Annotated in this window: 62 protein-coding genes (2 of these 62 cut by a window edge); 19 read left to right on the top strand and 43 right to left on the bottom strand. The window is 56.7% G+C overall.

Annotated elements, in window-relative coordinates:
* From FHS30_RS01090 to FHS30_RS01030, 13 genes are all read right to left on the bottom strand, one after another.
* Positions 1-740 carry the 5' portion of a diguanylate cyclase gene (locus tag FHS30_RS01090; RefSeq protein WP_183907449.1) on the bottom strand. Its footprint begins 163 nt before the window's first position, so the window shows 740 of its 903 coding nt (coding positions 1-740); its start codon is at positions 738-740; its stop codon lies off the left edge, out of view.
* A 4-nt stretch (positions 741-744) separates the two neighbouring features.
* On the bottom strand, positions 745-2,799 hold the full coding sequence (locus FHS30_RS01085) for a CHASE domain-containing protein (protein ID WP_183907448.1): 2,055 nt from the start codon (positions 2,797-2,799) through the stop codon (positions 745-747).
* Positions 2,800-2,911: 112 nt separating this feature from the next.
* Positions 2,912-3,517, bottom strand: coding sequence for a GTP cyclohydrolase II (ribA, locus tag FHS30_RS01080; protein WP_183907446.1), 606 nt, complete (start codon positions 3,515-3,517; stop codon positions 2,912-2,914).
* A 26-nt stretch (positions 3,518-3,543) separates the two neighbouring features.
* On the bottom strand, positions 3,544-4,203 hold the full coding sequence (locus tag FHS30_RS01075; protein ID WP_343048893.1) for a retropepsin-like aspartic protease family protein: 660 nt from the start codon (positions 4,201-4,203) through the stop codon (positions 3,544-3,546).
* Positions 4,188-4,715, bottom strand: coding sequence for a phosphatidylglycerophosphatase A family protein (locus FHS30_RS01070; protein ID WP_183907444.1), 528 nt, complete (start codon positions 4,713-4,715; stop codon positions 4,188-4,190). The genes FHS30_RS01075 and FHS30_RS01070 overlap by 16 nt, the downstream gene beginning before the upstream one ends.
* Positions 4,672-5,640: a thiamine-phosphate kinase gene (gene thiL / locus FHS30_RS01065; RefSeq protein WP_183907442.1), complete on the bottom strand. Its 969-nt coding sequence runs from the start codon at positions 5,638-5,640 to the stop codon at positions 4,672-4,674. Before thiL ends, FHS30_RS01070 begins: the two co-directional genes overlap by 44 nt.
* A 44-nt stretch (positions 5,641-5,684) precedes the next feature.
* Complete coding sequence (gene nusB / locus FHS30_RS01060; RefSeq protein ID WP_183907441.1) at positions 5,685-6,137, bottom strand: transcription antitermination factor NusB; 453 nt, start codon at positions 6,135-6,137, stop codon at positions 5,685-5,687.
* Between the two features lie 3 nt (positions 6,138-6,140).
* Positions 6,141-6,611: a 6,7-dimethyl-8-ribityllumazine synthase gene (ribH, locus tag FHS30_RS01055; RefSeq protein ID WP_183907439.1), complete on the bottom strand. Its 471-nt coding sequence runs from the start codon at positions 6,609-6,611 to the stop codon at positions 6,141-6,143.
* Positions 6,612-6,665: 54 nt separating this feature from the next.
* A complete protein-coding gene (gene ribBA / locus FHS30_RS01050; protein WP_183907437.1) occupies positions 6,666-7,787 on the bottom strand; it encodes a bifunctional 3,4-dihydroxy-2-butanone-4-phosphate synthase/GTP cyclohydrolase II in 1,122 nt (373 codons plus the stop codon).
* 13 nt (positions 7,788-7,800) lie between these two features.
* Entirely contained in the window at positions 7,801-8,469 is a 669-nt protein-coding gene (locus tag FHS30_RS01045; protein ID WP_183907435.1) for a riboflavin synthase, read from the bottom strand.
* A 38-nt stretch (positions 8,470-8,507) separates the two neighbouring features.
* Entirely contained in the window at positions 8,508-9,638 is a 1,131-nt protein-coding gene (ribD, locus tag FHS30_RS01040; RefSeq protein ID WP_246341105.1) for a bifunctional diaminohydroxyphosphoribosylaminopyrimidine deaminase/5-amino-6-(5-phosphoribosylamino)uracil reductase RibD, read from the bottom strand.
* Positions 9,635-10,102: a transcriptional regulator NrdR gene (gene nrdR, locus FHS30_RS01035; RefSeq protein WP_183907433.1), complete on the bottom strand. Its 468-nt coding sequence runs from the start codon at positions 10,100-10,102 to the stop codon at positions 9,635-9,637. Before nrdR ends, ribD begins: the two co-directional genes overlap by 4 nt.
* A gap of 123 nt (positions 10,103-10,225) precedes the next feature.
* A complete protein-coding gene (locus tag FHS30_RS01030) occupies positions 10,226-11,869 on the bottom strand; it encodes an AMP-binding protein (RefSeq protein ID WP_183907431.1) in 1,644 nt (547 codons plus the stop codon).
* A 256-nt stretch (positions 11,870-12,125) separates the two neighbouring features.
* On the opposite strand from FHS30_RS01030, the gene purE reads away from it, so the two are divergent.
* The 3 genes from purE to FHS30_RS01015 all read left to right on the top strand — a co-directional run bounded on the left by purE (position 12,126) and on the right by FHS30_RS01015 (position 14,409).
* Entirely contained in the window at positions 12,126-12,620 is a 495-nt protein-coding gene (purE, locus tag FHS30_RS01025; protein WP_183907429.1) for a 5-(carboxyamino)imidazole ribonucleotide mutase, read from the top strand.
* The gene (locus tag FHS30_RS01020) at positions 12,620-13,708 is read left to right on the top strand and encodes a 5-(carboxyamino)imidazole ribonucleotide synthase (protein WP_183907427.1); all 1,089 of its coding nucleotides are present in this window, start codon (positions 12,620-12,622) and stop codon (positions 13,706-13,708) included. Before purE ends, FHS30_RS01020 begins: the two co-directional genes overlap by 1 nt.
* Before the next feature lie 245 nt (positions 13,709-13,953).
* Positions 13,954-14,409: an EVE domain-containing protein gene (locus FHS30_RS01015; RefSeq protein WP_183907425.1), complete on the top strand. Its 456-nt coding sequence runs from the start codon at positions 13,954-13,956 to the stop codon at positions 14,407-14,409.
* Here FHS30_RS01015 and FHS30_RS01010 read toward each other — a convergent pair.
* Positions 14,387-14,971 (bottom strand): Hpt domain-containing protein, encoded by a 585-nt coding sequence (locus FHS30_RS01010; RefSeq protein WP_183907422.1) that lies wholly within the window; start codon positions 14,969-14,971, stop codon positions 14,387-14,389. The two genes, FHS30_RS01015 and FHS30_RS01010, sit on opposite strands and share 23 nt — an antisense overlap.
* Between FHS30_RS01010 and FHS30_RS01005 the strand changes: the two genes are divergently transcribed.
* Entirely contained in the window at positions 14,970-16,136 is a 1,167-nt protein-coding gene (locus tag FHS30_RS01005) for an EAL domain-containing response regulator (RefSeq protein WP_183907420.1), read from the top strand. The two genes, FHS30_RS01010 and FHS30_RS01005, sit on opposite strands and share 2 nt — an antisense overlap.
* On the opposite strand, the gene FHS30_RS01000 is transcribed toward FHS30_RS01005, so the two are convergent.
* The 14 genes from FHS30_RS01000 to bioB all read right to left on the bottom strand — a co-directional run bounded on the left by FHS30_RS01000 (position 16,133) and on the right by bioB (position 27,466).
* Entirely contained in the window at positions 16,133-16,312 is a 180-nt protein-coding gene (locus FHS30_RS01000) for a DUF3094 family protein (RefSeq protein ID WP_183907418.1), read from the bottom strand. The two genes, FHS30_RS01005 and FHS30_RS01000, sit on opposite strands and share 4 nt — an antisense overlap.
* A 60-nt stretch (positions 16,313-16,372) precedes the next feature.
* Complete coding sequence (locus tag FHS30_RS00995; RefSeq protein WP_183907416.1) at positions 16,373-16,798, bottom strand: GFA family protein; 426 nt, start codon at positions 16,796-16,798, stop codon at positions 16,373-16,375.
* Between the two features lie 140 nt (positions 16,799-16,938).
* A complete protein-coding gene (locus FHS30_RS00990) occupies positions 16,939-17,268 on the bottom strand; it encodes a hypothetical protein (protein ID WP_183907414.1) in 330 nt (109 codons plus the stop codon).
* Between the two features lie 45 nt (positions 17,269-17,313).
* Positions 17,314-17,808 carry a GNAT family N-acetyltransferase gene (locus tag FHS30_RS00985; RefSeq protein ID WP_183907413.1) on the bottom strand — a complete coding sequence of 165 codons (495 nt, stop codon included), beginning with the start codon at positions 17,806-17,808 and terminating at the stop codon, positions 17,314-17,316.
* Between the two features lie 169 nt (positions 17,809-17,977).
* Positions 17,978-18,736: a substrate-binding periplasmic protein gene (locus FHS30_RS00980; protein WP_183907411.1), complete on the bottom strand. Its 759-nt coding sequence runs from the start codon at positions 18,734-18,736 to the stop codon at positions 17,978-17,980.
* Positions 18,737-18,900: 164 nt separating this feature from the next.
* Positions 18,901-20,691, bottom strand: a complete 1,791-nt coding sequence (locus FHS30_RS00975) for an acyl-CoA dehydrogenase C-terminal domain-containing protein (protein ID WP_183907409.1) — start codon at positions 20,689-20,691, stop codon at positions 18,901-18,903.
* Between the two features lie 152 nt (positions 20,692-20,843).
* Complete coding sequence (locus FHS30_RS00970; protein WP_183907407.1) at positions 20,844-21,776, bottom strand: putative metalloprotease CJM1_0395 family protein; 933 nt, start codon at positions 21,774-21,776, stop codon at positions 20,844-20,846.
* A 21-nt stretch (positions 21,777-21,797) separates the two neighbouring features.
* Positions 21,798-22,106, bottom strand: coding sequence for a hypothetical protein (locus tag FHS30_RS00965; RefSeq protein ID WP_183907405.1), 309 nt, complete (start codon positions 22,104-22,106; stop codon positions 21,798-21,800).
* Positions 22,107-22,359: 253 nt separating this feature from the next.
* Entirely contained in the window at positions 22,360-23,067 is a 708-nt protein-coding gene (gene bioD / locus FHS30_RS00960) for a dethiobiotin synthase (protein WP_183907403.1), read from the bottom strand.
* A gap of 94 nt (positions 23,068-23,161) precedes the next feature.
* Positions 23,162-23,587 (bottom strand): arsenate reductase ArsC, encoded by a 426-nt coding sequence (locus tag FHS30_RS00955; protein ID WP_183907401.1) that lies wholly within the window; start codon positions 23,585-23,587, stop codon positions 23,162-23,164.
* Between the two features lie 75 nt (positions 23,588-23,662).
* Complete coding sequence (gene bioC / locus FHS30_RS00950) at positions 23,663-24,454, bottom strand: malonyl-ACP O-methyltransferase BioC (RefSeq protein WP_183907399.1); 792 nt, start codon at positions 24,452-24,454, stop codon at positions 23,663-23,665.
* The gene (locus FHS30_RS00945) at positions 24,451-25,236 is read right to left on the bottom strand and encodes an alpha/beta fold hydrolase (RefSeq protein WP_183907397.1); all 786 of its coding nucleotides are present in this window, start codon (positions 25,234-25,236) and stop codon (positions 24,451-24,453) included. The genes bioC and FHS30_RS00945 overlap by 4 nt, the downstream gene beginning before the upstream one ends.
* The gene (gene bioF, locus FHS30_RS00940; protein ID WP_183907395.1) at positions 25,233-26,399 is read right to left on the bottom strand and encodes an 8-amino-7-oxononanoate synthase; all 1,167 of its coding nucleotides are present in this window, start codon (positions 26,397-26,399) and stop codon (positions 25,233-25,235) included. The genes FHS30_RS00945 and bioF overlap by 4 nt, the downstream gene beginning before the upstream one ends.
* A gap of 8 nt (positions 26,400-26,407) precedes the next feature.
* Positions 26,408-27,466 carry a biotin synthase BioB gene (gene bioB / locus FHS30_RS00935; RefSeq protein ID WP_183907392.1) on the bottom strand — a complete coding sequence of 353 codons (1,059 nt, stop codon included), beginning with the start codon at positions 27,464-27,466 and terminating at the stop codon, positions 26,408-26,410.
* 133 nt (positions 27,467-27,599) lie between these two features.
* On the opposite strand from bioB, the gene FHS30_RS00930 reads away from it, so the two are divergent.
* The 7 genes from FHS30_RS00930 (at position 27,600) to FHS30_RS00900 (ending at position 36,574) form a co-directional block, all read left to right on the top strand.
* A complete protein-coding gene (locus tag FHS30_RS00930) occupies positions 27,600-28,331 on the top strand; it encodes a ComF family protein (RefSeq protein ID WP_221197114.1) in 732 nt (243 codons plus the stop codon).
* Between the two features lie 194 nt (positions 28,332-28,525).
* Positions 28,526-29,653: a beta-ketoacyl-ACP synthase III gene (locus tag FHS30_RS00925; RefSeq protein ID WP_183907390.1), complete on the top strand. Its 1,128-nt coding sequence runs from the start codon at positions 28,526-28,528 to the stop codon at positions 29,651-29,653.
* A gap of 123 nt (positions 29,654-29,776) precedes the next feature.
* On the top strand, positions 29,777-30,784 hold the full coding sequence (locus FHS30_RS00920; RefSeq protein ID WP_183907388.1) for a serine/threonine protein kinase: 1,008 nt from the start codon (positions 29,777-29,779) through the stop codon (positions 30,782-30,784).
* Positions 30,785-30,786: 2 nt separating this feature from the next.
* Positions 30,787-31,374: a GNAT family N-acetyltransferase gene (locus FHS30_RS00915; RefSeq protein WP_183907386.1), complete on the top strand. Its 588-nt coding sequence runs from the start codon at positions 30,787-30,789 to the stop codon at positions 31,372-31,374.
* 69 nt (positions 31,375-31,443) lie between these two features.
* Complete coding sequence (cysE, locus tag FHS30_RS00910) at positions 31,444-32,289, top strand: serine O-acetyltransferase (protein WP_183907384.1); 846 nt, start codon at positions 31,444-31,446, stop codon at positions 32,287-32,289.
* Positions 32,290-32,568: 279 nt separating this feature from the next.
* A complete protein-coding gene (locus tag FHS30_RS00905) occupies positions 32,569-34,323 on the top strand; it encodes a hypothetical protein (protein ID WP_183907382.1) in 1,755 nt (584 codons plus the stop codon).
* A gap of 154 nt (positions 34,324-34,477) precedes the next feature.
* Complete coding sequence (locus tag FHS30_RS00900; RefSeq protein WP_183907380.1) at positions 34,478-36,574, top strand: EAL domain-containing response regulator; 2,097 nt, start codon at positions 34,478-34,480, stop codon at positions 36,572-36,574.
* A 72-nt stretch (positions 36,575-36,646) separates the two neighbouring features.
* Here the strand turns inward: FHS30_RS00900 and serB are convergent, their stop codons facing one another.
* Positions 36,647-37,789, bottom strand: a complete 1,143-nt coding sequence (gene serB / locus FHS30_RS00895) for a phosphoserine phosphatase SerB (protein WP_183907378.1) — start codon at positions 37,787-37,789, stop codon at positions 36,647-36,649.
* A gap of 121 nt (positions 37,790-37,910) precedes the next feature.
* Here serB and FHS30_RS00890 point away from each other — a divergent pair, with 121 nt between their 5' ends.
* Positions 37,911-39,011: a hypothetical protein gene (locus FHS30_RS00890; protein WP_183907376.1), complete on the top strand. Its 1,101-nt coding sequence runs from the start codon at positions 37,911-37,913 to the stop codon at positions 39,009-39,011.
* A gap of 25 nt (positions 39,012-39,036) precedes the next feature.
* Here FHS30_RS00890 and FHS30_RS00885 read toward each other — a convergent pair whose 3' ends face one another.
* On the bottom strand, positions 39,037-39,873 hold the full coding sequence (locus tag FHS30_RS00885) for a DUF2884 family protein (protein WP_183907373.1): 837 nt from the start codon (positions 39,871-39,873) through the stop codon (positions 39,037-39,039).
* Positions 39,874-40,084: 211 nt separating this feature from the next.
* Between FHS30_RS00885 and FHS30_RS00880 the strand changes: the two genes are divergently transcribed.
* From FHS30_RS00880 to FHS30_RS00855, 6 genes are all read left to right on the top strand, one after another.
* Positions 40,085-40,462, top strand: a complete 378-nt coding sequence (locus FHS30_RS00880; RefSeq protein WP_183907372.1) for a MerR family transcriptional regulator — start codon at positions 40,085-40,087, stop codon at positions 40,460-40,462.
* Positions 40,463-40,511: 49 nt separating this feature from the next.
* Complete coding sequence (locus FHS30_RS00875) at positions 40,512-41,681, top strand: isovaleryl-CoA dehydrogenase (RefSeq protein WP_183907370.1); 1,170 nt, start codon at positions 40,512-40,514, stop codon at positions 41,679-41,681.
* A gap of 149 nt (positions 41,682-41,830) precedes the next feature.
* Positions 41,831-43,438 (top strand): carboxyl transferase domain-containing protein, encoded by a 1,608-nt coding sequence (locus FHS30_RS00870; protein ID WP_183907367.1) that lies wholly within the window; start codon positions 41,831-41,833, stop codon positions 43,436-43,438.
* A gap of 10 nt (positions 43,439-43,448) precedes the next feature.
* Positions 43,449-44,234, top strand: a complete 786-nt coding sequence (locus FHS30_RS00865; protein WP_183907365.1) for an enoyl-CoA hydratase/isomerase family protein — start codon at positions 43,449-43,451, stop codon at positions 44,232-44,234.
* A gap of 9 nt (positions 44,235-44,243) precedes the next feature.
* Positions 44,244-46,247, top strand: a complete 2,004-nt coding sequence (locus tag FHS30_RS00860) for an acetyl-CoA carboxylase biotin carboxylase subunit (RefSeq protein ID WP_183907363.1) — start codon at positions 44,244-44,246, stop codon at positions 46,245-46,247.
* Positions 46,248-46,265: 18 nt separating this feature from the next.
* Positions 46,266-47,165: a hydroxymethylglutaryl-CoA lyase gene (locus tag FHS30_RS00855; protein ID WP_221197113.1), complete on the top strand. Its 900-nt coding sequence runs from the start codon at positions 46,266-46,268 to the stop codon at positions 47,163-47,165.
* 11 nt (positions 47,166-47,176) lie between these two features.
* Here the strand turns inward: FHS30_RS00855 and FHS30_RS00850 are convergent, their stop codons facing one another.
* The 12 genes from FHS30_RS00850 to fumC all read right to left on the bottom strand — a co-directional run bounded on the left by FHS30_RS00850 (position 47,177) and on the right by fumC (position 55,711).
* The gene (locus FHS30_RS00850; RefSeq protein WP_183907359.1) at positions 47,177-47,557 is read right to left on the bottom strand and encodes an MmcQ/YjbR family DNA-binding protein; all 381 of its coding nucleotides are present in this window, start codon (positions 47,555-47,557) and stop codon (positions 47,177-47,179) included.
* A 34-nt stretch (positions 47,558-47,591) separates the two neighbouring features.
* Positions 47,592-48,017 (bottom strand): hypothetical protein, encoded by a 426-nt coding sequence (locus FHS30_RS00845; protein WP_183907357.1) that lies wholly within the window; start codon positions 48,015-48,017, stop codon positions 47,592-47,594.
* Positions 48,018-48,147: 130 nt separating this feature from the next.
* Positions 48,148-48,552: a GNAT family N-acetyltransferase gene (locus FHS30_RS00840; protein WP_183907355.1), complete on the bottom strand. Its 405-nt coding sequence runs from the start codon at positions 48,550-48,552 to the stop codon at positions 48,148-48,150.
* Between the two features lie 86 nt (positions 48,553-48,638).
* Positions 48,639-49,007, bottom strand: a complete 369-nt coding sequence (locus FHS30_RS16950) for a hypothetical protein (protein ID WP_221197112.1) — start codon at positions 49,005-49,007, stop codon at positions 48,639-48,641.
* Positions 49,008-49,043: 36 nt separating this feature from the next.
* Positions 49,044-49,604, bottom strand: a complete 561-nt coding sequence (locus FHS30_RS16945; protein ID WP_221197111.1) for a hypothetical protein — start codon at positions 49,602-49,604, stop codon at positions 49,044-49,046.
* Between the two features lie 588 nt (positions 49,605-50,192).
* The gene (locus tag FHS30_RS00830; RefSeq protein ID WP_183907353.1) at positions 50,193-50,492 is read right to left on the bottom strand and encodes a hypothetical protein; all 300 of its coding nucleotides are present in this window, start codon (positions 50,490-50,492) and stop codon (positions 50,193-50,195) included.
* Between the two features lie 75 nt (positions 50,493-50,567).
* Complete coding sequence (locus tag FHS30_RS00825) at positions 50,568-51,233, bottom strand: phytanoyl-CoA dioxygenase family protein (RefSeq protein ID WP_183907351.1); 666 nt, start codon at positions 51,231-51,233, stop codon at positions 50,568-50,570.
* A gap of 204 nt (positions 51,234-51,437) precedes the next feature.
* On the bottom strand, positions 51,438-52,280 hold the full coding sequence (locus tag FHS30_RS00820) for a YwqG family protein (protein ID WP_183907349.1): 843 nt from the start codon (positions 52,278-52,280) through the stop codon (positions 51,438-51,440).
* 332 nt (positions 52,281-52,612) lie between these two features.
* The gene (locus tag FHS30_RS00815; protein ID WP_183907347.1) at positions 52,613-52,957 is read right to left on the bottom strand and encodes an antibiotic biosynthesis monooxygenase family protein; all 345 of its coding nucleotides are present in this window, start codon (positions 52,955-52,957) and stop codon (positions 52,613-52,615) included.
* Positions 52,958-53,028: 71 nt separating this feature from the next.
* Complete coding sequence (locus FHS30_RS00810; protein ID WP_246341103.1) at positions 53,029-53,442, bottom strand: NINE protein; 414 nt, start codon at positions 53,440-53,442, stop codon at positions 53,029-53,031.
* 245 nt (positions 53,443-53,687) lie between these two features.
* Positions 53,688-54,245, bottom strand: a complete 558-nt coding sequence (locus FHS30_RS00805; RefSeq protein ID WP_246341102.1) for an RNA methyltransferase — start codon at positions 54,243-54,245, stop codon at positions 53,688-53,690.
* Positions 54,246-54,277: 32 nt separating this feature from the next.
* Positions 54,278-55,711, bottom strand: a complete 1,434-nt coding sequence (gene fumC, locus FHS30_RS00800; RefSeq protein ID WP_183907346.1) for a class II fumarate hydratase — start codon at positions 55,709-55,711, stop codon at positions 54,278-54,280.
* Positions 55,712-55,895: 184 nt separating this feature from the next.
* Between fumC and FHS30_RS00795 the strand changes: the two genes are divergently transcribed.
* Positions 55,896-56,381 carry an NYN domain-containing protein gene (locus FHS30_RS00795; protein ID WP_183907345.1) on the top strand — a complete coding sequence of 162 codons (486 nt, stop codon included), beginning with the start codon at positions 55,896-55,898 and terminating at the stop codon, positions 56,379-56,381.
* A 14-nt stretch (positions 56,382-56,395) separates the two neighbouring features.
* On the opposite strand, the gene FHS30_RS00790 is transcribed toward FHS30_RS00795, so the two are convergent.
* Positions 56,396-56,945, bottom strand: partial view of a calcium/sodium antiporter gene (locus tag FHS30_RS00790; RefSeq protein ID WP_183907344.1) — the 3' portion only. 509 nt of this gene lie beyond the right edge of the window; only the last 550 of its 1,059 coding nucleotides appear in the window; the start codon falls outside the window, past its right edge; its stop codon occupies positions 56,396-56,398.

The raw sequence follows: 56,945 nt of genomic DNA, 5'->3' as shown, positions 1-56,945 counted from the left end.
TCATTCAAAAACTCGGTCAATCGCAGCAAACATTTTTGCGCCTCGTCTGGATTTGTCTTGGGAAAGACAACCAAAAATTCATCGCCCCCAAAGCGCGCGGCAATATCGTCATCGCGCTGCACAGAGCTCATGGCGAGCGCTAAGTGTTTAAGCGCCGCATCGCCCACCTGATGCCCATAGGTATCGTTAATCAGTTTCAACTCATCCATATCCATAACGGCGCAACTAAAATCGCCGCCGTAGCGGTTGCGTTCACTGATCAAACGATTGATTTCGCGCAGCGCAAAGCGTCGATTGTAGAGACCTGTCAGCGAATCGTGCCAAGACTCTTCGATGAGTTGATTGAGAATATTTTGGCGATCGAGCGCATGGCGAATTACGCGCTTCAAAAGATTGGGCGTCAATTCGCTTTTACAGACAAAATCGGCGGCACCTTTTTGCATTAATTTGGAATCTATCTGCTCGTCTTCCATCACGGTAACCATGACCACGGGCACACCGGTAAACCAGCCCAACATGGACTCGCTGGTACCATCGGACAACAAGTAATCCAGCAGTACCAAGTCAAACGGAGGGTTCGATGCCAACTGAGTTTTCACTTGATCGCGGTGATGACATTGCGTGAGGTGGTAGCTCAACCCAGTCTTACTCAACAGCGAGCGCATGATAAGTTGATGATCATCGGAATCCTCAACATGCAAAATGCGTAAACCCAGTTTTTCATGTACAGCTTTCGGCACTCTGTTACTCCTTTAAACTCGGTATTTCTACAAAGAACGTAGTACCTACATCCACTTCACTGTCGAGCCAAATGCGGCCCTGATGCCGCTCCACTACCGCCTGGCAAATGGATAATCCCAAGCCTGAGCCGCTAGAATTTAAACTGTCTCTGCGCGTAAATAACTGAAACACCTTCTGCTGCCACTCACTATCAATACCGACACCGTTATCGCTGACCGCCATCGATACCCTTCCCGTGCGCGCAACTTTGCAGGTAACTTTGACTTTCAATTGGCGCTGGCGATCGCGATAGTTCAGCGCATTGCCCAAGAGGTTGCTAAACAATTGCAAGATAAGCGTCTGATGTCCCCAAAAACCGCGGCCCGACCGCTCGAATTCGAGCAGCGCGCCCTCGGCCTCAAAGGCATGCCAGAACCTCACCCGCAACTCCTCAAACAATGCGTCTAGCTCGATAAACTCAAGGGCTAAAGACTGATGAGACACCCGTGAAAGCGCCAACAGGTCTTTTAATAATTGCTCCATCTGTCGACTGTTGGCGGTGATGCGCTGCAGCAGATGTAAATTCTCTTGATCGTCGAGCAGCGCGGGCTGCTGGCTCAACATTTCGGCGAGCCCGGTAATTGCCACCAACGGCGATTTCAAATCGTGCGATACGGCATACACAAACTGCTCCAGCTCTCGGGTTTTACGCCACAACAGGTCCTCTTGGCGCTTGCGCTCGGTCATATCAACCAAGGAGTACACCATAAAGGTTAGACCGTTTAGCACCGCTTCGCGCTGGCTCAGCTCAACGGGCGTCTCGATGCCGGTCAGGCTGCGGCAGGTCACCATGCGCGCCGTCTCAGCGGCGCGAACGGGTGTTTGATTGGGGATGAAGCTCGCAATGGGGTGATGCACAATATCCTCCTCGCGGCCGCCCAGCATCGCCACCGCCCGCTGATTGCACAGCTCAATATTGCCCAGCGGGTCCACCGCAACCAGGCCGGTTGGCGCCACGTCGGCCATTTGTCGGAACTTTTCCGACACCGCCAACTGATGTTCCATGCGCGCCGAATACTGCTGCGCCGCGCGCCGGTTATTGACCAAACCGAGCACAATGGCGAACAACAAAAAACTGTCCAACAAGCCCGCAGTCAACACCCAATAGGTGCTGTTATCGCTCTGGGCTGCGTCAAACATCGCGGTGCTGCGCACGAGCATGGTCCACTCCCGACCACCGAATTCCATGGGCAGGGTCGCTTCGTATTCGCCCACGTCCAACTCATTGCGCGGGTCTGAATCATAGAGAGTCTGCCCATCAAGCCCGCCATCAGTAATACGAAAGTACAGGTATTTTGGACCACCCTTGGTGATCGCCTCGAGGAGCCGCCCCATGCGAAAGGGGGCGTAGACATAGCCCTGAATACTGTCGCGCCGTAGATTTCGAGTACCTGGATTGGCCTTGCCCTGATAGACCGGCACATACATGAGAAATCCGGCCTGCACATTCTCTTCGGTCTCCTGCACGAGGGTAACGTGGCCAGTAATGCTGGCCTCGCCGGTGTCGCGCGCGCGCTCTAGCGCCTTGCGACGGGCCGGCTCGGAGAACATGTCGTAACCAAATGCGCGCTGGTTGCGCCAGGTAAAAGGCTCTAAATAGGTCACTGGGACATAGAATTCGCGCTCGCCTGCGGGCGAAACGCTAAAGCGCTCGAAACCCTCGGCACTGATGGCCGCTTCAAATGGCGCTTTGTCCTCAGGGCGCAAGTAGGCGGCGTAACCGATGCCCTGCACCCCTGGATAGAAGCGGTCTACCTCTAACGTGCCAACGAAGAGCCCCCACTCGCTGCGGGACACCGTCTCAGACGCATAGAATATGCCCACGCCAGCGCGCAGCAGGCTGCTGTAGGTGTCGAGCTGGTGGACAATATCGTAGGTGAGTTTTTCAACATATCGCTCAAAGCGCGCCTGGCCCGTCTTCCGAGCTTGTTGTTCGGTCACGTAGGCCGCGAAAAAACTAACCGATACTGATATGAGTAACACCAGCCAGGGCGGCTTGGCGGTAAGCGGCAATCCCAAACGCTGCACTCCAATTGCATGATCAAAAGGCGGGGCAGCTTTAAATTTAGTTCAAGATTGCAGCTCTGGGGTCACAATTCCACAGCCCAGTGAAAAAAGGCGGCTACACGGGTTAATCGTCGTCCTGCTGGTCGCTGAATAAGTGCCCCAGCTTGCCTTTTTTAGTTTCCAAATATTTTACATTGTGGGGGTTGCGACCGGTTTGGTGGGAGATACGTTCCACCACGGGAATGCCCAGATCTTGGAAGGCTTTCACCTTGCGGGGGTTATTGGTCATCAATCGAATCTGCTCTATCTCAAGGTGATTGAGCATCGGCTTTAAGATGGAGTAGTCGCGCATATCGGCGCCAAATCCCAGCGCTTCATTGGCTTCCACCGTATCGGCGCCGCAGTCTTGCAGCTTGTAGGCGCGAATTTTATTGAGCAGGCCAATACCGCGGCCCTCTTGGCGCAAATAGAAAATGGCACCGCGACCCTGCTGGGCGATTTTGTGCATGGCCGCCTGCAACTGTGCGCCGCAATCACAGCGCAAACTGAACAGGGCGTCCCCGGTTAGGCACTCGGAGTGAATGCGGGCGAGCACGGGCTCTTCGCCACGCACATCGCCCATGGTGAGCACCAGATGCTCCTTGTTGTTGTCCGGATCTTCAAACCCGTGCATATCAAAGGTGCCCCATGGCGTGGGCAGGCGGGATGATTCAATATAGCGAATGGTCACTCGAAAACCTCATTGTGGGAGCGCGACTACAGGCGAGACCTCAACACCAGTACGCCTTGCTCCTGGTCCATATCGACCTTTTGGAGAAAACTGTTGCCCAGCAACACCATCTCTGGAAAATTACCTTCAATAACGACGGCGGGCACCTGGTGCACCACCACACCGCCCACGCCCACCGAATCCAACATGATGTACCAGCTTTTAGCCCGCCCAGAGGCGGTGCTCACCAAGCCCTCGCGACCGTCGGTATAGCGCACGCCCAGGGCCTTGGCATTTTGCTCACTGAGAGCCACGCTGGTGGCGCCGGTATCCACCATCATGCGCACCGACCGGCCATTGATTGCACCTTGCGCCCAATAGTGTCCGCGCTCGCCAGAGGGCAAGCGCACTTCGGCCTTGCCCGCGGGCGCAAACGCACTGCTTATGCGGCGACTCAAGGTCAGCTCGAACTCTTGGTCTTGATATCGCACCCGAGCAAATTTGCTGGTGCCCGCTAACAGGGTGACCCCCTCGGGACTGGTCTGGCCCACTTTTAAGAGTCGCGTAGTGCCGTTAATGGACAACACCGCGCTGCCTTTCAGCAAACCCTGGGCCTGAATATCCAGCGCCTGAGCCCAACTGCCCGTGGGCACACAAAACAGCGCCGCCAGCAGCCATCGACGGCAATGGCCTACCACGGCCACCACCACAGGGTGCCCTGCAACACCGCCAGCGCCATCAGGCCCGCCAACACGTCGTCGAGCATGACCCCCAAGCCACCTTTGACGCGGCGATCCACCCAGCCAATGGGCCAGGGCTTCCAAATATCAAAGAGCCGAAACAAGACAAATCCATAGAGCCACCAAGGCCATGTCATCGGTACCCATAGCAAGGCGATCCACAGGCCCACAAACTCGTCCCACACGATAGCGCCGTGATCACTCACGCCCATGACGCGCCCCGCGTAACCGCACAGGTAGACGCCCACTAGCGCCGCCAACAGGATGGCGACGGCAAAACCCCAAAGCGGTAAATACGTCAGTAATAACCACGCCAGTGGCAAGGCCGCCAAGGTGCCGAAAGTTCCCGGGGCCTTTGGCGCCAAACCGCTACCCAAGCCCAAGGCCAGGAACAGGCGCGGATCGGCAACTAACTGCCCGAAACTGGGCAGCGGCTTAGGTGGGGTCGAAGTGGCTGTAGCCACGTCGCTTTGGCTCATAGGGTTCACCTTCCAACAGACAGGCGACACCGCTGCCTTTTACAATTTCGCCCACTGCCGTCGCGCGCAGCTTGCCGTTTTCAATGAGCTGTTCCACTTTCGCCAAATTTTCTTGAGGCACGGTAAAACACAACTGATAGTCATCGCCGCCGCCCAGTGCCCAATCGGCAATTTGCTCGGCTTCAGCCACTTTGTTGAGTGCCGCAGACACCGGCACCCGCTCGATATCGATTTTGGCGCCGACGCCACTCTCCTCGCAAATATGACCTAAATCAGCGAGCAAGCCATCGGATATATCGATGGCGCAGTGGGTGAGTCCCCGCAGCAACTTGGCGTCTTTTAAGCGCGGCTCCGGGCGGTAGTAGTGCGACATGAAATAGCTAAACGCCGACTTGCCCACGTTTAATTCTTGGCGGATAACCGACAGCGCCGCCGCCGCATTGCCCAGTTGACCGGTGACAAACACCACATCGCCCAAGCGCGCATTGCCGCGCATAAAGGCATAATCTTGCTCGACGGCGCCGTGCACTTGAATGGTGATGGCGAGCGGGCCGCGCGTGGTATCGCCGCCCACCAGCGCAATGTTGTATTCATCGGCTACGGACAACAGCCCCTTGGAAAAACCTTCCAACCACTGTTCGTCAACCTTGGGCATAGTGAGACCAAGTGTGAACCACAACGGCTCGGCACCCATGGCGGCCAGGTCGCTGAGATTGACGCGCAATGCGCGCTCAGCGATCAACTCCGGATCGGCGTTGCGTGGAAAGTGGATGCCTCCCACCAGCGTATCCATAGAGACGGCCAGCACTTTATTGTCGGGCACACTGAGCAGCGCGCAATCGTCACCAATGCCCATGTTGACGCCAAAGGCACGGGCCGATTGATAAAAATACCGCTTAATGAGTTCAAACTCACTCACAGCCATAAATTCTTCCTACTATTTTATTAAATGTCCCACTCAGTGTAGACCTAACGCTTAGGGTTGCGCTCAGCTTGCACTTCCAGAGACCGCACACTGGCGGCCAACTGATCGAGCACGGCATTAATAAATTTATGTGCATCGGTGGCGCCAAACTTTTTCGCCAGCGCCACACTCTCATTGATCACCACTTTATAGGGCACGTCGATTCGGTGCTTTAATTCATAGGTGGACAAGCGCAGCAATGCGCGCGTGATGGGGTCCAATTCCTCTTGATTGCGACCCTGTAGAAACGGTGAAAATGCCGCCTCTAACTCGTCCAGCTTCGCGGGGACTTGATGCAGTAATTCCTGAAAATACGGCACATCCACCTTCGACATGTCATTGTCGGTGCGAAATTCAGCTTCGATGGCGTTCAGTGAGCTGCCCGCCATTTGCCATTGATACAGGCCTTGCATGGCGTAGTGACGCGCCTGCCGACGGCCCGATGCAGATACGTTCATCAGTTATACCTTTGCCAGCAGCGAAACCATTTCCAGCGCGGTCTGGGTTGCTTCCACGCCCTTGTTCCCGGCCTTGGTGCCGGAGCGCTCGATGGCTTGCTCAATGGAATCGACCGTCAGCACGCCGAAGGTGATGGGCACACCGCTGGCCATAGAGGCCTGGGCCAAGCCCTTGGTGCACTCGCCCGCCACGTATTCGAAGTGGGGGGTGCCGCCGCGAATTACCGCACCCAAGGCGATGATTGCATCGAATTTACCCGTGCCCGCCAGCTTTTGCGCCACCAGCGGAAATTCAAAGGCGCCGGGTGCATAGTAGATGGTGATGTTTTCATCTTTGATGCCATGGCGACGCAGTGTATCTAGCGCGCCATCCTTTAGACTTTCAACAACAAAGCTGTTCCAGCGGCTAACAATCAGCGCGTACTTGCCTTTGCACTGGGTGAAATCGCCTTCTACGACGGTAATCTTGCTCATGGTCTTTCCTATATTTTCAAATTCAAATTGTGTGTGTTCGCGCGTGGCGCGACATTATTCGGGGCAGGAAAATAAATCCACAACTTCCAAATCAAACCCGGAAATGGCGGAAAATTTCAGCGGCGCCGACATTAAATTCATTTTGCGCACGCCGATATCACGCAATATTTGCGCGCCTGTGCCCACTTGTTTGTAGACGGCATCCTGACTCAATTGGCGCTGGCGACCCGACAACATCCAATCGATATTATCGGCGATGTCTTGTGCCGATTCCGTGTGGCAAATTAACACCACCACGCCCTTGCCCTCGGCCTGTACCGCTTTCAACGCTGCGTGGAATGTCCAGGGCGCGTGCTCGCTATCGGAGGGCCGCTGAATGGTCAGCAAATCGCGCGCGCTGTCTTGCACGTGCACGCGCACTAGCGTCGCCTCCTCGGGTTTGATTTCACCTTTGAGGAGCGCGAAATGCAATTCTTGGCGGGCCACATCGCGGTAGGTGCGCAACTCAAACTCACCGAAGGCGGTGTTCACCGGCCGCGTGCTGATGCACTCCACGGTTTTTTCTTTTACTGAACGATAGTGAATTAAATCGGCGATGGTGCCAATTTTCAGACCGTGGGTTTTGGCGAAAGCCTCTAAATCATTGCGACGGGCCATGGTGCCGTCTTCATTCATGATTTCCACGATCACCGCAGCCGGCTCGAAACCCGCCAAGCGCGCCAAATCGCAACCGGCCTCGGTGTGGCCAGCGCGACTCAACACGCCACCGGGTTGGGCCATCAAGGGAAAGATGTGACCGGGCTGCACGATGTCCTCCGGCTTGGCGTCGCGGGTCACGGCAGCGCGCACAGTGCGCGCGCGGTCGGCGGCGGAAATACCGGTGGTGACGCCCTCCGCTGCCTCAATGGACAAGGTGAAGTTGGTGGCGTGCTGGGCGCGGTTGTGACCGGCGCCGACCATCAAGGGCAAATCCAATTGGCGGCAGCGCTTATCGGTCAACGTCAGGCAGATCAAACCCCGGGCGTGCTTGGCCATAAAGTTAATATCTTCGGGCCGAATTTGCTCCGCGGCTATCACCAGATCGCCTTCGTTTTCGCGGTCTTCATCGTCCATCAGGATTACCATTTTGCCCTGACGGATATCGTCGATGAGTTCTTCTACCGTATTCAGTTCCATAATGCGTCCTGTGTTATTGACCGCGATTAAAGCCGTGTTCGGCCAAAAATGACATGGAGATGCCGCCCGCCGCACTGGGCTCGGCCGCTTTATCTCCCAATAATAGTCGCTCGAGGTAGCGAGCCAGCAAATCCACTTCCAGATTGACCTGAGTGCCTGCTTTATAGGTGCCCATCACCGTCTTCTCAAGGGTGTGCGGGACGATATTCAATTCGAATTCATCGCCGTCCACCGCATTCACGGTGAGGCTGGTGCCATCCACCGTAATGGAGCCCTTGTGGGCAATGTATTTCGCCAAGGCTTTGGGTGCGCGCAACCGGAAGCGCTCTGAGCGTCCGTCCGAATGGCGACTGAGCACCTCGCCCACGCCGTCAACGTGGCCGCTCACCAAGTGTCCGCCGAGGCGCGTGGTGGGCGTCAAGGCCTTTTCCAAATTCACCGGCTGGCCCACAGACCACTGGCGCAGGGTGGTGTTGTCCAATGTCTCGACACTCACATCGGCCCAGTAGCCATCGCCCGGCAGGGACACCACCGTCAGGCAAACGCCATTGGTGGCGATGGAATCGCCCAATTGCACATCGCCCAGGCCCAAGCCGCCGGTGGCCACGCGCACGCGCAGGTCGCCGCCCTTGGGTTCGAGAGCGCGAATTTCGCCCAACGCTTCAATAATGCCTGTAAACATATGTCTCTCTTTGCCAGCGCTACTTTAGCGCTCGGCGGTTAACTGTCGCGCGCCACCGGGCGCGCGGTAATGCGCCAGTCGTGGCCCACGGCGCGCACATCCACGATATCCAAGCGCAGTTGCTCCGCCATGTTGGCCAGCGGCAATTGCAGCAGTGGGCGCGCACTGGAACCCAGCAAGGTGGGCGCCATGTAGACGATCAATTCATCCACTAAGCCCGCCCCCATAAAACTGCCCGCCAGGCGACTGCCCGCCTCGACCAGCACTTCATTGCATTCGCGCTTGGCCAAGGCCTGCAGCAGCGCCAGCAAATCGCCGCCGTCACTTTGTTGATCCGCCATCGAGAGGGTCTCAACCCGCGCCACGGCGTCCGGATACGTGAGCGGCTGGTTTTGTACTAACAGCACCGGTCCTGGCAGCGACAACAGCCGGCAGCCTTGGGGCAGGCGACTGCGGCGATCGAGCACCACGCGCAGGGGCTGTTGCGCGGCGGCCGCGGCCGCTTCGTCAGCGGGCAACTCCAACTGCGCGGCGCGCACGGTGAGTGCAGCATTGTCGTGCAACACTGTGTCGATGCCCGTCACTATGGCGCAGCTAGCCGCGCGCAGACGCTGTACATCGCCGCGCGCCTCGGGCCCAGTAATCCACTGGGATTCGCCACTGGCCATGGCCGTGCGGCCATCCAGACTCATGGCGAGTTTCACCCGCACCAAAGGCAACCCCGTGCGCATCCGCTTGATGAATCCGGGATTCAGGGCTTCAGCCTGGGCCTCCATGACGGGGCCAATAACGTCGACGCCGGCCTCGTGCAAGCGCTGCAATCCCTGCCCCGCCACTTTCGGATTGGGATCTTGCATGCCGTACACCACTGTGCGGATGCCAGCCTCAATCAGCGCTGCGCTGCACGGACCCGTGCGCCCTTGATGATTGCAAGGCTCAAGCGTCACATAGGCGGTTAACCCCTGTGCACTGTCGACGCCCGCCAAGGCGTTGATCTCTGCGTGCGGTTGGCCCGCACACTGATGCCAGCCCTCCGCCACGATCTCAGGTGTCGCACCATCGGTGCGCACCAACACGCACCCCACGCGGGGGTTCGGTTGTGTGGTGTAGCGGCCGCGCTCTGCCAGTTGTAGCGCGCGCGCCATAAAGCGACTGTGATCCGGGGTCATTCAGCGTCTCGCGGATTGCGTTCCAACCGCTCAATTTCATCGCGAAATTCACTGATATCCTGAAATTGGCGATAGACGGAGGCAAATCGCACATAGGCCACCTGATCCAAATTGCGCAGTTTTTCCATCACCTTTTCACCCAGCAGCCGCGACGGCACTTCGCGTTCGCCAGTGGCCTGCAGAGCGTGCTTGATTTGATTGAGCGCCGATTCAATATCTTCCATGCTCACTGGCCGCTTTTCCAGCGCGCGCAGCAGGCCGGCCCTGAGCTTGGCTTCATCAAAGGGTTCGCGGGTGCCATCCTGTTTAATGATGCGCGGCATCAAGAGTTCGGCCACCTCATAGGTGGTAAAGCGTTCGCGGCAGGAAAGGCATTCGCGCCGGCGGCGCACCTGATCGCCCTCGGCAACTAAGCGCGAGTCGATGACTTTGGTGTCGTCGGCACTGCAAAAGGGACAATGCATGGCGTCCGTCCATCGGGAAATTGGCGCGCATCTTAACACGGCCAAGGCCCATGCGGTACGCATTAGCCCCGACCGGTCATTCCCTCGGTGCGGGGCCTGTGGCGCGTATTTAGGGTGCGGCGATTAAAGATCTCGCTGCCAGACCAGGGTGGCCTCGCCCATGCGATCGAGCAGGCCGATGAATTGCTCCTCGATGGGGCCGCGGCGAATTTTCAAGGTGGGCGTGAGCAGGCCATTTTCGATGGTCCAGGCCTCCGTAAGTACAATCAGGCCACCCAGCCGCTCGTGGGATTCCAGCTCGCCATTGATTTCGGCGAGCGTGACCTGCAGCGAGCGCTCCACGTCGGCCCGGGTCTTTTTCTGACCGGCCTCATTGAGCACCACCAACGCCACAGGTTGCGGGCGACCCACCCCCAGCACACAGCACTGCTCAACCCACTCGTTGCGCGCCATCAGGTTTTCGATGGGGGCTGGCGCTACATACTTGCCTTTGGCGGTTTTAAACTGCTCTTTTAAACGCCCCACAATTTTGAAGGCACCGTCGGCCGTTTGTTCGCCGCGATCACCCGTGCGAAACCAGCCATCTAAAAATGCTTCGGCGGTGGCCTCCGGGTTTTTGTAGTAACTCTTGAACACCGCATCGCCGCGAATTTGCACTTCGTTGCCCTCACCCAAACGCATCTCCACGCAGGGCACAGGCACGCCAATGGTGCCAATCCGATCCGCCCGATACGGCAGGTTTGAGCAGGACAAACCCGAGGTTTCCGTCATGCCCCAGCCCTCGGCGATATTCATGCCCAAGCCCCGATACCACTCCAGCATGGCCGGCGCGATCGGCGCCGAACCCGAGCCCAACAAACGCGCGTGATTAAGCCCGAGGCCCGCGCGAATTTTGCGTGCAACCAACCAGCCTACGACGGGAATTTTCAGCAATCGCTGCAATTTTTGATCGGGAATTTTTGCCAAAATGCCACTCTGGAACTTGGTCCAAAGCCGCGGCACCGAGATAAAGAAATTTGGCCGCGCATGCTTAACATCGTCCACAAAGGTGTCGAGCGACTCCACGAAATAGACCGCGGCACCGCTGTAATAAGTCATGATTTCGAGCACGCAGCGCTCGGTAATGTGCGCCAAGGGCAAATAGGAAATACACCGGTCATCTTCATACCACTGCGACTGCGCCGCCGTGGCGTGCGACGAGGAGCCCACATTTTTGCAGCTCAACACCACGCCTTTAGGCTGGCCCGTTGAGCCCGAGGTGTACACCAGCGTAAACATGGCATCCGGCGTTTGCGTGGGCAGCTCGCCGACGGGTTCATAGTGCGTGAGCCATTCCTGCCACTGGTGCTCAGCACTGGCGGTGGGATAGGGAAAAGCAATGCGCATCACCGAGGCTGGAATCGCCGATTCGGCAGCCCGAGTATCATCGAGTTTGCCCAAAAATACCGCTTTCGCCTCACTGTGCGCCAGCACGTATTCGATGGTCTCGGCGCCGGCCGTGGCGTAGATGGGCACACTGACCATGCCCGCCATCTGAATCGCCAAATCCGCCATAAACCACTCGGCGGAGTTTTTTGCGAGGATGGCAATTTTATCGCCCGCGGCAAAATGATTGAGCAAGCCGCTGGCGATGGTGCGCGCCTCGCGATCCGCCTGCTGCCACGTCCACTGGCGCCACTGACGATTGACCGGTTGATGTAAATACACCTTGTTGGGGTGTCGCGCCACGCGCTGCTGAAATTGGGCCAAGGGCAACAAGTATTCCATAGCGAGCCAACCATCCTTTTTATCGTTATCTCATGGACTGGCGAATGTGCCACACTTCCCCGCGGCAGACAAACAGCGGCCACAGACAAGCACCAAAACGGTGCAGCCTCCGCGCGGCGGGCAGCTTAAAGACTGCTTAAAAAATCGTCAAAAAACCGCTCAAACACCCCCAAAATTCGTGCCTTTAGCAGGCCGGATAGGTACAATGCGTCCCTTTTTCTAGACCACGCTCAATTGACAATACTGGGGAGCATCTATGAAGCCGCTGATTGGTATCATTATGGGGTCCACCTCCGACTGGGACACCATGAGCCACGCCGCCGACGCACTGAAGCAGCTGGGCATTCCCCACGAAGTGGAGGTGGTCTCTGCCCACCGCACGCCCGACAAGCTTTTTCACTACGCTGAAGAAGCCGAAGCGCGAGGCTTGGAAGCCATCATCGCGGGCGCCGGCGGGGCGGCGCACCTGCCCGGCATGGTGGCCGCCAAAACGCCCGTGCCCGTGCTCGGCGTACCCGTGCAATCCAAGGCCCTAAACGGCATGGATTCACTGCTGTCCATCGTGCAGATGCCCGCCGGCATTCCCGTGGGCACCTTGGCCATTGGTCGCGCGGGTGCCGTCAATGCCGCACTATTGGCCGCAGCCATGCTGGGCAACAAATACCCAGAGTATCGCAAGGCACTGGTGGCCTTCAGAGAGCAGCAAACTGAAAAAGTCATGACCAACGCAGATCCGAGGGAGCAGGCCTGATGAAAATCGGTGTCTTGGGCGGAGGCCAACTGGCGCGCATGATCGCACTGGCGGGCATTCCACTCGATTGTAGCTTTGTGGTGCTGGACCCATCCGATACGGCCTGCGCCGCTGCCGCTGCCACGCAAATTAAAGGCGACTACGACGACCCTCAGGCGCTAGCCGAACTTGCGCGCCAGGTGGACGTCGTCACCTATGAGTTTGAAAACGTGCCCCAAGCCAGTGCCCGCCTATTGGCGCAAAGCGTGCCGGTCTATCCCGCGGCCGACGTGCTGCACGTGGCCCAAGACCGACTCAACGAAAAGAACCTCTTTACCCAGCTGGGTATTGAAACGCCGCCCTACGCACCGGTTAACTCTCTGAGCGAATTGGAGCGCGCCGCCGCCACCATCGGCTTGCCCGCCGTCCTGAAAACCCGCACTCAGGGTTACGACGGCAAGGGTCAGGCCGTCATCCGCTCGCAAGACCAACTGGCACAGGCCTGGACTGCCATCGGCGAAGTGCCCGCCATCCTCGAAGGATTTATTCGTTTCGAGCGCGAAGTGTCCATGGTGGCAGTGCGCAACCTCGCCGGCGAAATTCGCTACTACCCGCTGTCAGAAAATCATCACGACGCGGGCATTTTGCGCATTGCGCGCGCGCAACCGGGCGACGCCATGACCGAGCAGGCGCAAAGCTACACAGAAAAACTGCTCAGCCATTTTAATTACGTGGGCGTTATCGCCGTCGAATTTTTCCAGCGTGGCGACCAACTGCTGGCCAACGAATTTGCGCCGCGGGTGCACAACTCTGGCCATTGGACGATGGAGGGCGCCGAGTGCAGCCAGTTCGAAAATCACGTGCGCGCGGTGGCCGACTTACCACTGGGCAGCACTGAAGCGCTCAGCTGCGCGGCCATGGTCAATATCATCGGCGATCTGCCGAGTGCCGCCGATGTACTGGCGGTTGAACACGCCCACGCGCATTTTTATGGCAAGTCGGCTCGACCCGGCCGCAAAGTGGCGCACGTAGGCATTCGCGCACCATCGGTTGCGGCGCGCGAGGCTGCCATCGAGCAAACACTCACACTCGCCGGTGCGCACTTTTAATTCACGTTACTAGCAAGCGCCGCCATGACGTGCGGCGTGAGCGGCACATCGATGCCACAACGCTGGCAGCAAAATCCCACTTAGCGATCGCCCTGCTGTGTCGCGCGCGCCCTTAACCTCTGCGCAAAACAACCATAGAACGCAACCCCAGTCAGCGATTAGGCGGCGCCGACTTCGCCGCTGCCTGCGCGAGCAAATCCAAGTAAACTGGGCCAAACCTCACAGCAAACACAACGAGGCAATGCATGGCGCACTGGCTTTTCAAAACAGAACCCGACGACATCAGCCTGGACGACATCCAACGCGCCGGCACGATGCGCTGGGATGGCATTCGCAACTATCAGGCGCGAAACTTTTTGCGCGACCAATGCGCCGAGGGCGACGGCGTACTGATCTACCACAGCAGCTGCAAAAACGTCGGCATTGTGGGCACTGCGCACATTGCCACCGCAGCCTACCCAGACCCCGCACAATTCGACGCAAAAAGTCCCTATTTTGACCCCAAGGCCAGTGTCGATGCGCCGCGCTGGTTTTGTGTCGACATCCGCTACCACGCACATTTTGCAGAGCTTTTACCCTTGGCAGACATCAAGGCCGACCCGAAATTACAGGAGATGGTTTTGGTCAAGCAGGGGCGGCTATCGGTGCAGCCGGTTGCGCCAGCAGAGTGGCGCCACATTACCGCCCGGGCGTATCGCTAGGGCGCTGCTCAGCCAAAAAATCATTGATGCGAATAACCTCGGGCGGAATGTGGCTGAGTAAACTGGCCGCCACCTCTGCCTGATCATTGCGACAGGCGTGCTCCAGGGCCGCACACAAGTTACCGAGGGGGCCAGCGCCCACGGTGCGCGCCGAGGACTTTAACTTGTGCGCCACCGCGCGCACCTCAGATAAATCTCCCGCCGTGGAAAACTCCCGCAAATAGGCCTCCATGGACACGGTGAAGTCCTCCAAAATAGTGGCGATCAGCGCGTGATCGTCACCGAACAGCGTCGATAACACCGCCAAATCTACAGGTACTTCTGGAGTTTCGTCTGCTGCCATGGAAGTTGCGATCAGTGATTGAAAGGTGTGCGACGAGGCGTCGCGCTCAAACCGGCCCATCAGGATTAATCTTAGCACCATTGGCCTGTGCGGTTTTTGGCGACGACGGGCATTGGCGTCCATACTGATACGATCATCTAATCGGATAACCACCCGCCCCATGACTGCCGACGCCATCTCTTCACTGGTTTGCCTAGTCGTCGACGACGACGCCTTCATGCTGAAAACTCTCGGACATGTGCTGCGGCAAATGGGCGTCAAGCAGGTCGTCGAGGCGTCTCGGGCACCCGAAGCCCTGCGCCTCATCGCCAATCGCAGCAACGAAATTGACCTGGTTATCAGCGACCTCAACATGCCCGAAATGGACGGCATTCAACTACTGCGCCAACTGGGGGCACTGGGCTTGCACGTGGGCGTCATTCTGATCAGCGGTGAAGACCCCCGGCTACTGGCGGCGGTGCACACCCTGGGGCGTCAATACCAGCTGCGCATCCTCGGCACACTCTCCAAGCCACTGGATCGCCAGCGTCTGGAACGCATGCTGCAGTCCTATCGGCGCGAGGGCCGGCGCGCGCCCAGAGGCCCTGCCACCATGGTATTCACCGACGAGCTGCAGGCCGCCATCATCGGTCGAGAACTGGAGGTGTGGTATCAACCGAAGATCGACGTTGCCAGCGGTCAACTCATCGGCGTCGAGGCCCTAGCGCGCTGGCAGCACCCAGATAAAGGCTTTATCGAGCCCAATATTTTTGTGGGCATTTGCGAAAAATACGGCATGGTGGAACAACTCACCGAGCTGATCTTGAGTAAAAGTTTGCGGCAAGTGCGGGAGTGGCAACGGGACGGATTAAACCTGACGCTGGCCGTCAACTTTTCGGCCAAGGCGCTGTGCCGTTTAGACCTACCCGAAACGCTCGAGGCCACCGTGCGAGCATCGGGTTTATCGCCAGAAAAAATTGTGGTCGAGATGACCGAGAGCGCATTGCCAAAAGATACCAGCACCACGCTCGACATCATGACGCGACTAAGGCTCAAAGGTTTTGGACTCTCCATCGACGACTTCGGCACCGGCTTTTCTACACTGGAGCAACTGAAGCTGATCCCCTTCACCGAACTGAAGATCGACCGCTCATTTGTGCACCTCGCCGCCGACAATAAAGTCAGCCAAGCCATTTTAGAATCGAGCATCTCGCTCGCGAAAAAGCTGGAAATTCATTGCGTTGCAGAGGGGGTAGAGCGCCAAGAGGACTGGCAATTAGTGGCTGATCTGGGGTGCGACAGTGTGCAGGGCTATCTTATGGCCAAGCCCATGCCCACCGAAACGTTTAGTCGCTGGGCCGAAACCTTCGCCGCCAGCGCCAAAAATGGCAGAGACGACGCCTAAACCACCCCCTGCTGCCACGCCAAAAAGTAGCTGATGCCGCTCAACACTGTCAGCACCATTAAAATGATCGCCAACAGTAACCAAGGCCGGAACGGCTTGCGCTCCACGTCGTTGACACCGCTGGAAATAACCGAGTCCACTCGGGCCTGATCTTCGGGGGATAGTTGGGCTGCCATAGACCTTCTCGCTGGGTTGAACGGTGCTACTGTCGCAAAAAAACGCGCCCAATAAAAGCGCTATCTACGCGCACCACCAGGCATCTTGACCGTCAACCAAAGTGTCTGCCAACGCGCCACCTTTTGCGCGGGCGTTAGCACTTTTGGCGATACAACCATTGACTCACCCAAGGCAGAGCGCGCCTGCAGCAGCGCAGCATTCACCGCGCCTACGCGCTTTTCGCGCGCCTGAAACGTGGCGGCAATGACAGATTTGCAATGGGGGCAGCTGACAAACTCCGCCTGATCCGACCCCTGGCGCTGCACGTCTAAGGGTTCACTGCACTCAATGTCGAGCAGCCCTTCGGGGTCTGACAGATAGGCGATGTCGCGCGCCACACAAAAATCACAGTCGCACTTTCTCGGGCTGTATTGATGGAGCAACTTGGGAAGGCTCAAGCTAAAGGTGACTTTGCCGCAGCCGCAATTTCCATCATAACTGTCCACCAATTAACCCTCGTGATCACAATAACTGAACGGGTGCCAGCGTCAGCAGCACACAGTGTGTATCGCAAGAACAACAGCGCCTTAGATTAACACCGTACACACTCAACTAATTTATTCATTTTTAAACCACACCTGGCGTTCTACCAATGAATCTCCCGCCCGCCTTCAACCACTAAACCTGACGTCACAATCTGAGTGGTCACGAATATCTCATCGATTGCCACCGCAAAATGCAACGACAACGCACTGGCCAACCCTAACTGCAAACGCGAGATGTGGGTGTCAGACCACAGGGACGGCAACAATAAATTGGCCATGATTGTATAGCGCTTGCCCAACTGCTCACTGCGGAGAATGATATTGATCGTCATCTGCTCAGCAGGCAGACCCGAGCTGCTGGCCCACAGCTCAATAAGATCTCCGGCACCCGACGCACACTCGGGTGCGACTATACAATTTGCTATTGGCATGATTAAAACCTTTGCTGCTAGCCAACCTCAAACGGAGCTAGCGGATTACAATTTAGCGCTGGAGAGTCGCGCCATGTAGAGTGCATCCACGTAGCGACCCTGCCTAAAGGCATAATTTTTTGCCGTACCCTCCACCTCAAAACCGAACTTCTGGTAGAGATTTATTGCCTGCTCGTTGTCCGTATACACTTCAATTTCGACGCGAGTAACATTTAACCAGTTGTCAGTTAAATCGAGTGCGGCATGTAAAAGCTTCGAGCCAACCCCCGTGCCCCTGTGCGCATGTGAAACGCCCATACCCAGCGTGGCTACGTGTTTTCTTCTTGGCCGATCATTCACGCTTAATGAAATTTGACCGACAATCTCATCGTTATGTACCGCTACCAAGCTTATCTGGCTATCTGAACTATTTTGCAATCGGCGCTGCCAAAATCCATCAGATTGATAGGGTAGCTGCAAGGTATTGCCATAGGCATGCGGCTGCTCATAAATGGCTTTTATGCCTGCCAAATCAGATAACTCTCCATGTCTTACAATCATCGTTTACATTCTCGCAAAATGTTCAGCGCTATCATTGCGCCGGAATGGCACGCAATAATTACCAAAGTAAAAGCCACTCTAGCATTTTTACGCCAAAAGATGCTGTTGCCAAACACAGGATTAGGGGCAGTTAACTAAGCATTCGGTTGCGAAAGCCAACCCTCTGCACTTATCGATAGCGCGCCAAGATGCGTTCAAAGTATTGGTCTCTATGCATGTCACGATAGGCAGCTGACAATTGCTCTGCGCTCACCGGAGAGTGGGGTGAAACGGCACTGAACAATTCGTGAGGAATGCTCCATGTGGTTACCACATGGAACATTGCGCGATGGAATTCAGTGCGAAAGAGGTGGTCGCTCTGCGCTTGAGGCACAATGATCGCGTCGAGTCTGCCGCGCTTAAGGCGTAAAAAATTGCTTCGAAACGACACCGCATCGTCGCGAATGATTGAATCGCGGTAGGGCGCGTCTGAAATGCCCTCATAGATATACCCCTGAATGGTGCCCAAACGCTTACCGCTCAGATCCTCCAGCGACTCGACGTTAAACGTCCGGCCTTGGCGCTGAATTATTTGATCGTGCTCGGTATACACGCGGATAGTCCAATGCAGTAAATCTGAACGCGGCAACCATGCGGGATTGGTGAGCAACAGAACGTGCGCCTTGCCCTCCAACAAATACTGCTCCACCCGTTTGCGGGGCGCCTCGCGCATAATCACCGGCCGACCCAACTTTTGGCCCAAATACTGCGCCAAGTCCCAATGGATACCTGACACCACTTGCCCCTGCTCGACAAAGATATAGGGCTCTTTCAAATGGTCGTTGTACAAAAAAATCAACGGCTCCGCGCTAGCAGTGGCAACAGGGGCGCCCCCCGCCGGCGCCACCAGCAGACAGAGTAAGATTGTGGCCAAAAAACGCATGGGCATGGGCTTGCAGCATCAGTGACTTTCGAGCATTAGAGTATAGCCCTAAGCAGTCCGGCCACAGGATTATTGCGGTAGGTGCGGGGGCCACCGCAGGATAGACGCGCCAGGTCTGGAACCGCTATAAAAAAGGGCGCCGAAGCGCCCCAACAAGTTTCGCTGGAAACTCAGAACTGGTGATCGGCCAACGCCATCATGCTGTCGCCACCGGCTAAAATCTGTTCCGATAGCGCGCGCGTTTGCGGCAATAGGCGCTGGTAGAAAAAGCGAGCGGTGGTGAGCTTTGCGCTGTAGAAGTCGGCGTCGGGGCCGTCTAGCTTGGCGCCCGCCACCGCCGCCATTTTGGCCCACATGTAGGCGTAGCTCACAAAGCCGAACAGGTGCAAATAATCCACGGCAGCGGCACCGATGGCATGCTTGTTACCCGCTGTCGCTTTCGCGATGACGGCATCGGTTACCTGTTGCAGATTGGCTAACTGATCGCTCAGCGCCATGGCGAACTCCGCCGCGGCGGTGCTTTTGTTTTCGGCAATAAAGGCTTCAATTTCAGCGATGTATTCGCGCACAAACTCGCCGCCGTTCATGACGGTTTTGCGGCCCATGAGGTCCATGGCCTGGATGCCGTTGGTGCCCTCGTAAATTTGGGTGATGCGAATATCGCGCACCAATTGCTCCTGGCCCCACTCGCGAATATAGCCGTGGCCGCCAAAAACTTGCTGGCCGTGAATGGCACTTTCGAGGGCTTTGTCGGTGATAAACGCCTTTACCACGGGCGTCAGCAACGCCACCATATTTTCCGCTTTGGTGCGCTGCGCATCGTCATCGCTGTATTTGCTGATATCTAACCAGCGCGCGGCGTAGGTAGAGAAGGCGCGACCGGCTTCGTTGTAGGCGCGCTGAATCATCAGCATACGGCGCACATCGGGGTGCACAATGATGGGATCTGCCGCTTTTTCCGGTTGCACTTTGCCCGCCGGCGAACGGCTTTGAAGGCGCTCTTTCGCATAGGCGACCGCACTTTGGTAGGACGCTTCAGCTGCGCCCAAGCCCTGAATGCCCACGCCCACGCGCTCGTAATTCATCATGGTAAACATGCAGGCCAAGCCTTTATTCAGCTCGCCTACCAACCAGCCTTTGGCACCGTCAAAATTCATCACGCAGGTGGCAGAGGCTTTGATACCCATTTTCTTTTCAATGGAACCGCAAGTGACAGCGTTGCGCTCACCCAGTGAACCGTCGTCGTTCACCAAAATTTTAGGCACGAGGAACAGCGAAATGCCCTTCGGGCCGGCGGGCGCATCGGGCAATTTTGCCAACACCAAATGAATGATGTTTTCCGCCATGTCGTGCTCGCCCCAGGTGATAAAAATCTTGGTGCCCGTGACATTGTAAGAGCCGTCATCGTTGGGCTCGGCTTTGGTGCGAATGATGCCTAAATCCGTGCCGGCGTGAGGTTCGGTTAAATCCATGGCGCCCGCCCAAGTGCCGGCGTACATGTTTGGAAGGTATTTTTGTTTTAGCGCTTCGCTGGCATGGTAGTCCAGAGACACGCAGGCACCGGCGTTCAACATGGGCGACAGGCCAAAGGCCATGCAGGCGGCCTGCATCATTTCTTCAAACTGAGCCACCAGCATTTTGGGCATGCCCATACCGCCGTACTCGGGGTTGCCACCCAAGCCCATCCAGCCACCCTCGGCCAGCAGCTGGTAAACCTCTTTAAACCCCTCAGGAGTGCTAACCTCGCCGTCCTGCCACTGGCAACCGGCCTCGTCGGCCTCGCGGTTGAGCGGGGCCAGGCTACCGGCGGCGATCTTGCCGGCCTCCTCAAGAATGGCGTCGGCGGTATCGACATCGACGGCTTCCGCCAAACGCGGTATTGAAGCCCACAGCTGGTCGACCTCAAACACTTCATTGAGTACGAAACGCATGTCCCGCAAGGGGGCCTGATAATCTGCCATGGTGACTCTCCGCTGTTGATTGCCCATCCAAGCCTAGCTCGACCTGACGCCCTGACCAAAAAATGAGCAAGAATTAAAACAAACGTTTGAACGATACTCAGTGTATACGAAGCCGTCAAGGGGACAGATCAGTACAGATGAGGGGAGAGGTGTTAGACCCGTTGGTCGAGTAACTCGCCGGGGCTGGGGGCGTCGGGTTCAACGCCGATGCGCAATAAGCGCTGACTTAATTCGATGTTGCGCTGCCGCTCCTGCGCGCGCCTAGCCTGTTCGGCCTGTTGTTCGGCTCGGGCCTCGCGCGCTTGGTCTTCGCGCTTGCTCTCTTCGGTGCGCGCCTCACGCTGCTCGGCGCGAGCGGCCTCTTCTTCCTGGCGTGCCTGCTGCTCAGTGACGCGGATTTCTGCCCGTGCCTGCTCCGCCAATTGAGCCGCCTTGGCGGCGATCAGGCGATCCTGCGGTGAAGGGTCTGCCGGTGCCAGCGCCGCCTGTTGAATTTGCTCGGCCTTTTTAAGGGTCGCCTCTGGGTCGCCCGAGATTGCGCCCAAGCTAACGGACACTTCGCCCGATACCGCATAGGCCACGCCGTCGGGTCCTCGCACATAGGTGAGCTGGGGCGCGCCGGTATACTGTCCGCCTACAGCGGCGTGGGCCCGCTCGTGGGCGCGCACCTCGCGATCGCGCGCCGCCAACTGTTCAATTTCTTGCTGCTCTTCTTGGGCCGTGATGCGATCAAAGTTGCTTTGATTTTCCGATAAACCGGCGCCACCGCTGGGCACCGGGGCAGGGCCTGAATTGCCGCTGGCATCGACGCTTTCAGCCTCAGAGGATTGAGCGGCCTGAATCGTGCCAGCGGTATCGGCAGGCGACTGTGCGCGCCGGTTGCGCGCCTCGCCGTTCAGAGCCTGCTCGCGGTGGGTGTCGTCTTCGCGAGTACGATTCTCGCCGCGCGCTGTCTCAGCGCCCTCTTCCACCGCGCTAAAGGTAGATAACTTGCTGTCCTGATCTTCCTCGCCCACGGGCTGGCGCCCCAGTGGATTAAAGGGGGAGACCATGTTGGCAAAGTTTGGCGGTAAGTTAACGTTCACTGACTGTGTACCTCGGCCGGCTTAGGCCTTGACGTCCAGCAGACTGCCCAAGGTCTCGTCGGCGGTTTTCACCACCTGCGCGTTGGCGTTGAACAGCTGCTCCTGACGTCGAATATTGATCAACGGCTCCACCACATCTTGCGAGGGCTGGACTTGCTGCTCACTGGCGACACCTTGGCCCGCCTCGGAGCCAGGGTTAACGGCCGGACTGGCCGGCGCAATAGCGGCCTGGGCGATATCGTTGGCCGATCGCTGAATTTCCTGCTGACTTTTTTGCAGGCCTTGCAGGCCCTGATTGAGCACAGACGTGGACGACGAGTTCACTTGCATCTGGCACCTCGCTTGCGAGTGATGTGCGCTGCAGTTACCTGCAACCTTTGCCCCGAATGTTTCGCCGCTCACTGGGCGCATCACCAGCTACGGGCAATGAACACACCATTTGGCCTACAGGGCACAATTACCAAGGATTCTACCAAAGCGCTGATCAAAAAACACACAGCAGGCGGCAATATTTCACCGCCTTTAATATTTATTGGTCGCTAAAACGGGCTCTTCATAACTAACGTCTATATGCCCGCGGCCATCACGGCCGGCTCTGTGCGGGCTCGCCCAGGGCCAAAGCCGTGAGATCAAGGTATTTAGCCACCTGTTCGGCGCTTGGATCTGCCAAAAACGGCACTTCACCCAACAGGGGAATGGGCAGACGCGCCTGCAAGGTGGCCAAGTTTTCTGCGTACACCGCCATCTGCGGCTGCACTTGATTGGCCACCCAACCGGCCACCGCAATACCATCGCGCACCATGGCTTCATACGTGAGCAGCGCGTGATTGATGCAACCCAGTTTCATACCCACCACCATAATGGCGGGCACCTGTAGATTGCGCGCGAGATCCGCCAGCGTTTCGCTGGGATTGAGCGGCACGCGCCAGCCGCCCGCGCCTTCGATCAAGGTAAGATCGGCGCGTGCGGTCATAACACCCCGGCACAAGCCCGTCAGGCGATCCACGCTCAGCACTCGGCCCGCCTGGGCTGCCGCTATGTGCGGGGCAATAGCGGGGGCGAACGCCACGGGGTTGACCTGCTCATAGACCAGCGACAGGCTGCACTGCGCATGCAGCGCCAAGGCATCACTGTTGCGCAAACCCGCCTCGGTGGTGTCGCAACCCGAGGCCACGGGCTTCACTGCTGCAGTGCTGTAACCGCGCGACTTTGCCGCGGCCAGCAGCCCACATGCCACCGCAGTTTTGCCGGCGTCGGTATCGGTACCGGTAATAAAAAATGTCTTAGCCATAAGCGTATTCGCTGTGTTCTCTAACCAAAATAATCGGGCAGTAATTTACGTAAAATCGCGCGCAGACATTTATGAACCAGAACTAAATGCCGCACTACAGCGCTGCAATTTCATCACACCAAGCGCTCACCCGCGCCTGAATTTGATCGCGAATTGTGCGCGCTGCGGCCAGCTTGTGGGCGTCATCGCCCGCCACCGCGGAGGGATCTTCAAACCCCCAATGCAATTGCATGGCGCCAGATATGTGGGGGCAGCGCTCGGCGCTGGCCTCATCGCAAACGGTGATGACGATGTCCGGCGCCCCGTATTGCGCCACATGCTGCTCAACGCTGCGACATGTTTGCGCGCTAATATCAATGTCCAATTCCGCCATTACCTGAACCACGCTGGGATTTAATACACCCGGCTCGAGACCTGCGCTATACACCAAAAATTGATCGGCACCGTAGCGCTTGGCAAAGGCCTCGGCCATTTGCGAACGGGCACTGTTGTGTATACACACAAATAAAAGCGACTTCATGGGTACCTTGCTCCTGCGTTGTTTAGCACCCCACTGCTTGGGTGGCGGCCATTGGAGTCCGGTCACCGCGCCCCGTTACGCACGCGCCGGCTTTTGCACCAGCATCCAGTACACCTGATAGCTGGCCGGCAATCCCTGAGGCGTTCTAAAGCCTTCATAGGCGTCGCGCAATTGTTTGATTTTTTGTCGGCCGGTAAGGCCCGGCGCACGCTGATAATTGACGTTGTGCGCACCCAACGCCTTTAGCTCATGCGTCAGCTCCCGCAAACTCGAATAGTGCATCACGCGCGGAGCCGCCTGCCAGCGCGCAATGGCTAGGCCAGCCCGCTGCGCCGCCTCGGTGACATGGACCTCGGCATCGAATTGATTGACGTGGGTATACTCGTCCACCGCGCGCCAGCTGTCGCGCAATTCAAATAGCGTCTCTGGGCCCAAAGTGGCTAAAGCCAAATAGCCACCCGGCGCTAAACAGCGAAATATTTCTGCAAAAAATTGTGGCAGATTTTCACACCACTGCACCGCCAAGCTGGAAAAAAACACATCCACGCACTCAGCGCGCAACGGCAAATTTTCCATATCGCCACCCAGCCAATGCACATTTTCTTGGCGGTGCGCGCGGGCAAACTGCAACATGCCCGGTGCAATATCTAAACCCACCGTGTGCGCATTGGGAAACTTTTGTTGCAATTGCTCGGTAAAAAAACCGGTGCCTGAACCCAGGTCCGCCACCAGATTGGGCGCCCCTAAATCTTGCAGCCACGCCAACAACTCACTGCCCACACTGCGCTGCAGCGCGGCCACCGAATCGTAACTTTGTGCGGCCTTACTGAACGACTGGGCCACCGCCAGTTTATCGCGCTGACTCACACTAACCTCGCCTCGGGCAGGCGCGCGATTAACCAATCTGCCACCGCTGCTGGCGCACAAACAGGCGCGCCGTGGCCCTCATTGCCCAGGCGAAAAACATCAAAGGGCGTGCGCGCCACGACCGCCTCGGCAGCCGCCAACGGCACCAATTGATCCGCCTCGGCAAACAGCATGTGCACGGGCATCGACGGACGCGCGCCACTGGCATCTAACTGCTGCAGCGCACGCAATGCCTGCAGCCAATTCGCGTGTTGCGCAGGCTCGCAACTGGCTAAAAAATTGCGCAGTAGCTTGCGCATTGAGGGCGCGCCCCCAGCGGCAACCAATTGACTAAACCGTTTCACGGTGGCGGCGGGCGCCCCGGTAAATTGCGTTAGAAAATCATTGTAATGGTCGCTATTCATGGCCGCTGGCCAATGGTCTGCAGCGCAAAATTGCAGGTTCGCAGCCACGGTAAACACCGCCTGAGGCTTTGCACAATGCTGCGCAAGATCGAGCGCCACTTGCCCGCCCAGCGACCAACCCAAAAGGTACACAGGCAGCTCGCTGGCCTCGATCAACGCGCGCAGCTGCGCTCTGGTGTCCGGCACCCAATTGTCTACCGGCGGCGAATCACCAAAACCCGGCAGGTCTACCAAATCCAATTGGAGTCGCGTGCGACTCAGCAATTCATCGGCCAGCGGCTGCCAACAACGGTGATCAAAACCCCAACCGTGCAGACACAGCAGGCGCGCCTCGACGGCTTGTGCGCCGGCGCGCGCGTGGACCTTTAGCGCCGTCATGATCCCAATTCTCGCTCAACACTGGCCAAGCCATCTAACAATTGCCGCACCTGTATTTCTGTGTGCGCCGCCGAGAGTGTGACGCGCAAACGCGCGCTGCCGGCTGGCACAGTGGGTGGGCGAATCGCACCCACCCACAGGCCGAGCTCCGCCAATTTTTCTGACCACGCCAGAGCGCGCCCAGCGTCACCCAAGAGGATGGGTTGAATCGCGGTATCGGAATCCATTAGCTGCAAACCGAGTTGGCGGGCGCCGCTGCGAAACTGCGCGATGCGCGCGTGCAGGGCTTCGCGCCGCCAGGTTTCCGTTTGAATCAATTTCAAACTGGCGCGCGTCGCGGCGGCCACCGCCGGTGGCAATGCGGTGGTGTAAATGTAGGTGCGGGTCAATTGAATCAGCGTTTCGATGAGATCGTCAGAGCCCGCCACAAATGCGCCAAAGGTGCCAAAGGCTTTGCCAAAAGTGCCCATCAATACCGGCAACTGCTGCTGGTCCAAGGCAAAGTGCTCTGCGCAACCGGCGCCGGTTTTACCCAGTACACCCAGGCCGTGCGCGTCATCCACCATCAACCAGGCGCGCTTGTTGGCACACTCGGGCGCGATCACATCGAGCGGCGCTAGGTCGCCGTCCATACTGAACACGCCATCGACCACCACCAATTTTTTAGCGGCCGCAGTCGCGTCCAATTTGCGCGCAAGCTGCGCGACGTCGCTGTGTAAAAAGCGTTGGAATTTTGCGCCTGAGGACAGACCACCATCGAGCAGCGAGGCGTGATTGAGTTTATCTTCGAAGACCGCGTCGCCCTTTCCCACCAGCGCGTTGATGACGCCTGTGTTAGCCATGTAACCGGTGGAAAATAACAGCGCGCGATCGCGGCCAGTAAACGCTGCCAACTCGTCTTCGAGCGCGTGATGTTCGTGCGAATGTCCACAGACGAGGTGCGAGGCACCACTGCCCACACCGTAGGTGTCGGCCGCGCGCACAAAGGCGGATTTAACATCGGGATGATTGGCGAGGCCCAAGTAGTCGTTGGAACAAAAGGCCAGCAGCTGCCGGCCTTCCACGTCCACTTCCGGCTGCTGCGCGCCCCGCAAGGTGCGGCGCTGGCGATAGAGGTCGGCCGCGCGCCGCTCAGCCAACTGCTGGCGTAACCAGTCTTGCATGGCGCGCCTTACTTGGCGGCGTCGTAGAAAAACTGATCGTTGTGACTGGCTTCCAGCGCCTGATACACAGCGGCTTCTTGTTCTTTTTCGTCCTGATGAATTTCGTAGGACTCTTGATGAATGCCCAAGCGCGTAAACAACTGACGATCTTTGCTGGCCTCGGGGTTGGGCGTGGTCAACAATTTTTCACCGTAAAAAATGGAGTTGGCGCCAGCCAAAAACGCCATGGCCTGCATTTGCTCATTCATATCTTCGCGACCCGCCGACAGGCGCACGTGTGATTTCGGCATCATGATGCGCGCCACGGCGATGGTGCGAATAAAATCAAAGGGATCTAAGTCCGCTTGATTCGCCATTGGCGTGCCTTCCACCTTCACCAACATATTCACCGGCACCGACTCTGGGTGCTCCGCCATATTGGCCAACTGAATCAACAGGCCCGCGCGATCCGACTCCTCTTCACCCATGCCCACAATGCCACCGCAGCACACTTTCATGCCGGCCTTGCGCACATTGGCCAGCGTTTCCAAGCGATCTTGGTAGGTGCGGGTGGTGATGATGTCGCCGTAAAACTCGGGCGAGGTATCGAGGTTGTGGTTGTAGTAATCGAGCCCGGCATCGGCCAAGCCCTTAGCTTGATCTTCGTTCAACATGCCCAGCGTCATGCACGTTTCCAGGCCTAAGGATTTCACGCCTTTGACCATCTCGGTGACATAGGGCATGTCTTTGCCCTTCGGCGAGCGCCAGGCGGCACCCATGCAAAAGCGCGTCGCACCACTGGCCTTGGCAGCTTTGGCCTCTTCAATCACCTTTTCAACTTTCATGAGCTTTTCGCGCTCAAGGCCGGTGTCATAGCGCGCCGATTGTGGGCAGTAGGCGCAATCTTCTGGACAGGCACCGGTCTTGATGGAGCACAGGGTGCTCACCTGCACCTGATTCGGATCAAAGCAGGTGCGGTGCACCGTTTGCGCCTGATACATCAGGTCGGCAAAAGGCAGCTGGAACAGGGCCAGCACTTCTGCGCGGGTCCAGTCGTGACGGATTTGGATGTTTGCCTGTGCACTCATGGGGTATTCTCTGTCTCAATCATTGGGCTGGCGGCATTGTCCGACCCACTCAAGGCGCTGTCAACCAGTCAAACTATTTTGGTTAACTAATCCCCAAAGCGCCAATGCAGTTAACCTTTGCGAGGTAGCACGGATGCTGACTCACTGGGCCCGCAACGGCCAGCGACGCCTCTACCAATGGCGCCGGCAATACTGGCCCCAATCGTTGCAACTCCCCTGTCGCTGCTGGCTGTGTGGCGACTCCAGCCAACACTTATTGTGCGATGCCTGCGCGCGCGACCTGCCGCTCAACGAGGCGCCCTGTCCTCGCTGCGCACTGCCGCGCACCCAAGGCAGCGAGTGCCCCGAGTGCCTGCGCCGCCCGCCGCAATTTGCCCGCAGCCTGGCGCCCTACTGCTACGCGCCACCCCTGGCAGGGCTGATCAACCGCTGGAAGCACCAGGGCGACCAGCGCTTGCTGCCCTACCTCGTGCCGCAGTTAGTGGCCCATCTGCAAACCGCCTATGTGCACGACGATTGGCCCCAATGCCTGCTACCCGTACCCATTGCTCGTGCGCGCCGGCTAGTGCGGGGCTTTAATCAAACGGAGCAGTTGGCCCGCCGACTCGGCCGACAGTTGCAACTGCCGTGGCGAGCCGACCTGTTGACGCGGCGCGGGGGCCACAGCCAGCAAGGCCTCAGCCGCCGCGAGCGACTGCGCAATTTGCGCCAGCAGTTCGCGGTGCGTGGGCCGCTGGCCCTAGAGCACGTCGCGCTGATCGACGATGTCATGACCACCGGCGCCACTTGTGCAACTTTGGCGAAGATACTGCAAGATGCTGGCGTAAAGCGGGTAGATATCTGGATGATCGCGCGCACGCCCTGACTCGCGGGTCACCCTCGAATGACCAATATCCCGCCCGCAAGGCGCCAAAACACCCACCTCAGAGACCGTGGCAACTGGACGCCCCGCACACTATGGGCGACAATTTTCGACCATAATCAGGACGGTGGTCGACACTCAACCACCCACCTCCGGCCCGGCAATGTGGGCAGACGCAATTCACAGGCAGTTTTCTTATGAGCACCCCAACGATCGTCATCAGCGGCAGCGGCCTCTGGACCCCCGCCCACAGCATTTCTAACGAAGAGCTAGTGGTCGCCTACAACGGCTGGGCCGACAAATACAACGCGGAAAATGCCGCCGCCATCGCCGCCGGTGAGTTGGAAGCCAAGCCCCACTCAAGCGCAGAATTTATTGAAAAAGCCTCTGGCATCAAGAGCCGCTACGTGTATGAAAAAGACGGCATCTGCGACGTCGATCGCATGACCCCGCGCATCCCCGCGCGCGCCGACGACGAGCTGAGCCACCAAGCCGAAATGGCGCTGGCCGCCGCCAAGCGGGCGCTCGAAGCCGCCAATAAAAAACCGGAAGATATCGACGCGGTAATCGTGTCCTGCGCCTACACCCAACGCTCGTATCCGGCCATTGCCATCGAAGTGCAGGCGGCGCTCGGCATCGCCGGTTTCGGCTTCGATATGCTGGTGGCCTGCTCGGCGGCCACCTTTGGCCTACACCGCGCTTACGATTCCGTGGCCTCGGGCAGCGCCCGCGCAGTGCTGGTAATCAACCCGGAACTGACCTCGCCGCAGCTCAATTTCACCGATCGCGACAGCCACTTTATTTTTGGGGACGTGGCCACCGCCATGGTCATCGAGCGCGCCGACACCTGCACCAGCAAGCACAGTTACGACATCCTCGACATCAAAGCCGTAACCAGTTACTCCAACAATATTCGCTCTAATTTTGGCTACACCGCCCGCGCCCACGACACCCAACCTTTCGGCGCCGACAACTTGTTCCATCAAAACGGCCGCAAGGTGTTTAAGGAAGTTTGCCCCATGGCCGCCGAACACATGAGCAGCCAACTTGAGCGCTTGGGTTTAAGCACGCAAGACGTGCGTCGCTGGTGGTTGCATCAAGCGAACATCAACATGAACACGCTGATCGTGAAAAAATTATTGGGTCGCGATGCCAACGCCGATGAAGCGCCCGTAGTACTCGATCGCTACGCCAACACCGCCTCGGCGGGTTCACTCATCGCATTTAACTTACACCACGAAGATTTGGTGGCCGGCGACACGGGCGTGCTCTGCTCATTTGGCGCGGGCTATTCCATTGGCAGTTTGGTATTGCGCAAGCGCTAATGGGCGCCGTGCTAAGATAGCGGCAACAGTTGCCAATTAAAAAGGGAGCCGGGCTCCCTTTTTTAATGCTTGCGCCACGCGCAACCACGGCAATTAAAATCAGCGATAATTATCGGGCGTACTATGGAAGACACTACGGAACACTCCGCCGACATCGGCAACCATCCCTACGCCACGCTCACACCCGACGCGGTAATGGACGCCGTGGAATCCACGGGTTTGCTCACCGACGCGCGCGTATTTGCCCTCAATAGCTATGAAAATCGCGTCTACCAAGTGGGCATTGAAGACGGCACGCCCATCATCGCAAAATTCTATCGGCCCGAGCGCTGGAGCCGCGAGCAAATTCTGGAAGAACATCAGTTTACCGCCGAGCTCGCGGAGTCAGGGCTATCCGTGGTCCCCCCGCTCGCCAACGCGCAAGGTGACACCCTGTACCGCTTTAAAAATTTTGAATTCGCAATGTTTAAACGCCAAGGCGGGCACGCACCGGAGCTTGAAAATTTCGACCACCTGCAAGCCATTGGCCGCGCCATGGGCCGATTGCACAACGTGGGCGCCGCCCGGCCTTTTGCACACCGACCCAGCTTAGATATCGAAAGTTTTGGTCACGCCAGCGCAAATTTTTTGACCGAACACTTCATACCCAAATCGCTGCTGCCGGCCTACACCAGTTTGTGCCGCGACCTGCTGGCCGGCATTTCAGAAACCTTTGCGCGCTTTAGCCCAACGCAACTTCGGCTGCACGGCGACTGCCACCCGGGCAATATTTTATGGCGCGATGACACGCCGCATTTGGTGGATTTCGACGATGCGCGCATGGGCCCGGCGATTCAGGATATTTGGATGCTATTGTCTGGCGATCGCCAGCAGCAGCTCGCCCAACTGTCTGAAATCGTGGAGGGCTACGACATGTTTTGCAATTTTGATGCGCGCGAATTGCAATTTGTGGAAGCCTTGCGCAGTCTTCGCATCATGCACTACAGCGCGTGGTTGGCGCGACGCTGGGACGATCCCGCATTTCCCAAGACCTTTCCGTGGTTCAACACTGAACGCTATTGGGCGGAGCACATTTTGGAATTGCGCGAGCAAATGTCGGCATTGCAAGAGGAGCCCTTGCGGCTATTTTAACCATGACCCTAGACGCCGCTAGCGCCGCCGATGCCGCCGCCCTTGTGCCGCTGGTATACAGCTCCGGGCCCGCCGCCTTCGACTATGTATTTCTGGCCGATGCAGAGTCTTTTCTGAGCCAAGCGCTGGCACAGGCCGACGGCAGTTTTGGCCACAGGGCTCACTACGTGGTGCGCGGCGCAACGGGCATCGACGGATGCGTCAGTGTGTTTCAGCGCGACGAACACCTGCAGCGCAACAACGCCAATGTAGGCGCCATCATGCAGTGGGCCGGCTGGCGTTCGCCCCTGGTGCTGCTGCGCGGTTTAAAAGTGGAAAAACTGATCCCCGCGCCGCCGGCAAACTCTCTCCACATCGCGCACCTCGCGGTCGCGCCAGAACTGCGCGGGCAGGGGTGCGGCGCACAACTCATAGCCTTCGCCGCCGAGCGGGCGCAATCCTTGGGGTTGAGCCATTTAAGCCTCGACGTGGCGGCCGACAACCCCCGTGCCGAAGCGCTCTACCGCCGCCTGGGGTTCGAGCAACAGGCCCATCGCACCAGCCAAATTCCGGGTTTGGCCGACCACAGCACGCTAATCAAGGCACTCTAGCCCCCAAGGGGCCTTTGCCGCGAGCTTCAGCACAGGCCATAATAGGCTTTTGCTCGCACGGGGTACGCCATGAAGCCATTAACCTTGGCCACACAAGCCGCCAATTCGACCGACGCCGTCGACCCGGTGTGGGCTCGCATCTGTGAACAAACCCGCGCGCAAGCCGAAGAAGAACCCATTTTGGCGTCGTTTCTGCACGCCACCATTTTAAATCACGACACCTTCGAGGCGGCGCTCAGCTTCCACCTCGCCAACAAACTCGACAGCCCCATGGCCCCCGCCATGATGGTGCGCGAGGTGATAACCGAAGCCATGGCCGACGACCCCGCCATCGCCGAGGCCGCGCGCGCCGACTTGTTCGCCATCGACACGCGCGATTCCGCCTGCTGCTCGCTGGCTGCGCCATTCCTCTATTTTAAGGGTTTCCACGCGCTACAAAGCTACCGCATTGCCCACTGGCTGTGGCAGAACGAGCGCCGCTCACTGGCGCTGTTTTTGCAAAATCGCATCTCTCAAGTTTTTGCGGTCGACATCCACCCCGCCGCCCAGATCGGCATGGGCATCATGCTCGATCACGCCACGGGCATTGTGATCGGTGAGACCGCGGTGGTGGAAAACAACGTCTCGATCATGCAATCCGTCACCCTAGGCGGCACCGGCAAGGAATCCGGCGATCGACACCCGAAAGTCCGGCAGGGCGTGCTCATTAGCGCGGGCGCCACGGTACTTGGCAATATTGAAATTGGCGAAGGCGCGAAAGTCGGCGCCGGCAGTGTGGTGCTGAAATCGGTGGCACCGCACACCACGGTGGCGGGAGTGCCCGCCGTGTTGGTGGGCCGCTGTCTGTCCGAATCACCGGCGCTCGACATGAACCACGAATTGGCCTGCCAAGGCGATTGCCCCGAGAGTAGCTGACGTCTCAGTCATTTTTAGGTACTATCGTGCAGCATTTGGTATTGGCGCGGCGCAGTAGCGAACCTTGGCCGTAGATCACGGTTTAACGTGCACCGCTGACGTACTATGCGCGGATTTACGTTGGGTAGGGTAGCGACGGCATGGACAGGCATCAGCCGCTAAGATAGGGCGCCGCAAAGTCGTTCCCACGCGACACGCTATAAAAACACGTGAAAGTCATCGGGCAGAGTGCCTCAGCGCTCCCTATACTTCTCTCATGGACGAACAAAAGCTGCACTCATGAGTTTTGACGAAACCTTAGCAACCCTGCTGGGCCGGTTTAAACTGCCCGCCCAAACCCTAGAGACCCTAGGGTTTTGCCACGGTACAAAAGCTGCCGATGTGAAGGCATGGGCCGAATCCCTGCCCGCTACGCGCGTCAGCTTCACCAGCGTGCAGCTCTACTCTGCACTGCCGGATATCGCTCGCCTTAAAATTGACCCCATCAACCGCTTGGAAATGCTCGAGGGCGTGCGCCCCTATGTGCAGCAGTGTATTCAAGGGCTGGGCCGCAACTTTTTAAACCAGCCCATTATTCTGCCCGACGGTGCCGTAAAAACCGCGATCGTCGCCCAGGCCCTGCAAAAGCATTTGACCAACAGCTACCTGATTGCAGTGCGCGACCTCGCACAATCCAAACCCAAGGCCAATCAAATGGCGCAACTCGATCTGGCCCTGCAGCGCGCCATGAATGGGTTAAGCCTGATGTTGATGCGCGGCTACCAGCTTTACACGCCCGTGCCCAACGGCGTCTGGCTGGAATTGCACACCCTCTACCAACTGACGCGCCTGTTTGAACGGACAGAGTCCTTGGTGAGCGATAGCCGACTGGAATTTGTCCCAGCACTCAAACTCGAACACACCTACGTGCGCGCCTTAATGCTCGCCTGCGCGCGCCCCAATCAAATGCGCCAGCAGGAAGTGCAGCAAACCTTTGACGCGCTGGAGCTCTGGGCACCCATGGTGGCCATGAAGCACGGTACCGATGAAAACCGCCTGTTTGCCATCGACCCAGCCGACGATATTCCCCCGGTGTACAAAGACCGCATACACCCAAGCAATCCAGACGATGTCTTCGAGTTAGAGCTGGAAGAATTGGTGGTGGCACTGCGCCGGCAGAGCGAGCTAAAAGATGACGACAACCCCATCGTGCGCATCCCCAACAACATGCCCTCGCAGCTGGTTGAGCACCTGTGCGGCTGCTGGACGGTCATGCGCCAACGCGCCTTTGAGCGCCGATTGATTCAAGGTGAGCTACAAGTCACCGTGGGCATCAGTAACCTGCATTACCACAGCGCCCACGAAGTCGAGTTTGCCGACTTTTTAAGCCGCCACGATGGCAGCGCCAGCAAACCCGAAACTGCCGAGGAAGACCCCTTTGCCAACGGCTCTTCCAGCGGGGCCTTTGGCGCCTTGCCCACGATGGATTTCATCGACGATTGGGACGCCGAAGACGAAGAGGAAATTCAAATTGCGCCGGTGCACCACATTCGCATCGTGGATACCAGCCCAGGCGGCTACTGTCTTAACTGGAATGTGGACAGCTCAGAAAAATTGCGTGCCGGTGACCTCATTGGCGTGCGCGAACCCGGCCGTATCAAATGGGCCGTGGCCGCTGTGCGCTGGATTCGTCAGTCGGGCGGCAACACCCAGCTCGGCGTACAGGTTATTGCGCCACAAGCTCAACCCAGCGCGGTGTCTATGGTACACACCACCGGTGAAAAGTCCCCCTACATGCGCGCACTGAAAATTCAGGCGCTTAAATCGGTGAACCAACCCGCCACGGTCATTACCGACAATTTACCTTTTACCGAGTACTGCAAAGTGCGGGTGCGCGACGGCGAGGGCGACGCCCGCTACCAGCTCACCAAGCGGCTATTTGCCACAGGCTCCTTCAGCCAATTCACTTATCGCGTGTTAGAAGGTGGCAGTGCCGAGAAAAAGAACGCATCTAAGAGCCAAGAAGACTATTCTTCCGTATGGAAAGACGATTAATTTGCAATGCCTACAGGGCAAATACCGGAACCAGTACACAGTTCATTGCACGGGAACAGGGCCGCAGCCTTCAGCTGCTTGAGCCATTACACAGTTTACGTAAGATGACTGGCTTGGTGCACTTCGTCACCAGGACAAACACAATAAAGGCAATATGAATCCCAACGACACCATCAGACTGCTGATTATCAACGACAGCCGCTCCGAAGCCGAGCGACTAATTAGCATGCTCAATAACGCCGGTCGCAACACCCGTGCGCAACACGTTGACAGTGAAGAAGGTTTGATCAAGCTGTTGCAGGAGCACACTTGGGATCTCGCCATCGGCCAAGCCGATTCCGAACAGTTGCCCGCCGCGACGGCCGTGCGTCAAATCAAGCGTCTGAACAAAGATATCCCCGTCATATTGCAAACGGAAGAGGAAGGCTCACACGCCATTGTCGACGGGCTGCGCCTCGGCGCGGTGGAAGTCGTGCGCATGGACGAAGACCAACACCTGCTGTTAGTGGTGACCCGCGAGCTGGAAAATCGCGAGCACCGCCAAGCGCGCCGCAAAGCCGACCGCAAGTTTAAAGAGGCCGAACGCCGCAGCCAACAACTGCTCGATAGCTCGCGCGACGCCGTGGCCTACGTGCAAGACGGCATGTTTTTATACGTCAACCAAAGCTTTTCCGAGCGCTTTGGCTACGAAGATCCAGACGATGTATTGTGCATGCCCACCATCGACTTGGTGGCCGCCGGCGATCGCGATCGCACCAAACAATTCCTTAAGGAATTTACCCTCAAAGGTGAAGAGGCCGAATCTACCGAGCTGGATTTCAATAGCCTGCATCATTCCGGCAAACAACAGCCCATTAAAATGGAAGTGGTGCACGCCATTTTTGATGAGGAGCCGTGCATCCAGTTGGTCATGCGCGCCAGCGCCGCCAACAACGAAGAGCTGGAAGCGCAGCTCGAGGAAATCAAACAAACAGACGTTCAAACCGGTCTGTATAACCGTCAGTTTTTCTTGGAACGGCTCGAGATGGCCGTGGACAAAGCCGCCGATGGCGAAGCCGGCGCCACACTGACCTATATCGAAGCCGACCAGTTTTTTGATCGCGTCGAATCAGCGCACGGCGTCAGCGTCGCCGATGGCACCATTAAAAAATTGGCGCAAACCATTCAAAAGCACGCGCGCGACGGCGAATATTTAGCGCGCTTTAGCGATGACACCTTCGCGCTACTGTCACCCGGCACCAGCGCCGACAAACACGTTCAGCGCGCCAAGAAACTGTGCGCCGAAGTCGCGGAAACCATTTTCGACATCGACGGCACCACGGTGCAGTTCACGATCACCGCCGGCTTGGCACTGGTCACCGAAGCGAGCAAAGATGCCGAGACCATCATCGATCAAGCCCTGCAGGCCATTGAAGAGGTGCGCAAAAAAGGCACCGAAGGCAGCGGCAGCGACGCCAAATTGTTTGAACCCAAAATTGGCGACGCGGAAGCGGGCACCGATGTGGCCCGCGCACTGCAGCGCGCCGTGGACAACAATCAATTCAAATTATTGTTCCAACCCATCATCAGCTTGCGCGGCAATGAAAACGAACTCTACGAAGTGCTATTGCGCATGGTGGACGAGGAGGGCAATGAAATTGAGCCCGCCAAATTCCTGGAAGCCGCTGAGACCATCGGCGCCACCACTAAAATAGATCGCTGGGTGATTCTGGAATCCATAAAAATGTTGTCTGAACACCGCGCCAAAGGCAACAAGACCAGCCTGGTGGTCAACCTCAGCCGCCATTCCATCACCGATGAAAGCCTCGTGCCTTGGTTGGGGGTCGCCTTCAAAGCGGCCAAGCTACCCGCAGATGCGATGATGTTTCAAGTCCGCGAGATAGACATCACCAATCACATGACCGCGGCCAAGGCATTGTGCGCAGGGCTGGATAAATTAAAAACCCACCTGTCTATTTCCGGCTTTGGCTGCGCCATGAATCATTTCAACACCCTCAAGCATGTGCCTGCACATTACATCAAAGTGGACGGCAGCTTTACTCAAGATGTTCAAACCGGTGGCGAGGGCGCCGAAGCGCTTACCAACCTCATAAAAGAATTGCATAAACTCGAAAAAATTACCGTGGTGCCCTTTGTGGAAAATGCCAACGTGCTGTCAACTTTATGGCAAAGTGGCGTGCACTATATTCAGGGCCACTACCTGCAGGGGCCATCCGAGGGCATGGATTACGACTTCAGCATGGACGGCTAAACCCATCCAACAACAAAAAAGCCCGCAACGCCGCGGGCTTTTTTTATGGCTATAGGTTTATTGCATTCGACGCTACTCGACCAAGTCGTCATCTTCCAAGCCCAATAAATAGCAGAGCGCGTCCAGCCCCAAGGTGCTGATCGCGTAGTCACTGGAGGCGCGCACCAGCGGCTTGGCGTGAATGGCGACACCCATGCCGGCGAGACCCAACATGGGCAAGTCATTGGCGCCATCGCCCACGGCAATAACCTGCTGCATGTCGACACCGCGCTCGGCGGCAATGCGCTGAATCAATTCCGCCTTGCGTTGACCGTCTACCACCCTACCCGTGACGCGCCCGGTCACTTTGCCATCGACAATTTCCAGCGCGTTGGCGTGAATTTCGTCAATGCCTAAGCGGGCTTGAATTTTTTCAGCAAAATACACAAAGCCACCGCTGAGTATGGCCGTGTGAAAGCCGCGCGCTTTCAATGTGTTGATGAGCACCTCGGCGCCATCCATCAACTCAATGCGCTCGGCAATGCCGGCCAACAGCGATTCGGGCAAGCCATTTAACAGCGCCATGCGCTGTGTGAAACTCTCGATAAAATCCAACTCGCCGCGCATGGCAGCGGCGGTAATTGCGGCAACCTGCTCACCAATACCGGCGGCAGCCGCCAATTCATCAATGCACTCTGCCTTAATCAAGGTGGAGTCCATATCAAAACAAATCAATCCGCCCTGACGGCCAAATTCCGCGCGCGGGTGCACGGTAATGTCCACGGCCAATTGATCCGCTAGGGTGCGCAGTGCACTGCGCAAGGCCGGTAAATCGGCGTCGCCACTGACGCGCAACTGCCACGCCTGTCGCGCCCCGCCATCGGCCCTAGACAGGGTGCGGCTGCTCATCAAGGCCAGGCCGTGATCGGCCAAGGTGTCGATCAGGTGCGCCAACTGCGCACTGGTGAGCGCGGGCGCCATCAACACAACCACATGGCTACACGTGCGACTGGGGCTCGCCTGCACCTGAACCTGCATATCCGGCCAAAGCGCCAGCAGCGATGTCTGTAGCGCATCGCAATCGCCCTGCGAGTCGCACTGCACGTGCACTCTAAACCCCTGCCCATGGCATTGGGTCTCAAGGGCATGGCAGGCCAGCGGCAGCTGCGCCAAATTGGCTAAAACATCGCTGAGGGCGTAGCGGTTGTGAAAACAGGCGAGATGGAGGCTGATCATACGTCGTGTGGCCCTTGCCAGAGGAAGTGCGAATAAGGCCGGGCATTATATAGTTTTCAGGTCGCAATAGGCTAAACTAGGCGGCCTTTTACGCCCGATTTGGGTGACGACCGACAGGCCTATGACGCAGACAAACAACAATAAGACAGCACCACTGGCACTGCTTTACCGACTGGCAGCCCGCACTCAGCCCTTTGGCTTTACGCTGGCCTTGGCAGTGCTTTTGACCTTGACCTGTGGTTGGCAGCTACACCGCTACCTGGACCAACAAACCCACGCCGTATCCCAGCGCTATGGCCAGGCCATGGCCAACATGGCCGCCGAGCAGGCGGAGTCGGCCATGCTCAACCAAGATCGCGTGAGCCTCACCGCCCTGCTGGCAGACCTCACCAAGAATCTCGATGTGGACGGTGCCACAGTGCACGACGTGGAAAACCGCCTGCTGGTGCAGAGCGGCCACACCACCCACCCCAACAGCCTGTATTTTTCCGCGCCCATCGTGTTGCAAGACAGCGTGGCCGGCTATGTCACCGTCACCGTGAGCGCCAACAACGCGCGCGCCAACCGCAATCGCCTGTACGGGCGCTTGGCGCTCACCCTTGCAGCGCTGCTCGCGCTCACCGCCATTGCCTCGGCACTCTACCGCAGCCCAGTACAACCGGCGCCAACGGCCGCGCCCGCGGTGGTCGGCCCGCAGCGAAAAGTCACCTTGACGCTCGATTTACTCAACTTGGAACAACTGCACACCGAGCTCAACGGCGAGGCGTTCAAGCAGCTACTGGAGCGTTTTGAGCGGCAGTTACAAGGGGTGATTGCGCTGTATGGCGGGGAGAGTCTGGGCCTGCAAGACCACCGGCTAACCTTGACCTTTTGCGAGGAAGAGCGCACCGATGCGAGCTTTAATGCCATCTGTAGCGCTGAGCTATTGCACGCCTTAAGCGAGCAAAGTGAATTGGCGCTGCAACTGGGCGCGCGCATTCTGCCCTTCGACGCCAGTGCCAATCTTAAATCTCAGTACGCCCGTCAACTGAAGCCCGGCGGCATGCGCGCCACCATCATCTCGGTAAAACTGCTGGATGAATCGCTCTCGGAGCGCTGCCAGTTTGCCGCCCGAGCCGATCAGCGCAGCGCCCGCGTTGAACAGGTGCTGCCGCCCTATAAAAACTTGCTGGAAAATCAATTGACCCAACTGGCCGGGCTGGCCGCCGATACACTCAGCTGACCCGGCCCGTGGGCATGGTGCAGAATTAATCGGCGCGCAGCTCACCGCCACGGGCCGCTTCGCGGGCCTTTTTGCGGCTGTCCATCAAGCGATAATGGGCCAACTCAGGAATCGTTTCCCGCAGTCGGTATTCCATTTTTTCGATGGCCTCGGCTTTATCACACAGGGCCTCGCCGCGCTTTTCCAGCGTGGGCTCCACCGACTCCATGTCGCGCTCCACCTGCTCGCCAAAGGATTCCATTTTGGTGCCAAAGCTCGCCATGCGCTCGTCAAAACTGCCGTCGCCGCCAAACAGCGCCGCGCTCAACATCGTCATTACACCGCCCATAGAGGCTTCGACCGCCTCCTCAATGGAGCGCTCGAAATCGGCATCAAAGGCGTCATCCAAAATATCTAAGTGCTGATCCACCACGTGGTATTCGCCCGGGTGCTCAGCCTGTCGCGCGGCCATGCGGGCCTCCGATGCCTCCAGCGAAGCGCGCACCTTTTGCGCCGGTTCGCTGTCGGCGCCAAACACCTTGGCGAGCGCGCCGCCCATTACCTTGCCCACCGTGTGCAGCGTTTCAGAAATAAACGCCACCATGTCGGGCATGAACTGCTGCAGGCCGCCGGTGTAATCCACCACCAGCGAACGCTGCTGTGAGGAGAGCGACACCGACGATCCGTTCACGCGCACCTCGCCATCGGTTTTCAACACATACACGGTATCGCGCTGCGTGGAATTAACCCCCGAGGGCTTTACTGAAAAGTCGTTGGCAAAGCGCACGTGGCAGTTTTTCAACCCCATGTCTACACCGGCCACCACTGCTGTCGTTGGCAGCCACAAGGCCAACCCCAATGCCATACACCCAAGAACGCGCATTTTCCCTATCTCCGCGAAAGTTATTTGAGCGATAGAAAACCACACCCTGCAATGGGAGGACAGCACAAATCGGCCAACAACCGCAGCCCGCCGGTGAACCGTGGCCTTATGGCGCCTGAATCTTTACAGGCCCGCGCTTAGATCAAAGCTTACCTTTACGTTAACGTCAACCTGCGCTAAAGTTTGCCCTGCATTTGCCACCGGGGCACCCATGGACAAGGTTTACAGCATCTCAGACCTCGCGCGCGAGTTTGATATCACCACCCGCGCCATACGCTTTTACGAGGACAAAGGCCTGCTGGCACCTGCGCGCCGGGGCCAAACGCGCCTGTACAGCCACGCCGATCGGGTCAAACTCAAGTTGATTCTGCGCGGCAAACGCCTGGGCCTAAGCCTGGAGGAGAGTGGCGAAATCATCGGCATGTACGACCCGGGCTCCAACAACGTGCCCCAGTTAGAGCGCCTCATCGGCAAGATACAAGAGCGACGCCGTGCGCTACTCGCCCAAAAACGCGACATCGACATCATGCTGGCCGAGCTGGAAGACGCAGAGGCACGCTGCCTAGAGGCGCGCGACAGCTGCCAATAAACAAACACAGACACACGAATAAACAACCCAATTTTAACGAGGACATCCCATGAGCTTTCCCTACCCCACATTGAATTTCGGCCTTGGCGAAGACATCGACATGCTGCGCGATGCCGTCTACCAATTTGCCCAGGGCGAACTGGCACCGCGCGCCGCGCAAATCGACATCGACAACGAATTCCCCATGGACATGTGGAAAAAGTTTGGCGACATGGGCCTGCTCGGCGTGACCGTTAAAGAAGAATACGGCGGCACCAACATGGGTTACTTGGCGCACGTGGTGGCCATGGAAGAAATTTCGCGCGCGAGCGCTTCAGTGGCCCTGTCCTACGGCGCCCACTCCAATTTATGCGTGAACCAAATTCACAAAAACGGCACCGAGGCACAAAAGCAAAAGTATTTGCCCAAGCTGTGTTCCGGTGAGCACATTGGTGCGCTGGCCATGAGCGAACCCAATGCCGGTTCCGACGTGGTATCGATGAAATTGCGCGCCGAGAAAAAGGGCGACCGCTACATTTTGAACGGCAATAAAATGTGGATCACCAACGGCCCCGATGCGCACACCTATGTAATCTACGCCAAGACCGACATGAGCGCCGGCTCCAAAGGCATGACCGCATTCATCGTCGAGCGCGACTTCCCCGGTTTTTCTCGCCATCAAAAATTAGACAAGCTGGGCATGCGCGGCTCCAACACCTGCGAGCTGGTATTCCAGGATTGCGAAGTGCCCGAAGAAAATATTTTGGGCGGCGAAGGCCGTGGCGTGGCCGTTTTGATGAGCGGACTAGACTACGAGCGCACAGTGTTGTCCGGCGGCCCCACCGGCATCATGAGCGCGTGCATGGATGTGGTGGTGCCCTACGTACACGACCGCAAACAGTTCAACCAATCCATTGGTCAATTCCAATTGGTGCAGGGCAAGTTGGCCGACATGTACGCCGGCATGAACGCGTCTAAATCCTACCTCTACAATGTCGCCAAGGCCTGTGATCGCGGTGAAGAATCGCGCAAAGATGCGGCGGCCGTGATTTTGTACACCGCCGAAATGGCCACCAAAATGGCGCTCGATGCCATTCAATTGCTGGGCGGCAACGGCTACATCAATGAATTCCCCACCGGCCGTTTACTGCGCGACGCCAAGCTCTACGAAATCGGCGCCGGCACCAGCGAAATTCGTCGCATGTTGATCGGTCGCGAATTGTTTAACGAAACGAAATAAAAAAGGTAATCAGCTTGCAGTAACAGGAAGGGCAAAACACAGCCGCGGCAAATTGCAACGCCACTGCTTTTCCTGTTAGCTGTTAGCTGTTAACTGTTTTCTGTTAACTGCTAACTGCGAGCTGTGAGCGACAGAGGAGCGTTCCTGTTATGCCCATTCTAAAAAGCCAAATTAACACCCGCGCCGACGACTTCGCCGTCAACGCAGAACACTTGCAGGCGCAGGTGGATGACCTGAACAAAACACTCGCCGACATCCATCAGGGCGGCGGCGAAAAGGCCCAGGCGCGCCACACCGCGCGCGGCAAGTTGCTCGCGCGCGATCGCATCGACGCACTGCTCGATCCCGGCTCGCCGTTTTTAGAGTTGTCGCCACTGGCGGCCTTTGATGTGTATGACGATGTGGTGCCCGCCGCGGGCGTCATCACGGGCATTGGCCGCGTCAACGGCCAAGAGTGTGTGATCGTCGCCAACGATGCCACCGTCAAGGGCGGTTCCTACTACCCACTCACCGTTAAAAAACATCTGCGCGCGCAAACCATTGCCGATCAAAATAATCTGCCCTGCATTTATTTGGTAGATTCCGGCGGCGCCAACTTGCCACGCCAAGACGATGTGTTTCCCGATCGCGAACACTTCGGTCGCATCTTTTTTAATCAGGCCAACATGTCCGCCAAGGGCATTGCACAAATTGCTGCGGTTATGGGTTCCTGCACCGCCGGCGGTGCCTACGTGCCCGCCATGGCCGACGAATCCATTATCGTAAAAGAGCAGGGCACCATTTTCTTGGGCGGCCCGCCGCTGGTTAAAGCGGCCACCGGTGAAGTGGTATCGGCAGAGGATTTGGGTGGCGCCGACGTGCACTGTCGCACCTCCGGTGTGGCCGATCACTTTGCCCGCAACGACCACCACGCACTGCAACTGGTGCGCAATGCCGTCGGTCGCTTGAACCGCACCAAGCCCGCGCAGCTCGATGTGCGCGAGCCGGTAGAGCCACTCTACGATCCGAAAGAAATCTACGGCGTGATCCCCAAAGACACGCGCAAGCCCTACGACGTGCGCGAGATCATTGCGCGGGTAGTCGATGGCTCCGACTTCGACGAATTCAAAGCCCTGTACGGCACCACACTGGTGTGCGGCTTCGCGCGCATCTACGGCTACCCCGTGGGGATCGTGGCTAACAACGGCATTTTGTTTTCCGAGTCGGCGCAAAAGGGCGCGCACTTTGTGGAACTCTGTGCCCAGCGCAAAATTCCGCTGGTGTTTTTACAAAACATCACCGGCTTCATGGTGGGCCGCCAGTACGAAGCGGGCGGCATTGCCAAGCACGGCGCCAAGATGGTGACTGCGGTGGCCTGTGCCCAGGTGCCCAAACTCACCGTGTTGATCGGCGGCTCCTTTGGCGCCGGCAACTACGGCATGTGCGGCCGCGCCTACGACCCGCGCTTTTTATTCATGTGGCCCAACGCGCGCATCTCCGTCATGGGCGGCGAACAGGCCGCCGGCGTATTGGCGCAAATTAAGAAAGACCAGATGGAAAAAACCGGCGACAGCTGGACCGCCGAAGAAGAGGCCGCCTTCAAGCAGCCAGTGGTGGATACCTATGAAAAACAGGGCCACCCCTACTACGCCTCCGCGCGCCTGTGGGACGACGGCGTCATCGACCCCGCCGACACCCGCCGCGTATTGGGTCTGGCATTATCGGCCAGCTTAAACAAAACCATCGACGACACGCGCTTTGGCGTGTTCCGCATGTGAGCCCACTATCATGAGCATTCGCTACCAAAAAGACGCGCGCAATGTGGTCACCGTGACACTCGATCGCGCCGAAAAGCACAACGCCTTTGACGATGCCGTCATCGCCGAATTACAACAGGCCTTTGAACGCGCGCGCGACGATCAGTCGGTGCGCGCGCTGATACTCGCCGCCGAAGGCAAATCGTTTTCCGCCGGCGCCGACCTCGGTTGGATGCAGCGCATGGCCGGTTACAGCCTTGAACAAAACCGCGCCGACGCCGACGCCTTGGCCAAGATGCTGCACACACTCAACACCCTGCCCTTTCCCACCATTGCCCGCGTGCAAGGTGCGGCCTTCGGCGGTGCGGTGGGTTTGGTGAGCTGCTGCGATCTGGCCGTGGCCGGTCCACGCGCCAGTTTTTGTTTGAGTGAAGTCAAAATCGGTTTGATCCCCGCCACCATCAGCCCCTATGTGGTGGCCGCCATGGGTGAGCGCGCGGCGCGGCGCTACTTTTTAACCGCCGAGCGCTTTGATGCCAGCACTGCCCTCGCGCTGGGTTTGGTGAGCGTGGTTGAGGAAGAGGCCGCACTGGACGCTTGCGTCGACCAATTTATCGCGCAGTTGTTAAGCAACAGCCCCGCCGCGCTCAGCGCCGCCAAGCAATTGGTGTTCGATGTGGCCAATCGCCCCATCGAGACCACGCTTATCGACGATACCAGCGCGCGCATCGCCGCCATTCGCGTGTCCGAAGAAGGCCAAGAGGGCTTGCAAGCCTTTTTGCAAAAACGCAGCCCTCGCTGGCAGGCACAGGATTAAGGAGCCCCTATGTTCACGAAAATACTGATAGCCAACCGCGGTGAAATTGCCTGCCGCGTCATGCGCACCGCCAAGAAAATGGGCGTGCGCACCGTCGCCGTCTACTCCGATGCCGACCGCGATAGCCTGCATGTGGCCATGGCCGACGAAGCCGTCCACATCGGCGCCGCCCCCTCGCGCGAAAGCTATTTGTGCGGCGATAAAATTCTCGCCGCCGCGCTCAAAACCGGCGCCCAAGCCATTCACCCAGGCTACGGTTTTCTGTCGGAAAACGCGGGCTTTGCGCGCGCCTGTGATGAAGCCGGCGTGGTCTTTATCGGCCCGCCCATCGGCGCCATCGAGGCCATGGGTTCAAAGTCGGCCGCTAAAACCATCATGGAAAAGGCCGGCGTGCCCTTAGTGCCCGGCTACCACGGTGAAGATCAGTCACCGGCGCTCATCAAGCAACACGCCGACGCCATGGGCTACCCGGTATTGCTAAAAGCCGCCGCCGGCGGCGGTGGCAAGGGCATGCGCCAAGTGTGGAGCGAGCAAGAATTTGGCGCAGCACTGGACGCCGCCAAACGCGAATCCATGAACGCCTTTGGCGACGACACCATGCTGGTGGAAAAATATTTAACCCAGCCGCGCCACGTAGAGATTCAAGTGTTCTGCGACAACCACGGCAACGGCGTGTATTTGTTTGAGCGCGACTGCAGCGTGCAGCGCCGCCATCAAAAAGTGGTGGAAGAAGCACCCGCACCGGGCATGGACCCCGCCCTGCGCGCCGCCATGGGCGATGCCGCACTCAAGGCCGCCCAAGCGATTAACTACGCGGGCGCCGGCACAGTGGAGTTTCTGCTCGACATCGACGGCTCCTTCTACTTCATGGAAATGAACACCCGCCTGCAAGTGGAGCACCCCGTCACCGAAATGATCACCCACCAAGATTTGGTGGAGTGGCAGTTGCGGGTGGCCGCCAATGAAACGCTGCCACTGGCGCAAGATCAGCTGCGCATCGACGGCCACAGCTTTGAGGCTCGCATCTACGCAGAAGATCCCGACAACGACTTCCTGCCGGTCACCGGCACCTTAAGCTATTTGGATGCCCCCGAAGAGGGCGAGTTTGTGCGCGTGGAAACCGGCGTGCGCCAAGGCGACGACGTCAGCGTTTACTACGACCCCATGATCGCCAAGCTGGTGGTGTGGGGCCAAGATCGCGACAGCGCGCTCAGACGTCTGCAAAAAGCACTGAGCGAATACCGCATTGGCGGCATGACCACCAATCTCGCGTTTCTCTATAATCTGGTGAGTGCAGAACCCTTCCGCGCCGCCGACCTGGACACCGGCTTTATTGAAAAACACCAATCGCTGATTTTCAAAAAAGACGCCGCGCAAATCGAACACTTTTTACCGCTCGCCGCGCTCTATTTAGTGCTCAAGCAGCAACACAGCGCGAGTTGCGGCGCACCCGCCAGCGATCGCCACTCGCCGTGGAATGCCGCCGACCACTGGCGCTGTGACGGCAGCCGCAAGCACAGCTTCGACATTGCCGTGCACGGCGACAGCCACCGCCTAGACGTGGAACAACTGGGCCGGGGCGCAGCCAGTCGCTACAAGGTGACGCACGCGGGCCACACCACCACGCTGCAAGGCACCCTCATCGGCAATCAATTAATTGCCGACATGGACGGCCATCGCCAAAAGCTGCAAGTGAACGAAGATCAAAATCACATCAGCCTGTATTGCTACAACCACCTGCTGGAATTCACCCGGGTACTGCCAGACACGGGCGATGCCGACGAGCAACAGCACGCCGGTGGTCTAACCGCCCCCATGAACGGCACGCTGGTGGCGCAGCTGGTTAAAGCGGGCACCGCAGTGGACGCCGGCACGCCGCTGCTGGTGATGGAAGCCATGAAAATGGAGCACACTATCAAAGCGCCCAGCGCCGGTACCGTGAAGCAATTTTTCTTTGCCGACGGCGAACTGGTAGACGGCGGCGCGCTGCTAGTGGATTTTGAAGCCAGCTAAATGTCACAGGGCACCAAGATGAACAACACCGTAAAAATTGTGGAAGTGGGCCCGCGCGATGGGCTCCAAAACGAAGCGCAACCCATCGATAGCGCGCACAAAATTGCGCTGGTCAACGCGCTCTCGGACGCAGGCCTGCAAGTCGTGGAAGCCGGCAGTTTTGTAAACCCGAAATGGGTGCCGCAAATGGCCGGCAGTGAAGCGGTGTTCGAAGGCATCGCGCGCAAGGCCGGCGTTAGTTACGCCGCGCTCACGCCCAACCTCAAGGGCTACGAGCGCGCGATCGCCGTGGGCGCCAGTGAAGTGGCGATTTTTGCCGCGGCCTCTGAAGCCTTCAGCCAAAAAAATATCAACTGCTCTATCAGCGAAAGCATCGAGCGCTTTGCGCCCATCATGGACGCCGCCCGCGCCGCAGAAATTCCCGTGCGCGGCTACGTCAGCTGCATCGCGGGTTGCCCCTATGAGGGCGACATCCAGCCCGCAAAAGTGGCCGAGGTCGCCAAGCAATTGTACGACGCGGGTTGCTACGAAATTTCCTTGGGCGACACCATCGGCACCGGCACACCGGCGAGCATTGAAGCGGTCATCACCGCCTGCGCCGCCGTTGTGCCCATCGAAAAACTCGCACTGCACGCCCACGACACCTACGGCCAAGCGCTGGCCAATATCTACCGCGCCATACAATTGGGCGTGCGGGTGTTCGACAGCTCGGTGGCGGGTTTGGGCGGCTGCCCCTATGCCAAAGGCGCCTCCGGCAATGTGGCCACAGAAGACTTGGTGTATATGCTCAATGGTTTGGGGCTAGATCACGGCGTGGATTTACACAAACTCGCGCAGGCAGGCCGCGATATTTGCGCAGTACTGGGGCGGGACTCACAATCAAAAGTCGCGCGTGCCCTTGCGGCCAAGTGCCAGTAATTCAGCGCGCGCTACGACCGAGCGGGGGTGTGTTGCAGCGCCTCCCGCTCGCTTTTCTTCAATCCCTTCACAATTAACCCGTAAGACGCAGCTACTTGCGCCTGCACGAAATCCCAATCCAAGGTGCCATCCAATACCAACGTATTCCAGTGCTTCTTGTTCATGTGGTAGCCGGGCAATACCGCGGTAAACTGTTCGCGCAGAAACTCTGCCTCTATGGGATCGCACTTCACATTCAATCGCATCGGGTCGTCGCGCCACGCCAATAGCGCGAACATCTTGCCGCACACCCGGTAGACCAACACATCGGGCCCAAAGGGCGTGTCTTCAGTGGCGGCCACGTGATCGAGCAAAAGGGTTTGCAATTGTTTGAGACTTGGGGCGCCAGGCATTTGAGTTCTTCCACGTTGGCCAGATTTATAGGTGTTAATCGTCCGCTGTGTCGGCGCGAAACACGCCACTCAACACAATCTGACCTTGATATTTAACGGCCAACTCATCACCCAACTGAATCACTGGAAACGTCATTGGCTCGTCAGTCCAATGCTCGAACTTCGCCTTACCGTTGCGCCTGACGTTAATCGCTGCAAACGAGGCGTTGTTTAAACTTAGCCCAAGCCCACTGCCTTGCGGAATTGATAGGTTTTTTAATTCGATATCGATTTTATCCGGCTTACCCACCTTGAAAATCACATAATGTGCCTCCGCACGACAGGCGTCAAAGCGCGCGTCCTGTGACTTCAACGGTGCAGACAGGCGCCTGACCACAACACCGCCCTTGCCGTTAAACATAAATAAGACAATAAAAACTACGAACAGGTACCACCAGTGAAACTGCATAAAGTAGTCCATATTATTGACCCCTCGTCGAATCACTGTATGGGCGCCAATGGCAGCGCGCGCCAAAGGCGGTGAGATTTATTGTAGTGCCAGCTGAACATTTAACCACCCAGTGGCCTTATGCATTCGCCTTAACCAGCAGCTATAGGTTTATAGACATCCTAAAGTAAGGCACGTCTTCCTTAAAAAAACGCGCACCTTCTGCCACAAAACCAAATCTTGAATAAAACGCTAGCGCCGACTCACGCGCATCAAACCAAAACCGCTTAACCTTTGAAGATCTGGCATCTTCCAGCATGCGCTTAAGCAGCGCCGACCCAACCCCACGATTTTGATACTCAGCCAGTGTGGCGAACTTTCGCAATCGCGCTCCTTCAGAATCCACGTACACCGATGCAACACAAACCAGCTCCAGGTCAATTTCTACACCGTAGTGCAGCGCAGTTTCATCACCGTCGATCTTACAGAATGCGGGTGGCTTATTTGGCCACAATACTTTATGTCGAATGGGGATTGTTTCTTCCCAGGTTAAGTGAACTATTTTCATTGGTATTTAATATCCGGAATTAACATCGATTAGGTGCGGGGACGCGGCTGCGAAAACAACGAATTACTTTCAGCTTGTACTTTTCATTAACCTTTCCTTCTAATGAAATTAGCAATTTCGCATTCTTCTGGAACACGCTCTACACGGCGCTCTAGGTTAGCAGCCTCTGTAACTAAATCTGCACGATGAGGCAATTCCTTTGGTAGTTTAATATTTTTAACGACACCCAAGTTGTGCAGCGCATTTAACACCCACCAACCGGGATCAGGTTCATCTTTGTATAGGCCAAGCATTGCTGAGCCGGGATATGCGTGATGATTGTTATGCCACGCCTCACCCATTGAAAGAAAACCAGCAATACGGATATTGTGCCCCTGAACCGCCGCACCCTCTACGGACCAGGTTCGTTGCCCATGGTTATGGGCAAAGTAGCCTATAAGCCAATGTCCACCCACAGAGACGACCACCCTTACCGAAATACCCCACACCAGCTACGGTATACCACCCAATAAATATAGGGGTATTGCGATCACTATCTGTTGAAGCAACCAATACCTTTCAATAAAAAGGTAGAAGCTATTATTTGACACCTCATCTTCAATCGTAAACTCAGGCGGATACTTCAGTTTTAGATCACAGTTGAGCTGCCACCATCCGTCCTTAACAATGTTTGATCCGTGTAATAGAAAGTCATGGCATTTCTTCTGTCGCTGAGCCCAGTCTCTCAGATCGTGCTGCAACAGCATTCCTATTGGCCCAGCCATACCAACCAGAACACCTAAGTAGACAAATAGATATTCCATCCATTTTGGACACTCATAAGATCGATGAATTAGCAGCCTATGCATTCCAAGGGAGTGTCCCAAGCAAAGCGTAACAGCAGTCAAAAATATAAATACGACAAAGGCTGAAAATGAAAATACAAAAGGAGCAATAAATAATGCAACGAAGAGGTTTGAAATAAACCATACTGACTTCAAAGGGCTCCACACTACCTCACCCTCGAATGCGCTTTCCGGCCTTTCTGATTTGACTCTTTCAGTATTTTGCATAATTTACCGTAGTGATCTCTGAAGGATCATGGGGGTTAGACACCATGAATCCTCTCTTTTAGATTCGATCAAGAAGCTGACACCTTGATATCATTCAACAATTGATTAATTTTAAGTTTGTTCATTTTCTTTATATACGAGCCGTAGTGCAACGGAGACCACGCGCTTTCCGCGTCATAGAAAACAAACCAGCCGTAGTAAAGCGAAGACCACGCGTACTTTGCGTCATAGAAACGTACCCCGGCTATGCGCCCTGTCGGGTTGTTGTCGCAGCCACATCCATGTAGCTGCCCCTGCGGGCGCAAAAGCGGACCAAATCGATCCGGTCGATTTGTCACTCCAGTCGGTTTTTAGGGGTCGCGAAAACAGGCTCCTGCCTGATCGTCGCTGACGTACAGGGAAGTGCTAATGCAGCAGTGGCAGGAGCCAAAGCGCTGCCAATTGGGCGTCCATGCCCAATTGCCCCCTAAAATCCGACTTCCGCTCACCGCTTCGCAAGGGGCCCCAAGAGCGGTGCTTCGTAGTAAAGTAAAAATTCGATGTTTAGCTAACGCGTAATAGACGTGAGTTTGCGAGCATAGTTACTTGTCATGCATAAAATTCCACTATTAGCGAGATGCCTGAAGAAACAACAATTCCAGCTAGTACGAAATATATTGAAAAACGCAGGCAGTTGAAAGCAGCACGCCTACTCACTTGGCCTTTTTCGGTTAACTGACTACTTGGAACAATTAGAAGCCATATACCTCTTGTAAAAACCTTGTTGTTGCTAAAGCTATCTTTATTGATGTGAACAGCTAAGAATAAACCCTTGACAATGAAAGCAAAAAATAGAATTAGCCCTATTAGAAACAAGCTAAACCCTATTATTTCTCCCATGTTACTCATGGCTGTTCCTTATTTTTCATGACGCCTGTGACAGTCTAGAGCGTTAGCAAGCCGATTGAATGGTTGTTACATGCTTTACGCCCATGAGACACCCGATGGTAATTTAAAGCTACTGTACTCAAGGTGTAAAACCCGGCGTTTTGACGGGGTTACAGCCTTGCTAGACGAATGTAGTAAGTGCGGACGCATAGCTAAAGCGGACCCTGCTGGCGCCTCACAAACTACTGCTTCATGATTTTGAACATATGATCGAATAGCAGAGGAATCTAGGATGCCTAGTTGATGGCTTTTTGGTAAAACCTTTAGGCACCCATTTTTTAGGTTTGTGTCATCCAGATGAATTCGAAAGGTTACCATTTGATTGAGCACATCTATCGGCGGCTGGACATGAGCGACATTATCTTTGACGCTCCATGGCCCCCATTCATGTTTTTCGAACTTTCTTGATACTGCTACAGTTCTGTCTTGGTGCCATGCTACCAACCAATTATTCTCTGATGTTTTGTTAAATAGAATAGCTCGAACTAAAAAAGCAGCACCTGACAGATAATTTTTAGCTTGAGTAATTAGTGTTTCTGATACGGCGAGATCGTGGATAGAAGCGAACTTTTTCTCCGCATTTCGAATGCCACCAGCTCTGACGGGAAATGCAATACTTTCTATTTCTTCATTTATAGAATTGAACTGTTCTTTAGATATAAACTCATCTATTAATTCATACCCATCTTCTAAGGCTTGCACTGAGATTAATCCTTGATTGACATATAACTAAGCTATAGAAAAACGTTTTTAAGCTTTACTTATCCACAGCACCTTTTTGATCATGTGATCATGGGGTCATGGGGTCATGGGGTCATGGGGTCATGGGGTCATGATCATGGGGTCAGACACCATGAATCCGCTCATTTAGATTCGATCAAGGAGTCTGACCCATTGATACTCATGCTAGCAACACTGCAAAATAAGCCAGCAATTACCAAACTCATTCTTAAGGGACTTCTGGCGTTGAACCCAAAAGTAAATCATACCGCAATCGCCCCACATAACATCTAAATCTTCATCACTGTCAAATTGGAGCAATAATCTCCAGTCAGAAGAACCAGATTCAAGCTTTTTTGCTTTCTCACTGGCATACCCCTTTGAATCTCCAACATATACACCATTTGATGCCAGCTGAGATTCTAGCTCCATATAATTACCCTGCACCGGTGAGGGAAAACCACCCACTTGGTGCTGACATTCCTCATTAGCAGTACACAAATCTATGTATAGATCTAATTCTTCCTCAGACAAATTTAGATTCTCAATGCTTGGATCATCATAATTCGGGTAAAGGCTGACTAATGTTGGTTTAAGGTATTTTTCTTTCAAAATATGACCAGTATCTAAATCCCCTGGAAATCTTGCGTAGCAATCTGGCAGATTCTGAAGCAATACACTCCATTTTCCTTTGTCTTTTGGATCGAATCCCCAAGGCATGGTTTCTACGTCATAAAAGAATAGAAGCAGCCCCTTACCGTTAAGCCATTCGTACTTGTGGACCTCCGCAATCTCTTCCAGATCAATTTGCCCCAAAAAGGCCATCGGCTTACCATCACTGTACGGCCATACAAAGTTGGAGGAATTTACGAAAGGGGCGCCTCCGAATTTACACCGAGTTTTACTTTCTGACGATCTAAGTCTTACTGCAGGCTTTCCAATGTCAACAATTTTCGGCTCCAGGTCTTGGCGAACTTTATCCCAATCCACTTTGGGTTTCTTAGTGAAGATTTTCCTTAAGAATTCCATGCCCAATCCTTGTTAGGGTTAACATTTTATTAGCGTGCCGGCGTAGTCTGCCAGTGGCGCCTAAATCAACATGCCTTAACATTCTGATTTCCCACGCATTATTTTTTTTGATCTTAGCACGAGAAAAGCAAAGTGTGCGCGCTTGGTATGCTGGCTATATTTACAGCCCATTTTTAGGGTGTAGCCTAGGCAGCCGGCGGTAGGAGCGATTCAGCGCCGCTGAAGAATCGGTTTGAGGAATCAGTTGGGGAATCCTTTATTTGATCAGGTGTTTTTGATGTTGGGTGGGTATTGGCGGTGGAGTGTCGAGAAAGTATGGTGATTAAATCGCGTTACTGTTGCTGTTGCTGCTGCTGTTGCTGTTGCTGCTGCTTTGGCTTTACCACCCATTCCGGCTCTTCAAATTCGCCTATGAGTTTTACGGTGACAAAGTCAGCGGCGGAGCGAATGATCTTTGCAACGGCGGCATTGGGTATTGCCTCCATTGCATCGCGCTCGGCTTTGCTGCGCCAGTGGGCGATGGCAATCAGTTGGTTGGGGGCGCCGATTTTTCGATGCAATTCGGTGCCGAGTGCGCCAGGGGCTTGTTGGATCAATTCGCTGGCGCGCACCCAGGCGTCGGCATACTCCTCTGCGGTGTGACCGGGTTTAACCGTGACTTCGAAGATAAATTTCATCGCTCGCTCCCGCGCTCAGTTCGTTAAACCTCAAGATGCAGCGGCGATCTGCGCCGTTGGCAAGCAGCTCATTAGGTGGATTCGCGATTCACTTCAGAGACCTGTTCATTGAGCGTCCACAGATCGTAGAGATAACCCAGCAAGAATAGCCCACAGGTGAAGAACCAAATAACGCCCGTTACCCATTTGCCCATGTAAAAGCGGTGCACACCAAAAAAGCCGAGAAACACTAAAAACACCCAGCTTAAGGTGTAGCTCGTGTGACCCTCCGGGTAGCGACGGTCCGCCTCGGCATCCATGGCGGGGATAAGGAAGAGATCCACGATCCAGCCGATGAACAACAGGCCTAGGGTAAAGAAATAGATAGTGCCGGAAATGGGTTTGCCGTAGTAAAACCGGTGCGCGCCCATGAATCCAAAAATCCACAGCACGTAGCCGAGCACTTTGCTGTGTGAATCTGAAGACTGCGTTGTCATTGCCTGCATGGTGAGCATCCTTGTCGTTAGCGAAGACCCACGCTAGCAGCTGACCTTGATAGGAGCAAGTCTGGGGGCGACCACAGGGGGATATCCTGCGGTAAACCACGGGCGGGTGGTTTGCTACGGGCGATAAGAGTAAAAATTTGCACGCGTTATTAAATAGCTACACGCGCAACCCTAGCGCTCAACGCATTGCGCATGCACTTGCACTTGGCTTTATCGCCACATGCATCAGGCGTTCAACACTATGCCTATTTAAGCGGCTTCACGCGCAGGCGATTATTCACATCGCGACTCTCGCGGATGTTGGTGGCGTCATGCTCGGCGCTAAAGGATTTTGCCGCGCGATCGTAGAGCAACACATTGACCGATGCGGCTAAATTCATTGAGCCCTGTGTGGGCATGTACACCACGGCGTCGGCGCGATCGATGAGCGATTGGCGCAAACTGCCATCCTCTGGACCAAACACATAGAGCGCTCGGGTTGGGTGTACAAAATCCGGCAATGGCTGCGCACCTTCAACCAATTCGACACACACCAGCGCCATGTCGTCGGGCAGGGGCGACTCGTAGTGTTCGACGCCCGTCAGTGAAATGAGATTGCCGGCGCGCTGGGTATCCGTGTGATAGCGCGCCGCGCGCTCAAAGCGCTCACCGGTATAGTAGACGCCATCAGCGCCGTAGCAGCCGGCGGCGCGCATTACTGCGCCCACATTTGACGGGCTCTTGGGATTGGTGAGGCCGATGGCCACGTGCATGTCGGCCAGCAATTCCGCAAGGCTCTGTGCCTGCGGGACGAGTTCATTCAAAACACTACCCTCTATTAAAACAACGCAAACGGCTAACTGTCTTCACCGCCTGCACTTTTATTATTTGATTGCAGCTCTGCACCCACCATCGCCGCGGGATTGACCCAGGCATCAAACTGCTCGGCGGTCACATAGCCCAGCGCCAGCGCCGCCGCCCGCAAACTGCTGCCCTCGGTGTGGGCTTTGTTGGCGATTTCCGCTGCCTTGTAATAACCAATGTGCGGATTTAACGCCGTCACCAACATCAATGACTGCGACAAATGTTCGTCAATGCGCGCCTGATTTGCACTGATGCCCTGCACGCAATGCGCATCAAAACTGCGGCTCGCATCGGCCAATAACTGCACGCTTTGCAGCACACTGGCCGCGATCACCGGTTTAAATACATTGAGCTGAAACTGGCCGTTGCTGCCGGCAATGGACACGGTAACATCATTGCCCATCACTTGCGCCGCCACCATGGTTACAGCCTCTGGCTGAGTGGGGTTCACTTTGCCCGGCATAATGGAAGAGCCCGGCTCATTGGCCGGCAACAACAACTCGCCGATACCGCAGCGTGGCCCGCTGGCGAGCAGGCGAATGTCGTTGGCGATTTTCATTAAGCTCACGGCCAATTGTTTGCAGGCGGCGCTCAATGACACCATGGCATCGTGTGCCGCCAGCGCTGCAAATTTATTGGGCACACTGATGAACGGCAGCCCCGTTTGCTCAGCGATAACGTCGGCCACCGCTTGCGCAAATCCCGCCGGTGCATTGAGCCCGGTGCCCACGGCTGTGCCGCCCAGCGCCAGCTCGCGCACCGCCGCCAGCGCATGCACCAAGGCTGACTCGGCATGGGTTAATTGCGCCACGTAAGCGCTGAACTCCTGCCCCAAAGTGAGCGGCGTTGCATCCATGAGGTGGGTGCGCCCCGTTTTCACAAGTGCATGAAACTCATACGCTTTTTTTGCCAATGACTGGCGCAAACCAGCCACGGCCGGCAGCAGTTGCCGCACGGTTTCGGAATAGACGGCAATGTGCATGGCCGTGGGAAAACTGTCATTGCTGCTTTGGCTTTTGTTGACGTCATCATTGGCGGCCAATATTTTTTTGTCATCGGTCAGTTTGCCGCCCGACAACACCTGGGCGCGATTGGCGATCACTTCGTTGACATTCATATTGGTTTGCGTGCCGCTACCCGTCTGCCAAATCACCAAGGGAAATTCATCATCCAATTTGCCCGCTAAAATTTCATCACACACTTGCGCGATTAACGCCGCCTTGTGCGCGGGCAATATTCCCAAGGATGCATTGACCTGTGCCGCCGCTTTTTTAAGCTGGGCATAGCCGTAGATAATTGGCAGTGGCATGGACGCCGCAGGCCCAATGGCAAAATTTTTGCGGCTGCGCTCGGTTTGCGCACCCCAATAGCGCGCCGCGGGCACGGCAACTTCGCCGAGCGTATCCTTTTCAATTCTGTTAGCCATGTGCAATCTCCTCGCGCGATTGTGAGATAGGCATATCCATTTCCTCTTTGCCCATTTCCCCTATGCCCCTATGCACGTGTAAACATAGGTCGTAATAGCATAGCGGACGCGGCTGGCCATCAATGGCACAGACCGGTAGAGTGAGCCCTTGCTCCGCATCAATTTTTCCACACAGGACTGCCCCGTGGCACAACCCCGCAAGCGCATCGGTATTTTTGCCGATGTACAAAATATTTATTATTGCTGCCGCGAGCGCTATCAGCGCCAATTCAACTATCGCAGTTTGTGGCAACAGCTCAGCGCCCAGGGTGATATCTGTCACGCCTTTGCCTACGCCATCCACCGCGGCGACGCCGGCCAACTCAAATTTCAAAATGCGCTGAAGTCTTTAGGTTTCACCGTCAAACTCAAACCCTTTATCCAACGCGCCGACGGCTCTGCCAAGGGCGATTGGGATGTGGGCATCACCATCGATGTGCTTGAGTATGCATCCCAGTTAGATGAAATCGTGCTGCTATCCGGTGATGGTGACTTCGACATGCTACTGGCCCGCGTGCAGCAACGCCACCCCGTGCACACGCAAGTATACGGGGTGCCGGGCCTCACGGCGCAGAGCGTCATCGACGTGGCCGGGGCCTACCACCCCATAGTGGAAGATTTATTGCTCTAATACCGCCGGCGCTACTAGCGCTGCTCGGGGGCCTGTAGCTGCTGCACAACCTGACCCACGATGAACAGCCCCACCGGCAATAACAACAGAAATACGGCGTCACCCAAGAGGTGTAACCACGGGTGATTCACAGCAGCCATCACCAAGTAGCTGGTGTAAGCGCCATAACCCAGCAGCAGCAACCCGCCTTCAAAGCGATCCACAACGCCGTGGGTAAAGAAAATTGGCAGGCACAGCGCGGCCACGAGGCACATGACGGGCACATCCACCTGGAAAAAACTTAAGGGGGCCTCAAGCCCAACGGGCGACACCAAGCTCGACAGTCCCAACACACCCAAGAGGTTAAAGATATTGCTGCCCACCACGTTGCCAACGGCGATATCTCGCTGACCTTTTAGCGCAGCAGTGATGGATGTCACCACTTCTGGCAGGGAGGTGCCCGCTGCCACCACGGTCAAACCAATCATCAACTCGCTCACACCCAGCAAGCGCGCGAAAGTCACAACGCTTTCTAACAGCCAGCGCGAACCCACAACCAACAGCAGCAGGCCGAGCAATAAAATG

The sequence above is a fragment of the Simiduia aestuariiviva genome (assembly GCF_014192475.1).
GTDB classification, from domain to species: Bacteria; Pseudomonadota; Gammaproteobacteria; order Pseudomonadales; family Cellvibrionaceae; genus Simiduia; species Simiduia aestuariiviva.
Note: the sequence above shows the minus strand (reverse complement) of the source record. Positions and strands in the feature narration are given on the sequence as shown.

Coding starts and splice junctions, on each gene's coding strand:
- FHS30_RS00965 (WP_183907405.1), bottom strand. CDS start 22,106: ATGCAAGTGAACTCGTCGTCCACGTCTGTGCTCAATCAGGGCCTGCAA.
- FHS30_RS00845 (WP_183907357.1), bottom strand. CDS start 48,017: ATGGACTACTTTATGCAGTTTCACTGGTGGTACCTGTTCGTAGTTTTT.
- FHS30_RS00850 (WP_183907359.1), bottom strand. CDS start 47,557: ATGCCTGGCGCCCCAAGTCTCAAACAATTGCAAACCCTTTTGCTCGAT.
- ribH (WP_183907439.1), bottom strand. CDS start 6,611: ATGAGCAAGATTACCGTCGTAGAAGGCGATTTCACCCAGTGCAAAGGC.
- FHS30_RS00920 (WP_183907388.1), top strand. CDS start 29,777: ATGGAAGACACTACGGAACACTCCGCCGACATCGGCAACCATCCCTAC.
- FHS30_RS00880 (WP_183907372.1), top strand. CDS start 40,085: ATGGACAAGGTTTACAGCATCTCAGACCTCGCGCGCGAGTTTGATATC.
- FHS30_RS00945 (WP_183907397.1), bottom strand. CDS start 25,236: ATGACGGCGCTAAAGGTCCACGCGCGCGCCGGCGCACAAGCCGTCGAG.
- thiL (WP_183907442.1), bottom strand. CDS start 5,640: ATGGCTGTGAGTGAGTTTGAACTCATTAAGCGGTATTTTTATCAATCG.
- FHS30_RS00840 (WP_183907355.1), bottom strand. CDS start 48,552: ATGAAAATAGTTCACTTAACCTGGGAAGAAACAATCCCCATTCGACAT.
- FHS30_RS00975 (WP_183907409.1), bottom strand. CDS start 20,691: ATGGCAGATTATCAGGCCCCCTTGCGGGACATGCGTTTCGTACTCAAT.
- FHS30_RS01015 (WP_183907425.1), top strand. CDS start 13,954: ATGGCGCACTGGCTTTTCAAAACAGAACCCGACGACATCAGCCTGGAC.
- FHS30_RS01000 (WP_183907418.1), bottom strand. CDS start 16,312: ATGGCAGCCCAACTATCCCCCGAAGATCAGGCCCGAGTGGACTCGGTT.
- FHS30_RS00820 (WP_183907349.1), bottom strand. CDS start 52,280: ATGGAATTCTTAAGGAAAATCTTCACTAAGAAACCCAAAGTGGATTGG.
- FHS30_RS00875 (WP_183907370.1), top strand. CDS start 40,512: ATGAGCTTTCCCTACCCCACATTGAATTTCGGCCTTGGCGAAGACATC.
- nusB (WP_183907441.1), bottom strand. CDS start 6,137: ATGAACGTATCTGCATCGGGCCGTCGGCAGGCGCGTCACTACGCCATG.
- FHS30_RS00885 (WP_183907373.1), bottom strand. CDS start 39,873: ATGCGCGTTCTTGGGTGTATGGCATTGGGGTTGGCCTTGTGGCTGCCA.
- purE (WP_183907429.1), top strand. CDS start 12,126: ATGAAGCCGCTGATTGGTATCATTATGGGGTCCACCTCCGACTGGGAC.
- FHS30_RS00860 (WP_183907363.1), top strand. CDS start 44,244: ATGTTCACGAAAATACTGATAGCCAACCGCGGTGAAATTGCCTGCCGC.
- FHS30_RS01030 (WP_183907431.1), bottom strand. CDS start 11,869: ATGGAATACTTGTTGCCCTTGGCCCAATTTCAGCAGCGCGTGGCGCGA.
- FHS30_RS01070 (WP_183907444.1), bottom strand. CDS start 4,715: ATGAGCCAAAGCGACGTGGCTACAGCCACTTCGACCCCACCTAAGCCG.
- FHS30_RS00985 (WP_183907413.1), bottom strand. CDS start 17,808: ATGATTGTAAGACATGGAGAGTTATCTGATTTGGCAGGCATAAAAGCC.
- fumC (WP_183907346.1), bottom strand. CDS start 55,711: ATGGCTAACAGAATTGAAAAGGATACGCTCGGCGAAGTTGCCGTGCCC.
- bioF (WP_183907395.1), bottom strand. CDS start 26,399: ATGCAAGACTGGTTACGCCAGCAGTTGGCTGAGCGGCGCGCGGCCGAC.
- FHS30_RS00900 (WP_183907380.1), top strand. CDS start 34,478: ATGAATCCCAACGACACCATCAGACTGCTGATTATCAACGACAGCCGC.
- FHS30_RS00955 (WP_183907401.1), bottom strand. CDS start 23,587: ATGAAGTCGCTTTTATTTGTGTGTATACACAACAGTGCCCGTTCGCAA.
- nrdR (WP_183907433.1), bottom strand. CDS start 10,102: ATGCATTGTCCCTTTTGCAGTGCCGACGACACCAAAGTCATCGACTCG.
- FHS30_RS00890 (WP_183907376.1), top strand. CDS start 37,911: ATGACGCAGACAAACAACAATAAGACAGCACCACTGGCACTGCTTTAC.
- ribD (WP_246341105.1), bottom strand. CDS start 9,638: ATGACCCCGGATCACAGTCGCTTTATGGCGCGCGCGCTACAACTGGCA.
- FHS30_RS01020 (WP_183907427.1), top strand. CDS start 12,620: ATGAAAATCGGTGTCTTGGGCGGAGGCCAACTGGCGCGCATGATCGCA.
- FHS30_RS00915 (WP_183907386.1), top strand. CDS start 30,787: ATGACCCTAGACGCCGCTAGCGCCGCCGATGCCGCCGCCCTTGTGCCG.
- FHS30_RS00830 (WP_183907353.1), bottom strand. CDS start 50,492: ATGAGTAACATGGGAGAAATAATAGGGTTTAGCTTGTTTCTAATAGGG.
- FHS30_RS00930 (WP_221197114.1), top strand. CDS start 27,600: ATGCTGACTCACTGGGCCCGCAACGGCCAGCGACGCCTCTACCAATGG.
- cysE (WP_183907384.1), top strand. CDS start 31,444: ATGAAGCCATTAACCTTGGCCACACAAGCCGCCAATTCGACCGACGCC.
- bioD (WP_183907403.1), bottom strand. CDS start 23,067: ATGGCTAAGACATTTTTTATTACCGGTACCGATACCGACGCCGGCAAA.
- ribBA (WP_183907437.1), bottom strand. CDS start 7,787: ATGGAACTGAATACGGTAGAAGAACTCATCGACGATATCCGTCAGGGC.
- FHS30_RS00865 (WP_183907365.1), top strand. CDS start 43,449: ATGAGCATTCGCTACCAAAAAGACGCGCGCAATGTGGTCACCGTGACA.
- FHS30_RS00925 (WP_183907390.1), top strand. CDS start 28,526: ATGAGCACCCCAACGATCGTCATCAGCGGCAGCGGCCTCTGGACCCCC.
- FHS30_RS01005 (WP_183907420.1), top strand. CDS start 14,970: ATGCTGAAAACTCTCGGACATGTGCTGCGGCAAATGGGCGTCAAGCAG.
- FHS30_RS00905 (WP_183907382.1), top strand. CDS start 32,569: ATGAGTTTTGACGAAACCTTAGCAACCCTGCTGGGCCGGTTTAAACTG.
- FHS30_RS00815 (WP_183907347.1), bottom strand. CDS start 52,957: ATGAAATTTATCTTCGAAGTCACGGTTAAACCCGGTCACACCGCAGAG.
- FHS30_RS00810 (WP_246341103.1), bottom strand. CDS start 53,442: ATGCAGGCAATGACAACGCAGTCTTCAGATTCACACAGCAAAGTGCTC.
- bioB (WP_183907392.1), bottom strand. CDS start 27,466: ATGAGTGCACAGGCAAACATCCAAATCCGTCACGACTGGACCCGCGCA.
- FHS30_RS00870 (WP_183907367.1), top strand. CDS start 41,831: ATGCCCATTCTAAAAAGCCAAATTAACACCCGCGCCGACGACTTCGCC.
- FHS30_RS00980 (WP_183907411.1), bottom strand. CDS start 18,736: ATGCCCATGCGTTTTTTGGCCACAATCTTACTCTGTCTGCTGGTGGCG.
- FHS30_RS16945 (WP_221197111.1), bottom strand. CDS start 49,604: ATGCAAAATACTGAAAGAGTCAAATCAGAAAGGCCGGAAAGCGCATTC.
- serB (WP_183907378.1), bottom strand. CDS start 37,789: ATGATCAGCCTCCATCTCGCCTGTTTTCACAACCGCTACGCCCTCAGC.
- FHS30_RS00990 (WP_183907414.1), bottom strand. CDS start 17,268: ATGCCAATAGCAAATTGTATAGTCGCACCCGAGTGTGCGTCGGGTGCC.
- FHS30_RS01010 (WP_183907422.1), bottom strand. CDS start 14,971: ATGAAGGCGTCGTCGTCGACGACTAGGCAAACCAGTGAAGAGATGGCG.
- FHS30_RS01045 (WP_183907435.1), bottom strand. CDS start 8,469: ATGTTTACAGGCATTATTGAAGCGTTGGGCGAAATTCGCGCTCTCGAA.
- FHS30_RS00855 (WP_221197113.1), top strand. CDS start 46,266: ATGAACAACACCGTAAAAATTGTGGAAGTGGGCCCGCGCGATGGGCTC.